The following is a 55,877-nucleotide window of genomic DNA, read 5'->3' on the forward strand; positions in this document are numbered from 1 at the left end:
AAATGGCAAGAATCCCCGCGCCGGCGAGATAGGGGCCAAATGGAATGGGTGTTTCACGCCCGTGTCGGGCAAACACCATCAGACAGATTCCGACGCAGGCTCCGACGACCGAGGAAAGCAGTATGACCGCAGGCAAGGCCTTCCATCCCAGAAAGGCACCTATGGCGGCGAGTAGTTTGAAGTCGCCATAGCCCATTCCTTCTTTGCCTGTCACCAGCTTGAACAGCCAGTACACAGACCAGAGGGCGAGGTAGCCCGTCATTGCGCCGATTACGGCTGCATCCAGCGTGACGAATGTCTGGTTTAGGTTGAATAGAAGCCCTCCCCACAAAAGTGGAAGAGTGATGTCATCGGGCAATAGGAAAGTGTCGAGGTCGATGAAAGTCAGGGCGATCAAAGCCCATACCAACAGCAGCCCACCAGCGGTTTGCCAGCCATAACCAAATTTCCATGCGACCGTAGCTGAGAGTGCTGCAGTAAGCGCTTCAATCAATGGGTAGCGCAGACTGATCGCTGCGCGGCAATGGCGACATCTGCCACGCAACAGGATGTAACTGATGAGTGGAATGTTTTCGAGGGCGCCGATAAGGTGCCCACAATGCGGGCAGCGAGAACGTGGCGTGGCCAAGCCCAGTTGCTCGCTTTTCGGAGCGGTTTCGCCGCGCATTTCTGCCGCATCAGCTAGCCAACCTGCTTCCAGAATTTTGGGCAAGCGATGAATGACAACATTGAGGAAGCTGCCAACACACAAGCCGATCAAGGTGCAGCAGAGGACCAATATGGCCGGAATAGTCAAGTATTCATTAAGAGGCATAAGTGTATGGGGAAGGGCGGCACTAGACCGCCCTGTTGATTATGAAGGTCAGACCACTTGGCCGAGCTTGAAGATTGGCAGGTACATGGCAACCACCATCCCCCCGATGACGGTACCGAGGAATACGATGATGATTGGTTCCAGCAATTGCGATAGGCCGGCGACCATGTCATCCACTTCACGCTCGAAGAAGTCAGCGACCTTGGCACACATGCTGTCAAGCTGGCCGGATTCTTCGCCAATTGAAACCATCTGAACAACCATGGCCGGGAAGACTTGCGCCCCCTGCATGGCAACAGTGAGGCTGGTGCCGGTGGAAACCTCGTTCTGGATGTTTTTTGTTGCGACCTTGTAAATATGATTACCCGCAGCGCCGGCGACAGAGTCCAGCGCTTCAACCAGCGGAACGCCAGCAGCAAACATTGTGGAAAGCGTACGCGTCCAGCGTGCGATGGTGGCCTTGCGCAGGATGTCACCAATGACTGGAATCTGAAGGCTCATCCTGTCCACCCAAGCTTGCATTGCAAGGGATCGCTTGTATGTAGAAGCTATGCCGATTACTGCTGCGATCAATGCCAATAAAATCAGAAAGCCGTTGGCTACAAAGAAATCTGAAAGAGCCATGACAAACAACGTAGGAGCAGGTAAGTCTGCTCCGAAGCTTGTAAACACTTTTTTGAACTCTGGAATCACGAAGATCATCATGACAGCAGTTACTGCACCGGCAACGACCATTACCGAAATCGGGTAAAAAAGTGCTGCCTTGATTTTGCTCTTGATGGCCAGCATTTTTTCCTGGTAGATCGCTATGCGGTCTAGAAGGTTTTCCAATGCACCTGACTGCTCGCCCGCCGCCACCAGATTGCAATACAGCGCATCGAAGTGCTGAGGATGTTTGCGCAGAGAATTGGCCAGACTCGTGCCCGTCTCGACTTCACTGCGGATGTCATTGAGTAGGCGACCCAGCGCGGCATTGCTGGTGCCCTTGATCGCGATGTCGAAGGACTGAAGAAGAGGCACGCCGGCGCGCATCATTGTTGCGAGCTGGCGAGTGAAGATTGCGATGTCCTTATCCTTGACCTTGGCGCCACGGCCAAAGGAGCGTTTCTTGACCTTGGTAACCGAGATGCCTTGACGTCGAAGGGTTGCTTGGACCACGTTTGCAGTTTGGGCGCGAAGCTCTCCGCGCACAATTTTTCCTGCTTTGTCCTTGCCTTCCCAAGTGAACAGGTTCTCTTGCTGGGAAGCGCTTGCTGGGCGGCGTACGGTGCGGGTTGCAGTGGCCATGGTGTTTTCCGTGGATTACTCGTTGGTTGTGGCGAGCACTTCAGTGAGTGAGGTGAGGCCTTGCTTGACCTTGCGCAAGCCTGATTGGCGCAGATCGCTTACGCCCTCAACCTGTGCCTGGGCGGCTACATCCATAGAATTGCCGCCGGTCATGATGATGTGCTGGATTTCTTCAGTGATGGGCATAACCTGATAGATGCCGACGCGACCCTTGTAGCCAGAGCCTTTGCAGCGATCACAGCCAACAGGACCGTAAGGCTGCCAGCTGCCATCCAGATCGGCTTCGCCAAAGCCAGCCTGGACAAGCGCTTCGATGGGAATGTCGATCGGTTTCTTGCAGGAGCAGAGGCGGCGCGCGAGGCGCTGGGCTGTGATTAGAATGACTGAAGAAGCGATATTGAAGGGGGCAACCCCCATGTTACGAAGTCGTTCCAGCGTGGTGGGGGCATCGTTGGTGTGCAGGGTGGATAGCACCATGTGCCCGGTTTGCGCTGCCTTGATCGAAATTTCTGCAGTCTCAAGGTCTCGAATTTCACCGACCATGATGATGTCCGGATCCTGGCGCAGAAATGCTTTCAGGGATACCGCAAAGGTCAAGCCAGCCTTGTCGTTCATCGAAACCTGATTGATGCCCGGCAGGTTGATTTCAGCAGGATCTTCAGCGGTCGAAATATTGACGCCCGCTTTATTTAGAATGTTGAGGCAGGTGTAAAGCGACACTGTTTTGCCCGAACCCGTCGGGCCTGTTACTAAAACCATACCGTAGGGCCGTTCGATAGCGTCCATCAGGGCCGCTTTTTGATCGGGTTCATAGCCCAATGCATCGATCCCCAGCATGGCGCTGGATGGATCAAGAATACGCATCACGATCTTCTCGCCATGCATGGTAGGTAGCGTAGAAACGCGAAAGTCGATGGCCTTACTCTTCGACAGTACCAGCTTCATGCGACCATCTTGTGGTACGCGTTTTTCCGAGATATCGAGGCGCGAAATGACCTTAATCCGCGCAGCGATTTTTTCTTTCAGAGCCAATGGTGGCTGGGAAATCTCACGCAGGATGCCGTCCGTGCGGAAACGGATCCGGTAGTACTTCTCGTAGGGCTCAAAGTGGATGTCGGACGCTCCTTCATTGATAGCGTCCACAAGCATTTTCTGGATGAAACGTACGACGGGGGCGTCATCAACCTCTGCCGCACCGGCCTCGGCAGCTTGAGCATCCTCCTGATTGGAATCATTCAGCGCATCGAGATCGAAATCATCGGTGGTTGAAAGGTTCGTAAGGGCTGATGAGACTGACTCGGTCAGTTTGCCTAGCAGGACTGCGAGCTTGTCGACTTCGACAACTACTGGGTCGACGGCTAGCCCTGTCTGAAAACGGATCTCGTCCAGCGCGCGCAAATTGCTGGGGTCGGCTAGTGCCACCGATATGCGGTTGCCGCGCTTGGCCAAGCCTATGACCTGATGCTTGGACATCAGCTTGGTGTCGATTGCATCCTTGGCTACATAGCTTTCGTCGTAAGCCGAAAGATCCATCCACGGACAACCAAAGCTGTTTGCACAAAAGGCTGCGATGTCACTGGCCTTCATCAGGCCGCGCTGCACAACCTCGGCAACAAAGCCGCCCGGATTGCTGCTTGGTGCCGAACACGCTGACGCATCCGCCTCTTTGAGGCGTTCCTGCTGGACAAGCGCACGCGCCAAGCCATTTAAAGCGGATTGTGGGGTGGATGCCATCGTTATTTGATGTGCCTGTCTATCAACGAGTTAGCGGGCTTACTTGATGTTGCACGGTAATTCCTGCGATTGTAAACCCATCCGGCTAGAGGCGTTGCGCCGGTGGTCGGCCTCGAATGGCTCGCACAACCGACTGTCTGGAGGCTCTTAAGCACTCAGGTGCTGCGTTCAAGCAGTATTTCAAGAACGAAACGAGTGCCGGCATAGGCTAGCAGCAGGCATGCAAAGCCTGCTAACAACCAGCGGATGGCCAGCTTGCCACGCCACCCCTTTAGAAAGCGCCCCAGGATCAGAATAGCAAACAGTACCCATGACGCGATGCCAAACACCGCCTTGTGTGAAAAAACGAAGGGCTTGCCAAAGATTTGCTCAGAGAAAAGCAGTCCTGAGCCCACTGTTAGTGTCAGGAATACGAAGGCAGCGTGAATGATGCGGAAAAGAATCCGTTCAAGGCTTAGTAGCGGTGGTAATTCTTCGCTTTCCAAGGTGGCTGCGTGATGGATGTTGCGTTCGGTCGCCGCCAGTACGACGGCATGAAAGACGGCTAGTGTGAATAGACTGTAGGCGAGCATTGCAACGACTATGTGGGTGCGGAAAGCCCAGTTTTCAGCATCGATCGACTGCGGGTGGCCTCCACCCAGCGCGGGCAGAAAAGCGCAGATGGCCGCAATGGGGGCCGCATAGCCCAGCAGTTGGTTGAGCGGAGTGATCAGGCTCTCCAGTGAATAGATCAGCATCGCCAGCCAGAGGCTGAGTGAGAGTGCTATGAAAAGACCGAACTGGAACCCGCCTGTTCCAAACATGGCTTCTGACAGCACGAAGGCGTGGCTCAAGAGCGCCATGGCTTGTAGGCCGCGATTTGCAACCCACATGCTCGGCAACTGAAGCATGTTTGAGCGGCAGAGGGCCGTAATCCCCAGATAAAACGAGGCTGGAAGCAGATGCAGTAGAATGTTTGCCATTCAGCCAGTTTAACGCCCATCGGCTTGCCTGCGGAACCTCCTGGCGGCCCTTTTCTGACGGTTTTCATCAATGCTAGATAACCTTACAAATCGCCTCGCTCAGGTAGTGAAGACTCTGCGCGGTCAGGCTCGCCTGACTGAAGACAATATTGCCGACATGTTGCGTGAAGTTCGCATGGCTTTGCTTGAGGCTGATGTGGCCTTGCCTGTCGTCAAAGATTTGATGGCCCGGATCAAAGAGAAGGCGCTTGGTCAGGAGGTTGTGGGTTCCCTTACGCCAGGGCAGGCGCTGGTCGGTGTGGTGCAGCAAGAGCTCGCTTTGATCATGGGAGGGAGCCAGGCAAGTCTTAATTTCGCAACTCAGCCGCCTGCAATCATCTTGATGGCGGGCCTGCAGGGGGCAGGCAAGACCACGACGGTTGGCAAGCTAGCTAAGTATCTGAAAGAGAAGCAGCGCAAGAAGGTTCTGACGGTCTCCTGTGACGTTTATCGCCCCGCGGCTATTGCTCAGTTGCAGACGGTTAGCGCGCAGGCGGGGGCCGAGTTCTTTCCGTCGTCAGTTGATCAGAAGCCAGTCGATATCGCGCTTGCCGCGATCGATTACGCCAAGCGGCATTATCTGGATGTTCTGCTGGTCGATACCGCTGGGCGTATCACCATAGACGAGCAGATGATGGACGAGATTCGTCAATTGCACGCAGCAATTAAGCCGATCGAAACGCTCTTCGTTGTCGATGCCATGCTGGGGCAGGATGCTGTCAATACCGCGCGTGCCTTCAACGAGGCTTTGCCTCTGACTGGCGTCGTGCTGACTAAGCTTGATGGTGACGCCCGTGGTGGGGCTGCGCTATCGGTGCGGCACGTTACCGGGGCGCCGATCAAATTTACCGGCGTGGGAGAGAAGCTCAACGGGTTGGATGAGTTTCACCCGGATCGGATGGCTAGTCGCATCCTTGGGATGGGAGACATTCTTTCTCTGGTCGAAGAAGCACGTGCTGCCGTTGATGAAAAGGCTGCGCTTGATCTTGCGGAAAAACTGCGCAAGGGCAAAGGCTTCGATCTGAATGACTTCAAGGAGCAGATGGGGCAGATGCGCAAAATGGGAGGCTTATCCGGGTTGATGGACAAAATGCCGGCCCAGTTTGCTCAGGCCGCTGCCCAGATGCAGCCCGGTGCGCCGGAAAAGGCTATGGCTCGCGTCGAGGGTATCATCAACTCGATGACGCCGGCTGAGCGATCTAATCCTGATCTCATCAAGGCCGCACGCAAGCGTCGGATCGCTGCCGGAGCGGGGGTTCAAGTGCAGGAGGTCAATCGCTTGCTCAATCAGTTCGAGCAGATGCAGAAAATGATGAAGCAGTTTTCCAAGGGCGGGATGGGGAAGTTGATGCGCGGACTTGGGGGGCTTAAAGGTATGAAGGGCATGATGCGGGGTGGATGAGTCTGTTGATGGGCTTTGTTGCACAAAGCGCCTGCCCGACAGCGTGTGGCCGATAGACTTGCGGGATGAGCAAGTCTTTGACGCCGAAGTACTGCATGACCAACTGGTCTTCCTAGAACGATTCCTTGTGCCAACGTGGCGCGTTGCTGTTATGGATCGACAAGGACATTGAGTGGGTACCACTGGCGCAGCTTGGTCGAAGCCAAGATGCGCAGCTTCAAGTTGCTCGGCGAGCGTGTGGTGGCCCGCGACTTTGATCGGCAGGTCGCGGAGCTACAAATTCGCGCTGCGCTGCTCAATCGTTTCACCCAGCTCGGAACGCCTCAAACCGTGCGCGTGGCATGAGTCCGTCTGGGGGCAGGGGAATTACGGCCTTGCTTCGATTTGTGCAACAAAGCCGTTCGGAGCGCAATCTATCCTGTTGGTCTTGGGTTGAGCATTGAACAAAACGTACTGAGCGATGGACGCTGACCGACTTCTTTGCTTTTTTTGGTTACCGGTGCCATTTCCGTGGTTTAAGGGTTTTGCTTAATCCCTGAGTGGGGGTTTTCACTAGCCGACCGTCCGAATGTCAGAAAAATGCTTAAGGGATTTCCCTGTCATGGTATTTTTTGGGCTGGCAGCTTGTTAAGCAAGGAGTCGCACGATGTCGCGAAAACGCTCAGAGTCACTGATGCAGCAGGGTTTTACATTGATCGAATTGATGGTCACCGTTGCCGTGTTGGCTGTCCTGCTTGCTATCGCTGTACCTAGCTTTACCGCCCAAATACAGTCTGGCCGGGCGCAGATGGCGGCCGATGGTCTTAAGAGGGCTGTCGCGAATGCTCGAGCGATCGCATCCCAGACCGGTAAGCGAACGACACTAACCCTCAAGGGGGGCGTAACTGGGTGTGACCCTGCCGCTTGGGCTATCACGCAAAAAGCCGCAACCGCTAGCAATCCTGATGCAGTTACGGTGGTTGGGTGTCTTACCCAAGTCGACTTTTCCAAGCGCTATGAAGGTACTTCTTTGGCTGGATCTGACTCTCAGTCAGTGGTTTTCTTGCCGACAGGTATTGCGACTAACACAAGCGCGCTGACTTACACATTTACGGCAGGAAGCTCCAGCAAGTCCCTGACGATCAACGCTGGTGGTGCTGTTAATGTGCTCTGATTCTGGAAAGTCCTTACAGCTTGGCGCCACCTTGATTGAGGTGTTGATAGCCGTTCTTGTATTGTCAATTGGCCTTCTTGGTGCTTTGAAGCTTCAGACCGAAGGGGTGCGTCTGAATGCTGATTCGAAATACACAGTTCTTGCTGCTGCGTTTGCGCATGATGCATTGGATGCACTGACTTTGGATCGCTTCAACGATCGTGCCAGTTGGACTGCGATCGATACCATTACCACACCTTTGAGCTGCAATACGGGTACATCAAGTGCGGCGAGTTCAACAGCAACTGGAGCTACAGGGCGGGCGAGCGAATGGGCTCAAAAGGTCGCTTGTGATCTACCTGATGGCAAGGCCAAAGTCAGTTGTACGAGTTCGGGAGAACCCAAAACTTGCAACGTAGAGTTGCGCTGGACTCCTTCTGGCCGCGATACGGTCTCCGCTACGTATTCCGTATATGCCGGAGCAGCTTCCTCTGCGGCAGCCAGCTCTGCTGCTTCTAGTTCATGATGCCGGTACCAGCGATGATAGCTATTCAGCCAAAGCACAACACTCTAAATAGGCGACAGCGTGGTTTGACGCTGGTCGAGTTAATGATTGCTTTAGTTCTTGGGCTGATCGTAGTAGGCGGCTCGTTGGCTGTTTTTCTAAGTCAGCGCGTCAGTAGTACTCTTTCTGCACAAATGGCTGATGTGCAATCCGAGGGGCGCATTGCACTGGATGCAATGGCTCGCGATCTGCGTGCTGCTGGGGATTTTGGTTGCTGGCCAGTAACCAACCCAATTGATGAACGACTGAATAACAAGACTGCGCTGGATGCCGATCAAGGCGGCATTTTGGGGTTTGACAAGCTGGCGGATGTGCCCGCCGATGCCTCTGGCCATTACGGATTGGCCAAGGTTAAGGATTCAATGCCCAACGACCTGACCGATCTTGCAAAGAACTCCAGCGTTGTTGCATTTGTGGGTATTTCTGGCTCCCTTTCGGTGCTCAGTACTGCAATGGGCTCGCAAGCTGCAGATCTTGTTATCAAAAAACCACTTGAGCTATTCAAATCCAATGATCTGGCGGTTGTTACGGATTGCATTAATTGGGCGAAATTTGAAGTAACTTCGGTCACGGTGCCAGATGCCAGTGGTACGACGCAGACGCTCAAGCATGAGGCGGGAGAGACATCCAGTTTCGGCAAGGGAAATCTTGACGGAAATATTGGCGAGTTATTTGGTGTTGGGGCTTCCGTTGGTCGCTTGGACTCTGTTTGGTGGTTCATGGGGAAGGTCAACGGGCAGTCAGGGCTTTTTCGCCTGAGTGCGCGTGACAACGTTCCCGTGCTGGTTTCGAGTCGGGTGGCTGCGATCAGTGTGAACTATGACCTCAGCAATAGTGCAAATGGTAGCGTTACCGACGCAGGTAAGACGGCCGCTCAGGTTGAGGCAAGTGCCAATAAATGGACCAGCGTGCGCTCAGCCACAATCAGCATGCTGATGCGTTCCGAGAAGGTCGGGAATGCAGGTCAGCAGACAGCGACATCATTCAATGGACAGAGCGTTTCAAGCGATAGTCATGTCTATCTGCCTTTGCAGATGACGATCGCCCTGCGCAATCAATAAGGAGAGTGAGCATGCGTCATTCCAGCTCATTTGATCGACAAAGAGGGGCTGCGTTGCTGGTCTCGTTGATCATGCTGATACTGGTTTCTTTGTTGGCAGCTGCCGGCTTCATGCTCTCTACAGGCGAGGCGCGCGGGGCTGCGGGCTGGAGTGACCGACAGCGGTCGATGTTTACGGCCGAAGGGGCTTTGAAAGAAGCTGAGGTTGCCGTAGCAAGCCTGGTGGCAAGTTCACAGGATATCGAGACGGCGCTCAGCGGGCGTTCAGGCTATTTTCTGCGCAAGAACGGCAATGTGCCAGATTTCGATCCCTGGCCGGTTTCCAGTTCGATTTCCGCCACTCAGCCAAATTCTGGTGCGGATAATGCTTATTACATCGTCGTGTATGAAGGCAAGGCTGTCGGTAGTAATGACGGCATGCTCAGTGGCGGACGCGTGAATCAGACGGCGGCCAAGCCGCGCTTCACGCTTTACGCCAAAGCGGGTGGTATCAAAGAGGGTACTTATGTGGTGCTCTCAACTTCCAAAGAATTCTGAAACTGGGGTTAATCATGGAACACAAAGCGATCAAGCGTATCGGAGCTGCTTCCTTGGTGGCACTGCATCTGTTCAGTTTCCCTGCCTGGGCGCAGGTTTGCTCGAATGCAGAGGGTTTAGGAGCTGTTTTTTCTGTTTTAAAGGATGGAAAAATTGAGTTTGCCGGCGGCTCTGGAGATCGCTGCGCCATTACTTTTTATGGTGCCAGTTCAGTCAATACAAAAACGCTTAATACGGCCGGCTCAGGATCGAATGGAATTCCGTGCAAAGCCTATATGGCTTCGAGTGAGGTTGACACAAATTCGGCGTCCAAATCGATCACAAAATCAGATAGTGAGAAAGCAGGTCCGGATCTGGCTACCTTTCTTTTCAGTACGTCATCGAAGCGCCTAGAAATCGATAAAGATAATGGTGGGGTGAAAATCAACGACGTCATTGTTAGTTTTGATGCTAGCGGTTTGGGGTCTATAGGAGGGGTTGCGGCGGGTGTAAGGAAAGTTGGGAATCAATTCTTGTTCTCAGGGACTGAGTTCGATTCGCTTTATGTGCGTGCCTTGAATAATGGTGACGGAGTGGTTTTTGAGCAGCCACTTAGAATCAATAACATCTACTTTGGTAACAATTGCAACGGGGATTCTGGTATTACGTTTGCTCAAGATGGAGCGAGTGTTGCTGAGCAAAGTTATATCAGACAGCTTGATTGGAAAGATGGCTGTCGTTTGAATGTGACAGGCCCTGGTCGAACGACTCTGAATGTTTTGGGGAAGAGCGCTGCCGGCACTGTCGTTGGATTGGATTTGCAACAAGCTAATCCGTGTATCAATTGGATTGGAACTTGTAGTCAGGCCACGAAAACATGGGCGCAGATGGATGCTCAGCATCCCGAGCGATTGCAAATCAATCTTTATAACGGGAACCTTGAGGTCAAAGATCGCTTTAGTATTTCGGCCGGTATTTACGTGCCGAACGGCGATTTAAAGATGACTGGGGCTACGGGTTCCTCAATTGTAGGGGAGGTGCTCGCTAAAAACGTGATTGGTTCTCAGAACAATGATTCGCAGTTTTTCTCGAAATCTACCTCTCAGGCGGCTCCTCGTGTGGGCGCCTATTCTTTGACCCCTCCGGTTACAGAGCTGATCACGAACAAAGATTCTCTGGTCTATCGCGCCCTGCAGAAAGATCAGCCGGGTACCTCCGGTCATCTGCAGGCTTTCAAGCTCAAGGACGACAGTTCGCAGAACACTACGCCGGAGTGGGATGCGACGGATGTGTCGGCGAGCAAGATGAGCGCAGATAATCGTCTGGCCAAGCTGCGCACGGAAACCACGAACTGGGCGAGTGCGAGCACGGATTTTGAAGCCTTGAGCAATACAGCTTCGGGCGCCACACTGGCTCAGGCCTGCGCGGTAAATCCCACTCAGACGGCGTGCCGGATTACGGGTGACAAGCGTCTGGCGACTTCCATGGTGGGGGTGCCTTGGCGCGTAGCACCACTGTTGCTCGGCGATTCGGTGTTGTTCGCTACTGACGACGGAATCCTGTATTCGGTCGACAAGACCAATGGCAACCTGAATTGGGGCTGGATCCCGCGTGATGTACTGGCCGAGAGCCAGGCTGCGTTGAGTTCCACGCCCATGAAGCTGATGGAAGCACATCCCTGGGGGCAGATTGCGTCAGTGCAACTCTTGGAGGATGACGTGTCATCTACAGCAGGCGCAAAGGTCACGCGTACTTACGTGACTGGAACGGCTTTGGGTGGCAAGCTGCATTTCTCGATCCGAGTTAGTAACGACGGTAAGTCGCTCGACAAGGTCGTGTGGCTGGATTCACGCACGAGCGAGTATTCACCGGGCTCTGCAGGCAACACCAATGATGGCGAGGCAGGTTGGAGCAGTGGCGTGTATGGTCGTCCGTATGGTGGTGCTGCACCAGTAGGGGCGGTGATGGGCGGCAACAAGGTTGCCTATGTGGTGGGCGGCAAGCTGGTGACACGTGAGGTGAATACCGATGTTGCTGCTGTGGAACGCAATTTCACTACCGGTGGTGAGATGGCGTCTGCCTCCTCCTCGGCGGCAAGCTCCGCTTCTTCCAGTGCAACCAGTTCGGCAGCCTCGTCCGTGACGAATTCTGCCGCCAGTGTTACACCCAGCAGCAACCTGTTGTATGTGGATGACAACGCGATCTACTTCGGTGCGGAAGACGGTAAGGTTTATAAGACCAAGAGTACAGGGGTGATCGAAACAGGTGAGTACAGCGTCGACAAGCTGCGGACTTATCGCACTGGCGGCTCGGCTAGTGCGGTGTGGTACGTGAATGGCAGCAAGATCGCCTCGGCCAGTGGTAATGGTCTGATCCTGCTGGCGCAGACCAAAACTCACGTGACGGCCTTGAAGTACTTCTCGGACAAATGGACTTTTGCCTGGCAGACCGGCATCAATGCTTCGACGAAGCTGGGTGAATCCGACCCAGCGACTAATCCGAGCATCAGCGTTCTGGCGAGTGACAATGCTTATCTCTCTGCTCCGGCCGACATCATCAATGGTGTGGTGGTGTTGTATTACACGAAGAAGCCAAGTGAGTGTGACATCAAGGGCTATACCTTCGGTCCGCTGAAGCTGCTTGATGGAACGGATGCGCGCGGGAATTCTCAATTCCGGATGACGGACATGACCAGCCTCGATAACTATGTGGGTCTTGGTGATGCTACTGGCGGAGCGTTTACGCGCTTTAAGGGCAAGCGTGCGATTCTGGCGGGTACCGGGGGGGATCCGGGAAATTCGGGCGATACGGCGGCAATTACTCCAGCTGAAAACGCATTCCGTGAGCGCCTGAATTGGCGTGAACTGACTAATTTCTTCTGATGAGAGCAGGCGTCATGAGGAAAAAAAATGGTTTTACTTTGATCGAATTGATGATCACTGTTGCGGTGATTGGTATTCTTGCCGCGATAGCCTATCCGAGCTTCATTGACTATGTGCGAAAAACAAAATTTGCCCATGCCAAGGATGGTGTGATGCAGATTGGTGCTCAACTGGAACGTCTAGTCGCGCAGGCGAGTTCCTATCCTTCAGCACAGCCAGCGCTTGGTAACGAGTATGCGGATGTGACCTTCAGCTACGGTCGCTCTGACACTAACCGCGATTACTCTCTTGGCGGTGCCATGACGTCCTGGAAGGTGTGGGTGGGTATCAACTCTAAGGGAACGCGTTGCGGCTGTTCGGGTGGATCATGCGAGGCACCGTCTTCATCGTCGTTTGGTGCAACAACGACCTCCTGCCCGTCCGGAACCAGTGCGTTTTGAGGGAGTTCGAGGGCGTCAGCCTGCTTCGCTGATGTAATGGGTTGATATCAAGAAAAGAGCCGTCGGGTCAAAGCCGGACGGCTCTTTTCTTGATTTTGCGCCAGCCTATTTCCCCGTGACGGGTTTCCAGTCTGGAGCCGGTTCGAAGAGTCGCAAGGCGGCAGCCTTGGCCGCGGTTTCGCTACCGAGGTCGCGTTCATAGACCATGCCGTCCTGATTGATCATGAAGCTCTTTATGCCACTGATGCCATAGCGCTCCGGCCATGCCAGTACGGCAAAACCGCCGATCTGGTATTTGCCGGTCTGGTATTGGCGGGCTCCGCCTTGGGCTGATTTTCCCTGGCCTGGCAGCATGCGGTAGCGATAGCCAAAGTAGGCGCCCGGCTCTCCGCTATGGCCGGTAGCGCTCAGTTCTGAGGCGCGCGCAACCAGTGGCCCGAGGGGGCTGGCGGGCTTGCCGGGGGCATCGGGCCAGTAGAGGCCGTCCTGTTTGCCGGGGCTGCTTTCGATGCGTCCGGCGTATTCGCCGGCACGACCCGGCTCGCGTGCGGCCATCAAGAAATATTCGTCCTGCGCCAGAGCGATCTGTTTGAGCACTTCAATGGTGGTGAGTTCATTCAGGCCAATGCGGCGGCTGATGAGTTCGTCTTTGCCAGCCTTGGTGTCGAACTGCCAGCCCGTTGCGGTTTTTCGCAGCGGAACAGGGAAGGGGTAGTGGGCCTTGCCGACGATCAGGATCTGCAGGCCGCTCCGGCTACGCTCTAGTTTGTGGTACGTGTCGTAGGCTTTATTGAAGCGCTCCCAGGTGTTTATGTCTTCATCAATGTTGTCACTCAGGACGAATTCATGGCTTCCTGGGCCAAGTACTTCCAGAATCTGGCCCGCATCCTTGGCTTTCAGGGCGGAGGAGAGTGCTGCCGCTGCGGCCTCCGGTGAGGGGTAGCTACGGGATGACTGGGCCGTGGTGGCGAGCGGTAGGGCCAGGCTGAGTGCGAGGATCAGTTTTGCGGGACTGAATGGTGCTGTATGCCACAGCGATGCGAAGCATTTCATGAGGTCACCTATTAGGCTGGCTGCACATGAGGAGGGTCAGCGGCGTCCGCCACCACGGCGCCCAGCCCCGCTTCCTCCGCTGAGGGAGCGGCTGTTGCTGCCGCGGGCGCTGAAGTCTCGTGCCTGGCTGCCGTGCTCGACTCCGGAGAAGGCGCCGCTGCGCTCTGCAGTGCCTGCGCTCGGGCTGCGCTCTCCGCGATCGCCGCGATCCATGCCCTGACTGCGATCCTGTACGCCAGCGCCATGGCCGGTTCCACCGGCGCTGCGGTCATTGGTCGAAGGGGCGCGGCCAAAATCCTGACCGAGTTCCTGACGTCCTGATTCTGCGCGTCCGCGGAATTCTTCACGGGCGCGGGTGTCGCGCGTCTGGGCGCTCTTGTCGCCGTATTTCTGGCGCGATCCTTCGCTGGCATAGGGCACGCCGCGGCGGTTCTCCACGTTGTGTTGCCAGTTGCCGTTGTTGATCTTGTTGTAATGATTGACCTGGTTGTAGCGATTAATGTTGATATTGACCGAGCCGCCGCCGTGTCCCCAGTTACAGCCGCCCCATAGCCAGCTTCCGACGATGACGCCGGCAGTGAAGGTGAAGAATGCGGCGCCGGGGACGTAACCGGGCGGGTACCAGTAGTAGGGGGGAGGTGCGGAATACCACCAGGGGCCATAAACCGTTGTCGGGTTGTAGGTCGGCACATAGACCACTTGTGGGTCAGCCGGCTCCACTTTGATGACAGTCTGGCTGCCTTCGGTTGCCGTTGTGACGATCTGTTCTTTGGTGGTTTCCAGCGAGCCAGCCTGCTTGGCCTTTGTGCGCAAGCTTTGTACCGTGTCCATTACTTGCGCTTGCTGACCAAGGAAGGCGTCGCCCAGCTTCTGGGTCCAGTCGAGCTTGTCATTCATCATTTCAAGTACGTTAGGGAAGGCGCTCAGCGATTTCACGCTAGGGTCCCATCGCTGCTGCTCCATGGCAGTCTCCAACTTTTTGCCTTCGACTTTAGGGTTGGCTTGTTTCCAGCGTGCCGCTTCAACCACGTCAAGCGGGTAGGTGGACGCCATTAGAATCTGGGCGAGCAGAGCGTCCGGATGCAGGGCGATGGGGGCCAGCAGTTCATCCAGTTCCTGCTGAGAGTAGGTCTTGCCGGAGGATGCCTGGTTGCTGCTCGCTGCGCTTGGTGTGTCTTGCCCAAGCGCTGAGGTAACAGGCAGGCTGCCTGTGAGCACCAGGCTGGCTGAGACCAGCATGGAAACGAAGCGATGCAGGCGAGAGGGCATTGGGCATTCCTCTATGCAGATAGTTCTGGAACTGTATCAGTTCTGTTTGCCCTGAAATTGCGCCCAGAGGGGTGTGTGGCACCCAGCCATCTGCTTGCGGTGTAGCAGGCTTGTTTACCGCAGGAGGGGCGTTTGCGTTCTGCGGGGTTGTCGGGTTGGCCAAGGCTCAGGGCATGAATTGCCCGCCATTCACGTCGAGGATCTGCCCGGTGATGTAGCCCGAACAGGCATGAGAGGCGAAGAACAGGAAGGCCGGGGCAATGTCTTCCGGCTGACCGAAGCGCCCCATCGGGATGCCGGCGCTGATGCGCTGGCGCACCTCTTCGCTCTTGTCGGCGTGGAAAGCCGTATCGAATACGCCCGGCGAAATGATGTTGAAGCGGATGCCGTCTGCTGTGTGGTAATCGACCCAGTTCTTGTGGATGTTGTGCAGCCAGGCCTTGGCCGCGCCGTAGAGCGAGGCGCCGGGGCCGCCGCCGGTGTGGCCTGCGATCGAGCCGACGCTGATGACTGCCGTCGTCTCGCCTCGCGCTGCTGCTGAGGCTTTCAGGTGAGGCAGGGCGGCCTGGGTGCAAACGAGTGCCGAGCGCATGTTGAGATCCCCGACGGCCTTGTAGAAATCGTCATCGATGTCCGGGAGAGACTTGCGTCCCACCAGACCACCGGCATTGTTGATCAGCACATCGATGCCGCCGAAGCGGCTGATGAAGTCGTTCACGAGCTTCTTGCAGGCGCTGCTGTCGGAAAGGTCTGCGCAGAAGAACTCAGCTTCACCGCCTTGGCCGCGCATTTCTTCGAGCAGTGAATCCAGCCCTGCAGGTGTGTGGCGGGCGTTGATGCCTACTTTTGCGCCACAGCGGGCGAAGGCCCGGGCAGCACCGAGGCCGATACCCATGCTGGAGCCGGTGATGAGGACGCGCTTGCCTGCAAGATCCTGGAACATGTCGTGTACCTGCTACGAAAAGAGAGGTCGCAAGGATAGCCTGTGAGCGCGCGATAAAAAAGCCGCCGGGCTTGTGCCGGGCGGCTTATGTGCAATGCGCTGGCCGCTCAGGCGGGCAAGGCGATTTGGTTGTTGGTGCTGAACTGGTAGTCCTTGAACACATGCTCGGCAGTGAGTTGGCGATAGCTGCCGTCCTCATTCTTTGTCGTGGTGTCCTTGAGGCGATAGGTGTAGTGGCCGCAGGTCCAGCAGTCGAAGTTGCGCATGTGGGTGCATAGGCAGGTCTTCTCTTTGACTGACAGCTTCTTCATGCCCGGATTGGCCTCGACGGTCTTGTTGTAGGCCTCGATATAGGCGCAGCCTCCCTTGGCGTCGAGCAGGTAGCCGTAGGCTTCGCAGTTCGGACGAATGCCTGCGCCGATGGCGGGGCTGCTCTTTAGCATGCGCATCGGGTAGCCCGTCGGCGATTGCTCATTGACCTCGATGTCTTCTTCGCTGGCCTTGAAGTATTCCTGCTGAACCTTGGCCGGCAAGCCGCATTCCTGAGTCACGGTGAAGCGGGTGGCAACCTGCACCCCGGCCGCGCCCATTTCCATGTAGCGCACGGCATCCGAGCCGGTGAAGATGCCACCGGCCGGGATGACCGGGATGTCCAGTTTTTCGTTCTTCAGCCAGGCCATGACTTCCTCCACGATGCTGGAAAGTTCGTACTTGGCCCAGTCCATCCCGAAGCCGAGGTGACCGCCGGCTAGCGGGCCTTCGACGACCACGTAGTCCGGCAGTCGGTTGGTACGCATGTTTTTGCGGATGAAGAGCTGCAGCGCGCGGGCCGAGGACACGATGATGCCAAGCTTGGCGTCGCGGAAGCGCGGATGATCTTCGATCAGCGAGAAGCTGTTCAGATGCAGGCCCGCGGCGAGCGTGATGCCATCGATACCGGCATCCAGCGCCGAACGCAGACGCACAGCCAGCGTTTCCTTTGGCGCGTTCATGGTCAGTTTTTCCATGCAGTTGATGAAGACCATGCCGGCGCCACGCACCGCTTCCATGGTCTTGCCCACATGTAGCTTGGTGGCTTCAGCCAGCTCACCAAGGCGGAACTGGACGACAGACTTGTCCATGTTCGCGACGTTGAATTTGTAGCGCTGAAGCTTTTCCTTAACGAAGGTGGTGTTGAATTTGCTGTCGGACACGACTTTGATCATGGCGTCCGAGATATGGCCAATGCCGCCCAGACGAGCCGCCTCTAGCGCCAAGGCGGAGGTCGAAATATCCACGCCCATACCACCGATCATGATCGGCACCAGTTCGCGATTGCCGAAAGTGAGGCGAAAGTCGTCAAGTTTCTTCATTGCTGTTTCCTGGTGGAACCGCAGTACTGCGGGCGCGCTTGCAGGAGCGCTTTTCTCTGTAGGGTCTTGCTGTCGACAGGAAAAGCCCGCCGGGGTTCAAAACCGCGCGATTGTACCGGGTCTACGCTCCGGCTGTCCTGAATCTTGTGCGCTCGGGCTGCTTGTGCGGCGCGGGGAAATGCAGGGATCCGGTTCCGCGCAGCTATAATCCGCGCCTCACGCCCCATTCTTATGAAATCGGATTTGCCATGTCTTCCCAGCTTAATACTCTGCTTGCCCTGTCTCCGCTCGATGGCCGCTATGCCGCCAAGCTCGATCCGCTACGTCCGCATTTTTCGGAGTACGGCCTGATCCGCAACCGGGTTCGCGTCGAGATCGAATGGCTCAAGGCTTTGGCTGCGGACGCCCGCGTGCCGGAAGTGCCGGCCTTCTCTGCCGCCACGCTGGCTGAGTTGGATGCCGTGGCCGCCGGCTTCTCGGAAGCCGATGGCGACGCGATCAAGACGATTGAGGCGCGCACCAATCACGACGTGAAGGCCATGGAGTACTGGCTGCGCGAGCGCTTTGCGAACAACGCCGAGGTCAGCAAGGCTGCTGAGTTCATCCACTTCGCCTGTACCTCGGAAGACATCAACAACACCTCGCACGCGCTGATGCTGCAAGAAGCGCGCGATGCGGCCTTCCTGCCGCAATTCGACAAGGTGGTCGCGCGCTTCGTTGAGCTGGCCCATCTGCTTGCTGATCTGCCGATGCTTTCGCGCACCCACGGTCAGCCGGCCAGCCCGACCACGCTGGGCAAGGAAATGGCCAACATCGCCTATCGCCTGCGTCGCGCTCGCAAGGCCATCGCAGCGGTGGAGATGACCGCCAAGTTCAACGGCGCGGTCGGTAACTACAACGCCCACCTGTCCGCCTATCCGGAAATCGATTGGGCCGCGCACAACCAGGCCTTCATCGAATCGCTGGGTCTGGTGTTCAACCCCTACACGATCCAGATCGAGCCGCATGACTCGATGGCTGAGCTGTTCGATGCCATCGCCCGTGCCAACACCATGCTGATCGATGCTTGTCGCGATATCTGGATGTACATCTCACTGGGCTTCTTCAAGCAGAAGCTGAAGGACGGCGAAGTCGGTTCCTCGACCATGCCGCACAAGGTCAACCCGATCGATTTCGAGAACGCCGAGGGCAATTTCGGTGTATCGAACGCCGTGCTGAAGCATTTTTCCGAAAAGCTGCCAATCTCGCGCATGCAGCGCGACCTGACCGACTCCACCGTACTGCGCAACATGGGCGTGGCGATTGGTCACAGCCTGCTCGGTCTGGATTCCTGTCTGCGTGGCCTGAACAAGCTGGAAGCCAACCCGGCTGCGCTCTCTGCCGACATCGACAACGCCTGGGAAGTGCTGGCCGAGCCGATCCAGACCGTGATGCGTCGCTATGGCTTCGATAACCCGTACGACCAGCTCAAGAAGATGACCCGCGGCGCCGGCATCAGCAAGGAAGCCCTGCAGGAATTCGTCGCCACGCTGGACATCCCGGCTGCTGATAAGGCCCGCCTGCTGGCTATGACGCCGGCCAGCTACATCGGTGATGCAGCGAAACTGGCAAAGAGTATCTAAGCGGGTGCGATGAGCGATCCTCGTCCCATCGGTGTATTTGATTCCGGCCTGGGCGGTTTGTCCGTCCTGCGCGAAATCCGTGCGCTGCTGCCGAACGAGGATCTGCTCTATTGCGCTGATTCCGGCTACGCACCGTATGGTGAAAAGCCGCAACACCTGATTGGCGCACGCTCCCTGGAGTTGTGCGGCTTTCTTTTGGAGCAGGGCGCCAAGGCGCTGGTGATTGCCTGCAACACCGCTACCGCCGCGGCCGCGCAGGCGATCCGCGAGCGCTGGCCGGATGTGCCGGTGATCGGCATGGAGCCGGCCGTGAAGCCTGCTACCGCTGCGACCAAAAATGGCGTGGTCGGCGTGCTTGCGACCACCGGAACGCTGGAGAGTGCGCGTTTTGCGGCGCTGCTTGATCAGTTCGGGAAGGACGTGCGTGTATTGACGCGTTCTGGTACGGGCCTGGTCGAAGCGGTGGAGCGTGGTGAACAGAGCTCTCCCGCTTTGCTCCGGCTGCTGGCATCGCATCTGGAACCTTTACTGGCAGGGGGGGCAGACGTGATCGTGCTGGGTTGTACTCATTATGTGTTCCTGCGTGAGCAAGTTGAAGCCCAGGTGGGGGGGGATGTACGGGTGATCGACACCGGCGCGGCGGTGGCCCGTCAGCTACAGCGCAAACTCGCTGCAGAGAGTTTGCTGGTTGATAGGCAAATTGCAGGGCACGCGCGTTTCTGGTGCAGTGGTGTGGCCGGGCAAGTTTCGCCAGTGCTTGAACAGCTCTGGCCGGGCGCCGGCGAGGCTCAGTCTCTGCCCGAGTCGGCGTGTCTTTCAGAAAAGAGTGAGGAAGCGTGATGAATGTGGCCTATCTGTGCATCCTGATTGCGGCCTTGCTGCCTATCCTGCTGGCCGGCGCAGCCAAGGCGGGCGGCCGGAAGCTTGGCGTGTCCTACGATAATGCTGCGCCACGTGCTTCGCTTTCGCAGCTGTCTGGGTGGCCGCAGCGCGCCAACTGGGCGCAGCAGAACAGTTGGGAAGCTTTTCCTGTGTTTGCTGCCGCAGTTCTGATGGCCTTGCAGGCGGGGCTGGATGTACGCATGGTGGGTCTATGGGCCAGCGCTTTTGTGTTTGCCCGCTGTGCCTATTCGGTGTGCTATCTGCTGGATCTGGCTGCGGCGCGCTCACTGTGCTGGATGGCCGGCCTATTCATCTGCATGCGTTTGATGATGGCCGCGATCTGAAGGCAGCCGCCTTCAGCTTCGCTTCTCGCTGCCGTTAATCCCGGGATGAGCCCGGAAAACCTCCAGACGCTGGCCGAAGTCGATGAAGAAGTGGCGAGGCTGGTCTCGTCCGGCATCCGCATTCCACCCCAGCCGAAAATCGTGCAAGAAGTGCTTGCAATGCTGCAGGCCAACCAGCTTGATTTGCGCGAAATGGCCGAGACGATCTCAGCCGATGCCGGCCTGACCGCCATGCTCTACAAGATCACTCGCTCGGCGGCATTTGCGCGGCGGCGGGCACCTCAATCGGTCGAGCAGATTCTGGCGCTGGTGGGGATCCGCCAGGCAGCCCAGTTAGTGCAGTGTTACGGCCTGACTACCGCATTGCCGGGCAATGTTAACGTCATGAATCAGTTCTGGGTGCGCTCTGGTGAGATCGCCCAGCTTGCCTCCGTAATTGCCCATGAACGGGTCGCGGTGTGCAATATTTTCCCGGAGCAGGCCTATATGGCCGGCATCTTTCATGATTGTGGCGTGCCGGTCTTGATGCAGCGCTTTCCTGGCTATTGCAATGCTACGGGTGTGGACGGCCGGGCGCAGAAATGGGCCGATGTGCGCGAAGAGGACCGCCACTTCCAAGTTGATCACTGCTCGATCGGTTATCTCCTGGCTCGCCACTGGCGCCTGCCTGATTTTGTTGCCCAGGCTATTCGCAATCATCACGATTTGCAGCGTTTGAATGCCAGTGCCTCACGCTCAATGGCCGCCGTGTTGCAATTGGCTATTCAGCTTTATCTGGCAGAGCAAGGATTGAGCAATCCCGAGTGGGTGGAATGCCACAGTCTGGTGCTTGAAGATCTAGGCCTGCATTCCGATGATCTGCAGTTGTTTTGTGATGAAGTTCTGGACCTCTATCACGGTCTGGAGTGAATTATTTCCTGCGCAATGCCAAGCAGGCGGCGCATTGTTGCAGGGCTTTCATTAGAATCAGGCACGCTACAAAATCTAACAGACTGACTGAACGCATGCCTTTTGCCATAGATACCTGCGCCGCCATGCATATTGGCGACCGAACCGACCAGCAGGACCGCGTGGCAATCCTGCCGCACCCAACGCGTTCGGATTGCCTGCTGGCTGTGCTGGCGGATGGCATGGGGGGGCATACAGGGGGCGCGATCGCTGCTCAGCAGGTGATCCTCAAGGCCAAGCAGAACTTCTCCAGCTATCAGCCAGGCAGTGAAAGCACTGCCGAATTCCTGCGCAGCGTGATTGAAGAAGCGCATGTGGTGATCAAGCTCACGCGTTTCACCAGTGAGGCGGATCCGCACAGTACGGCGGTGGTGATGGTGTTGCGCCCTGGTCATGCAGACTGGGCGCACTGTGGTGATTCGCGTCTGTATCACTTCCGGCGTGGCAAGCTGGTGGTGCATACGCCTGATCACTCGCTGGTGGGTGAGTTGATTCGGACCAATCGCATCACGGAAGAGATGGCGCTGCATCATCCGCAGCGCAACCTGCTGCTTTCTTGCCTGGGCGCGGAGAAAGAGCCGCGCATTGACTATGGCGGCGCACCTGTTCTGGAACCTGGCGACTGCTTTGTGCTGTGTTCCGATGGCTTGTGGGGGCTGATCGGTGATGACGAACTGGGCAAGACGCTCAACGAGCTGGACGCCCGTTCGGCAGCACGTGTGCTGATCAATGCCGCACGCAGTCGCGGTGAGGGCGTGGGGGACAACATCTCGCTGGCCATCGTGAAGATCGTGCCGATCTGATTGTTTCGGGCTGGCGAGAACTTTGTACCTCAATCACCTGTAGCGGACATTCGCTCCGAAGTCAGCTCGACAGGGGCATCCTGCCGATCAGGGCAAATACCCGATGCGGGATGCGCAGCGGCTCTGCCGGAGAGCGTGTCGTCAGCATGGCTGCGTGCACGGTATCGAAGCGATGCACTGCCTCGGGTGACAGGCTGGCTGCCACGCCCGCGCTGGCCCGGATGCGCCCGCGCCAGCCTGCATGCGAGTAGAGGACGTCCTCGTCGTAGGTAAAGGATTGCAGGGCGTGAAAGCCGGCGCCCGTGAGGTCGGCTAATTCCTTGTAATGAACGCCGTGGCCGCTGTGGCCGCGCCAGTCCGGGTTGTGTTCAAGGATCAGCTTTTCAGTGGCCTCAACCACCGTGCCGGGCCAGGGCAGCCAGTCGAAATGCGTGCACAGCATTAGGCCGCCGGGACGCAGTAGGTGCGCGCACATCGCGGCAGCACGCGGGCGGTCGAACCAGTGCCAGCATTGCCCGGCGCTGATGAGGTCGAAGCTGGCGGCGGGCAGGGTGCTGTCTTCGATGCGCGCAAGTACGTAATCCGTACTGACACCAGCCTCCGCATCCAGCTCGCGTGCCTGGGCGATGAGTTCGGCCGATGGATCGAGACCTGTCACCAAGCAGCCACGCCGGGCAAAACCGCGCCCGAGGCTGCCGGTGCCGGTTCCGATATCCAGCACGCGCTGCCCGTTGATGCCGACGCCGTAGACGGTGAGGCGGGTGAAGAGCGAATCGGGAAAGCCTGCCCGGTGGCGGCGATAGTCCTGGGCGGTCAGCCCGAAATTCACGCTGTTCATGTCTTGCTCCTGCGAGATGAGGGAGCAGGCATTTCAAGGCGCGCGGGAAAGCTGCGTCAATCTTGACTGGCTCAATCAAGCTGTTCGGCATGCGGGCTGCATGCCATGATGCGGCATGACCCAGCTCATCGATTCCACGACTGCCGCTGCCTTGCTTGGCGTGTCGCGCCAGACGCTCTACAGCTACGTCAGCCGGGGGCTGTTGCGGGCTCAGGTAGCCTCCGACGGGCGCGGCAAGCGTTATCGCCGCGACGAAGTCGAGCGCCTGCTGCGCCATGCCGTGCAGACCCGCAAGCCGCGCGCGGCGGCCGGTGCAACGCTGGATTTTGGGTTGCCGGTGCTGGCCTCCGCGCTCACCCTGATTGCCGAGGGGCAGCTTTGGTATCGCGGCCAGAATGCCATCCAGCTTGCAGCGACGGCTTCGCTAGAAGAGGTGGCCGCGCTGCTGTGGCAATGCGAGGCCAGCGTCTTCGTTGGGCCGATGGCAGTGCCCGCCGCCGCAAATCCCGTGGTCCCGGCATCGCTGGCGCCATTGGAACGTGCGCTGGCGGTTTTCCCGGCTCTCGCCCTGCAAGTGTCAAGCTTGCCTGTGAATGCCGATTCTGCGGCGCAATACGCGCGTTGCGTGTTCCTGCTGTGGGCGATGGCCGCAGCCTTGCTTGGCTGCGCCTTGTCGGCCGGGCCGATCCACCAGCAGTGCGCGCAGGTTTGGGGGCTGGACGCCGACGGCGCACAGCTTGTCCGCCAGGCTCTGGTGCTCTGCGCCGACCACGAACTGAATGCGTCGAGCTTTACGGCACGCTGTGTGGCTTCGACCGGTGCGCAAATGCATGCTGCCTTGCTTGGTGGGCTGGCTGCCTTGTCCGGTCCTCGCCACGGCATGGCCAGCGAGCGCGTGGAGGGCTGGCTGGATACATTGAGTTCAGCGACGACTATTGCCGAGTTGCGGCAAGCGCTGGCAGAGCAAAAATCCGTACCGGGTTTTGGTCATCGTCTGTATCCGTTCGGCGATCCGCGTGCGCGTTGCATCCTCGCGGCACTGCCTGTAGAACCAATGCTGATGCGGCTCTGCGAGCAGGTCGAAAAGCAGTTCGGCGAGTACCCCAATCTCGATTTTGCGCTGGTCGTCTTGCGGCGCAGCCTGGGTTTGCCGCGCCATAGCGCCAGCATCCTGTTCGCGCTGGGGCGCACGGTGGGCTGGCTGGCGCACGCGCTGGAACAGCGGGCGCAGCACAAGCTGATTCGGCCGCGCGCGCATTATGTTGGCGAGCCGATTCCCGTCGCTTCTGAGGGGCGTCCCGCAGGGCGTATCGTGCGGATGGGGCGCGACGCCGATTGAGCGTGCTACGGCGTCGGCCCCGACAATAAAACGGCCACGCAGTGCGTGGCCGTTTTGTCTAACAGCTATGAGTGGCTCAGCTTGCGTAAGCGTCCATCGGCACGCAGGCGCAGAACAGGTTGCGGTCGCCATACACATCGTCGATGCGATTCACGCTCGGCCAGAACTTGTTCTCCCGCACATACGGCAGCGGGAAGACTGCTTCGTCGCGCGAGTAGGGGTGCGTCCACTCATTGCTGATTACATCCAGCTGGGTGTGCGGTGCGTTCTTCAGCGGATTGTCGTCTGCCGGCAGCTCGCCCGCCTCGATGCGGCGTATTTCATTGCGGATGGCGCGCATCGCGGCGATGAAGCGCTCCAGCTCGCCGAGGTCTTCCGATTCGGTCGGCTCCACCATGATCGTGCCGGCCACCGGGAAGCTCATGGTCGGGGCGTGGAAGCCGTAGTCCATCAGGCGCTTGGCGATGTCCACTTCCGTGATGCCGGTCGCCGCCTTGATCGGGCGGATATCCAGAATGCATTCGTGGGCGACGCGGCCCTGGCTGCCCATGTAGAGCACCGGGTAGTCGTTCTTGAGCTGATTGGCCACGTAGTTGGCATTCAGGATCGCGACTTCGGTGGCCTGCTTGAGGCCGCTGCCGCCCATCATGCGGATGTACATCCACGAGATCGGCAGGATGCTGGCCGAGCCGAAGGGCGCGGCCGACACGGCGCCCTGACCGGCGTGCGCGCGGCCCTCATTGCCGGTAGCAGCAACGGCGTGGTCCGCCATGAAGGGTGCGAGATGCGCGGCCAGACCGATCGGGCCCATGCCGGGTCCGCCGCCGCCGTGCGGGATGCAGAAGGTCTTGTGCAGGTTGAGGTGGCAGACATCCGCGCCGATGTAGCCGGGCGAGGTGAGGCCGACCTGGGCGTTCATGTTGGCGCCGTCCATGTAGACCTGACCGCCGGCCGCATGCACCAATGCGCAGATTTCGCGCACCGCTTCTTCGAACACGCCGTGAGTCGAGGGATAGGTGATCATCAGGGCGGCGAGCTTGTCGCCATGTGCAGCGAGCTTGGCCTTCAGGTCGGCCACATCGACGTTGCCGTTGTCATCACAGGCGACCACGACGACTTCCAGTCCGCACATCTGCGCGGTGGCCGGGTTGGTGCCGTGGGCGGATTTCGGAATCAGGCAGATGTTGCGCTGCGCGTCACCGCGTGCGGCGTGGTAGCGGCGGATCGCCACCAGACCGGCGTATTCGCCCTGCGCGCCGGAGTTGGGCTGCATGCAGATCGCCGGGAAACCGGTGACGGCGCGCAGATAGTCAGCCAGACCCTCGATCATTTCGAGATAGCCCGTGGCCTGATCCTGCGGCACGAAGGGGTGCATGGCACCGAACTCGGGCCAGGTCACCGGAATCATTTCGCTGGTGGCGTTGAGCTTCATGGTGCAGGAGCCCAGCGAGATCATCGAGTGGTCGAGCGCCAGATCCTTGTTCTGCAGCTTTTTCAGATAGCGCAGCATCTCGCTTTCGGTGTGATGCGTGTTGAACACCGGATGGGTGAGGATCGCGTCGCTGCGCAAGAGTTCGGCAGGCAGACGGGCGCCGGCCACGGCCTGATCCAGTGCCTCGATATCGGCCTGTACACCGAAGGTGCCGAACAGCGCAGCCAGATCGGCGCGGGTGTGGGTTTCATCGAAGCTCACGCCGAGTACCGTGGCGGAAACGCGGCGCAGGTTGTAACCCGCGTCCAGCGCGGCTTGCAGGATGGTGGCGGTCGATTCGCCGGTGTCGATGTCGAAGCTGTCGAAGAAGTTGTCGGCGCGCAGCGTGAAGCCCGTTTCCGACAGGCCCGCGGCGAAAATCTTGGCCAGGCGGTGGATGCGCCGGGCGATGGTGCGCAGGCCTTCGGGGCCGTGATACACCGCGTACATGCCGGCCATGTTGGCGAGCAGCACCTGCGAGGTACAGATGTTGGAGTTGGCCTTCTCGCGGCGGATGTGCTGTTCGCGGGTCTGCAGCGCCATGCGCAGTGCGGTCTTGCCGCGGGCGTCTTTCGACACGCCGATGATGCGCCCGGCCATGCTGCGGGCATTCGATTCATGGGTGGCGAAGAAGGCGGCGTGCGGGCCACCAAAGCCCATCGGCACGCCGAAGCGCTGGCCGGAGCCGAAGGCGATGTCGGCGCCCATCTCGCCCGGGCTTTTCAACAGCACCAGCGCCATCAGGTCGGTGGCCACGGCCACGGCCGCACCGCGCGCCTTGGCGGCGGCAATCAGCGCGCTGTAGTCGGCGATCTCGCCGCTCACGTTCGGGTACTGCAGCAAGGCGCCGAAGGCATCCTGATCGGCCGCCTGTGCAGCCGGCGCGATCACGAGTTCATAACCGAAATATCCGGCGCGGGTATTCACCACATCGATGGTCTGCGGGAAGCAGGCCGCGTCGACGAAGAAGACATTCGATTTCGATTTCGACATGCGCCGCGCCATGGTCATGGCTTCGGCGGCGGCAGTGGCTTCGTCGAGAAGCGAAGCGTTGGCCAGCTCCATGCCGGTGAGATCGCACACCATCTGTTGCCAGTTCAGCAGCGCTTCCAGACGCCCCTGGGCAATCTCGGCCTGGTAAGGCGTGTAGGCGGTGTACCAGCCCGGGTTCTCCATCACGTTGCGCAGGATCACGGTCGGGGTATGGGTGCCGTAATAGCCCATGCCGATCAGTGACTTTTTCAACACGTTTTTACCCGCAATGGTTTTCAGATCAGCCAGGGCCTCCTGCTCCGGCGCCGGGCCAGCGATCGGCAGGGGCTCCGCGAGGCGGATCCCGGCGGGTACGGTCTGAGCGATCACCTCATCCAGCGAGGCAGCACCAAGGGCGGCCAGCATCTCGGCCTGCTCGGCGGGGTTGGGGCCTAGGTGGCGGCTGATGAAGGCATCGCGGGCTTCGAGGGCGGAGAGGGAGGATGTGGGGTGGGACATGAGCTTCTTTCCGGTGGGGCGGGGAGGTCAGTTCTTTTTGTTACTGGCGCTGCGCTTGAAGCGCAGCAGCACGAAGCCGATCCAGACGGCTATCAGCAGCGCGGTAAGCCACTTCCCGCGCGTGAGCACGAGCATGGCGAGGCACATGCCTGCCGCCACGATGGCGTACATGAGTACTTCCTTGATCGGATCGCGGGGCGGCTTTTGCATGTATGCAAGTCAGACCGTTCAGGGTGAGGGGACTCGCCAGGAACGGCCTGCTGGTTGGGGGGAAAGATCAGGCGGCGTCGACGATTTTGGCGTAGCCGGCGGCATCGAGCAGAGCATCGATGTCGTCCAGATTGGCCGGTTTGATCTTGAACAGCCAGGCGCCGTAGGGATCGGTGTTGATCGACTCGGGGGCGTCGACAGCGGCGGTGTTGGCCTCGATGATTTCCCCGGCGACCGGCGCGTAGATGTCGGAGGCGGCCTTGACGGACTCGACCACGGCGACTTCCTCGCCGGCCTTCACCACGCGGCCGGCTTCCGGCAGTTCGAGAAACACGATGTCGCCGAGCGCGCCCTGAGCGTGATCGGTGATGCCGATGGTCAGGGTATTGTCCGGTTCCTTGCGGATCCATTCATGGGATTCGGCGTAGCGCAGGTTGGCGGGGATGCTCATGTCTTGCTCCTTGATGAAATTGAAATGAGGGGTGTTCGAAATAGGCTTCAGACCAGTACCTTACCGCGGCGCACGAAGGGCAGCTTCACTACGCGGGCGGCAAGGCGCTTGCCGCGGATGTCGACTTCGACCTTGTCGCCCACCTCCACACCTGCCGGTACGCGGGCGAAGGCGATTGACGCATTCATGCTTGGGGCAAAGCTGCCGCTGGTAGTCTCGCCCTCGCCGTGCGCCGTGAAGACTGGCATGTGGCCACGCAATACACCGCGATCTTCAAGCAACAGGCCGACGAGTTGGCGGGCCGGCGCTTTGGCTTCGAGTGCGGCGCGACCGATGAAGGCGCGCTCGCCTGAAAAGTCGACTGTCCAGGCCAGGCCCGACTCGAGTGGGCCGACGGACTCGTCCATGTCCTGACCATACAGATTCATGCCGGCTTCAAGCCGCAGTGTGTCGCGTGCGCCCAGACCAATCGGGGCCACGCCCTGGGCGGCGAGGGCATTCCAGATTTCGATGGCGCGTCCGGCCGGGAAGATCAGTTCGTAACCCGCTTCGCCTGTGTAGCCAGTGAAGCAGATCATCAGCTCATCCATGCGGGCGGCCTGGAAGTACTTGAGCGAGGACGCTGTGGCTTCGGTGTCGGGCAGGGCGGCCCACACCTTGGCCTGGGCGTTCGGGCCTTGTACCGCGATGATGGCCAGATCACGGCGCGGGCTGATTGTGACGTTGCCACCGCCGGGCAGTTTGCTGGCGACTTTGCGCATCCAGGCGACGTCCTTGTCGGCGGTGCCGGCATTCACGACGATGCGGTAATCGTCCTGAGCAAAGAAATAGACGATCAGATCGTCGATGACGCCTCCATCCTCCTGCAGCATGCAGGAGTAGAGCGCGCGCCCCTCTTCGGTGAGCTTGGCCACATTGTTGGCGAGCAGGATCGAGAGGAAGGCTTGCGCACCCGCGCCGCAGACATCGATCGGTAGCATGTGGGAGACGTCGAACATGCCGGCATCTGCGCGCACGGTCTTGTGTTCTTCGAGTTGGGAGCCGTAGTGGATCGGCATGTCCCAGCCGGCGAAATCGACGATCTTGGCGCTGGCGGCTGCATGCACGGGGTAGAGCGGGGTCTGTTTGGCCATGTTTTTCTCGGTACCGAACTGCGGGCAAATGAAAAGGGCTGAGTGCACGACGTGCTTCAGCCCCCATCTGTCCTTGGTACCTGAGAGATTGCGCCTGAGAGCTTCATCAGGCGGCTGAACGAACCGGCTACTGCGCTCGCCCACTCGCCGTACTTGCGTACTGCCTGCGCGGACCGCCCTGTTGCCGACTTGCTTGCTCACCTTCTGAAGCACCCGATCGATACGACGCGTGCCCCTTCGGTGGATGCCTGTGAGGCATCGCTCTCCAGATTTTTGATCTTCGTTCGGTCCTTTTGCCTGAGCGTTCCCGGGGGGTTGCGCCTTCGGCGGTCCAAGCGGACTCTCTCCCGAACGAGTCGCGACTGTACCTGTTCGCCCGGGGCAACTCAAGCTGTGCGCAGCAGTATGGAGCGCCTATCCCAAGGGGCTCTTCATCAGCAGCAGGATGCCGGCATTGGTCAGAAAGTGGGCAGCGCTACTCAAGGCCAGATTGCGTTGTGGGCCGGCCATCCAGCCATAAAAAAGGCCCGCCAGCGCGCTGAGTGTCGCAAAGGGCAGCCCCCAGGGCAGATGGACCAGCCCGAACACCAGGCTGCTACAAGCCAGCGCCAGTGCAAAGGTGTAGCGCTGGGGCGCAAGCAAGGTTTGCAGGCTGCCTTGCAGCCAGCCGCGGAAGAAAGCTTCTTCGGCATAGACGGTGAGGAACAGATTGCCCAGTAGCCACAGGCTGGCGCCAGGCAGCCAGCGAGGATCTGGTCGCGCCAGACCAAGCAGCCAGGCTAGAGCCGGGAAAGCGAGACAGCCGGCGAGTAGTGCCCAGTGCCGAAGCTGGATGCGTACTGGCGGGACAGGCTGAAGTGCCCACAACAGGATCAGGGCGGCCAGTCCCTTGTCGTAATGCCAGCGCAGCAAGCCATTGCCACTTCGGCCAAAGTCCTCCTGCCAGATCAAAGACGAAAAGCCTGGCAGCAGATGCAGGCTGGTGGCAAGCGCCCACATCGCGATCAGGCTAGGTAACCAGGGTTGAAGGCGGGAAGGGAGCTGAGAGCGCGCCAAGATCAGCAGCAGGACGGGGAGCAGGGCAGGCAGGGCCTGAGCTGAAAGAATGTCTCCGATCAGGGCGCAGAGTAGCGAGAAGGCCCCGGCAAACTGACTGGCCCGCCCGCTGCTTGGGTGCAACGCCAGCAGCAAGGCTGCGAAGAGCAGGCCAAAGGCAGCCAGCGAGGGAAAGGGAGGCGTCAGCATGCGGGGCAGGGTGCCGGCCGCGTGCCAACAGGTCAAGTTCCGGCTGCTACACTCGGCGTATGAATACCATCATCAATGCCGATCTGCACTGCCACTCCACCGTTTCCGACGGTTTGCTTGCACCCCGTGAGGTGGTGCGCCGTGCTCATGCCAATGGTGTCACCCTGCTGGCGCTCACCGATCACGATGAACTGGGTGGGCTCGCCGAGGCGCGTGATGAAGCTGCAGCGCTGGGTCTGGGGTTCGTGAACGGGGTGGAGATTTCGGTGTCCTGGCTGGATCAGTCGGTGCATATCGTCGGCTTGGGTGTGGATGTGGCCTCTGCTGAGCTCGTCGAGGGCCTGGCTCAGGCGCGCAGCGGGCGAGATTTGCGAGCTCGCCAGATGAGCGATGGGCTGGCGAAAATCGGTATCCGTGGCGTCTATGACGGAGCCCTGAAGTATGTGGGCAACCCGGCGCTGATCTCGCGTGCCCACTTTGCACGCTATCTGGTCGAGATCGGCATTGCCCGCGATGTGGCGAAGGTATTCGATCACTATCTGGTGCGTGGCAAGCCTGGCTTTGTTGAGCATGAGTGGGCGAGTCTCGAGGCTGCACTGGGCTGGATTCATGCGGCCGGCGGCATTGCGGTGATCGCTCATCCTGGGCGTACACGGGTCAGCAAGGCGGGTATGGAGCAGCTCTACAGTCGTTTCAAGGACCTGGGAGGCGAGGCCATCGAGGTTGTGTCCGGCGTACAGTGTGGCCCGGAAGCGCTGGCGGCCGCCCGCGTGGCGCGGCGTTTCGGCTTTCTCGCCTCGCGGGCCTCGGATTTTCATGGCCCCGGTGAGAGTGCAATCGACATCGGCCGTGCTGAACCGCTGCCACCGGATCTGACGCCGGTATGGGAGCGTTTGGTGTAAGGTGCCGCCTTCCTTTACGCCGCGCCGATCGCTCAGCCATGGCCCAGTTTTTTGAAATTCACCCCGAACATCCCCAGCCGCGCCTGATCCGTCAGGCGGCTGAAATCCTGCGCAAGGGCGGTTTGATTGCGGTGCCGACCGATTGCGCTTATTCGCTGGTGGGGCACGTTGGCGATGCGGCGGTGCTGGATCGTATCCGGCGCATCAGGGGAGTGGATGAGCGCCACCACTTCACCTTGATGTGCCGTGATCTGTCTGAAATCGCGACTTTTGCACGTGTTGATAACGCCCAGTACCGACTGCTCAAGGCCACCACGCCGGGAGCCTACACCTTCATTCTCGAAGGCACCAAGGAGCTGCCACGGCGGGTACTGCATCCCAAGCGCAAGACCATCGGTCTGCGTGTGCCTGATCACCTTGTGCTCAGCGCCTTGCTCGCTGAACTTGGCGAGCCGCTGCTTTCCTCCACGCTGCTACTGCCTGATGAGGAGTTGCCGCCGACGGATGCCGACGAGATCCGTTCGCGCCTGGAGCGTCAGCTGGATCTGGTGATCGAGTCGGGCCCCTGCGGACTGGAAACCACCACCGTGGTCGACCTGAGTGGCGAGGAGCCCGAGTTGCTTCGTGCAGGCAAAGGGGCGCTGGCGCCGTTGGGTCTATAAAATAGGCTTGCCATGAACGACTTCATTTATAACGTCGCTGTCTGGGCGATCCCTGTGGTACTCGCCATTACCCTGCACGAAGCTGCGCACGGCTATGTTGCCCGGATGTTCGGTGATCCGACTGCGCACATGATGGGGCGGATCACGCTGAACCCCCTCAAGCATATTGATCCAGTAGGAACCTTGCTTGTGCCGGGTGGCATCGTACTGATGAACGCCATCACGGGTGCGAGCTTTCCGCCATTTGGCTGGGCCAAGCCGGTGCCGGTTGATTTCGGGCGTTTGCGCAAACCCAAGGCGGATATGCTGTGGGTGGCAGCGGCGGGGCCGGCTTCCAATTTCGTACAGGCCATCGTCTGGGCCTTGCTGGTGGGTTTTCTGGTCCGCATGCAGGGCTCGCCGGACTCTTTCTGGTTTGATCTGGCTCAGCGTGGCATGTTGGTCAATGTGGGGCTCATGCTGATCAATCTGGTGCCCGTGCCACCGCTCGATGGTGGGCGCATTGTGGTGAGCTTGCTGCCGCTGCGCCAGGCATTGGCTTGGTCACGATTGGAGCCCTATGGTTTTTTCATCCTGATCGGCCTGCTGTATTTCGGCATCCTCGATTACGTGCTGCGCTACGTTGCGCAGCCGATTCTGTCCTTCCTGATGTTCTTTACCGGGCTGTAAGCGTGGTAACTGTTAAAGCCATGGGCTTGCATGGGCTTGTGAAGGCGTTGCTGCCGGAGTGCTTGAGTCGAGCAGAAGGCGTGTTTGCGATGGATGGGCGCGGGCGGGAGTCCTGCTGTATGGCTGGCCGGCTGAGCCTCGGTGGCGCGTGATGAGCGAACTGGCGCAACAGGAGCCGGTGCAAGGGGAGCTGGTGCTCGCCCGCATTCATGGCGAGCCGCTACGCGAGATGCCGAAGGATCTCTACATCCCACCGGATGCGCTGGAAGTCTTTCTGGAAACTTTCGAAGGCCCGTTGGATCTTTTGCTCTACCTGATTCGCCGTGCCAACGTAAATGTGCTCGATATCCCGATGGCGCCGCTGACCGAGCAATATCTGGCCTACGTGGATGCCATGCGTTCCACGAATCTCGAGCTGGCGGCAGACTATCTGCTGATGGCCGCAACCCTGCTCGATATCAAGTCGCGCATGCTCTTGCCCAAACCTCCGCGCGAAAAAGCCGACGATAGCGAGGAGGATCCGCGTGCAGAGCTGGTGCGACGCCTGATGGAGTACGAGCGGATCAAGCTTGGTGCCCAGTTGATCAACAGGCAGCCACGCGCCGAGCGTGACTTCGAATGGGTTGCGGTGCATGTGGCAGAGAAGACGGTCGAACGCCTACCTGACGTCAGCCTGGCGGATCTGCAGACGGCTTGGCTGGCTCTGCTTCAGCGCGCACGCCTGAGTCGTCACCACCAGATTTCTCGCGACGAACTCTCGGTGCGCGAATACATGACATCTATTTTGCGTCGTCTTCGGGAGGCTGGGGACGTGCCTTTCGAAGCGCTTTTTGAATGCACACATGGCGTGGCGAGTGTGGTTGTAGGCTTTCTGGCAGTGCTTGAGCTGGTGAAGGAACGCTTGGTGCACGTCACTCAGAATGCGCCGATGGAGGCGATTTATGTCCGACTCAATGAATCCGGCGCTGCTGACGCCGCCTGAGCAGGAGATGGCCGACGCAGAGGTTGTTGCGACGGCCTCAGTCGCCGAGCTGCTGGCGACGGGGATTGACGTCCGTTTTGCCAAGCAGGTGCTCGAGGCGGCCTTGTTGTCTGCGCAGGATCCCTTGCCGCTTGCCGTGCTGCGGCGGGTGTTTGAGCCGGATCTGGGAACACCGGTTTTGCAGCGCCTGCTGGCCGATCTGCAGGCCGATTGGCATGGAAAATCGGTGGAGTTGGTACGTCTGGCCAGCGGTTGGCGGTTCCAGACCCGGGCCGAATTTCAGCCCTGGCTGGAGAGGATGAAAGAGACCCGTGCGCCGCGCTATTCGCGCGCGGTGCTGGAAACCTTGGCGATCATCGTGTATCGTCAGCCCGTCACGCGCGGCGACATTGAAGATATTCGCGGCGTGGCCGTTTCCAGCCAGATCATAAAATCGCTGGAAACCCGTGGCTGGATCGATACGATCGGCCATCGCGACACACCGGGCCGCCCGGCCCTGTATGCGACCACCAAACATTTTTTGGATGATCTCGGCTTGCGCAGCCTGACGGAGCTGCCTCCTCTGGCCGAGCTTGAAGGAGTACTCGATCTTGTCGATACCGCAGAAGCCGCGTCGTCCGCGCTCGCCCAATCAGAAGAAGAACAGCCCGCTGCGCCGTCCGGCCCAGCCAATGCAAGCAGCGCCGGAGATTGACTTCGATTCGCCTGACTTCATCGAGGGCGAGCACGATGGTCAGCTCGCTTTCATGGGGCGCCTCGAGCAAACCCGTGATCTCGACCTGGGCGTGCCCGGTGGCGGTCGCTGGGGGCGTGGCGGCTCAGGGGGGGCTAGTAAAGTTGTCATGCTGCCCGGCGAGCGCATCCAGAAAGTGCTGGCCGAAGCGGGCTACGGTTCCCGTCGCGAAATTGAAGAATGGGTCGTGGCTGGCCGAGTCAGCGTGAATGGCGAGCCTTCGTTTCTGGGGCAGAAAATAGGCCCAACTGATCGCGTGAAGGTTAATGGCAAGCTGGTCAGTCTGCGCTTTGCGGCTGAGCAGAAAAAGCGTGGCCCGCGTGTGTTGGTCTACCACAAGCCGGAAGGCGAGATTGTTTCCAAAGATGATCCGGAAGGCCGCCCGAGCGTATTTGATCGCTTGCCGACGATCAACAAGGGACGCTGGATTGCCATTGGCCGCCTGGACTTCAATACCTCTGGTCTGCTGCTCTTTACCGATAGCGGCGAGTTGGCCAATCGCATGATGCACCCTCGCTACGAGATCGAACGCGAATACGCTGTGCGCCTCCTGGGAGAGCTGACTGAAGAGCAGATCAAGCAACTTACCGACGGCATCGTGCTTGAAGATGGTCCTGCCAAGTTCGCTACCCTGCGTGATGAAGGGGGCGAAGGTTCGAATCACTGGTATCGCGTAACGCTGTCTGAAGGCCGTAACCGCGAAGTGCGCCGCATGTTTGAAGCCATCGGCCTCACTGTGAGCCGTCTGATGCGTGTGCGTTATGGCAAGGTGGAGCTGCCGAGTCGTCTCAAGCGTGGCATGTACGAAGAGATGCAGCCAGAACAGGTTGCTGTACTCACCGGGCAGCCGGTTGAGAAGCGTCAGCAGCGTCCGGACGAAAAACGTCGTGCAGAGAAATCCAAAGGCCCGCGCAGCACCCGTCCGCATGTGAAGGAAGCCGCTCCGCGCCCTGAGTTGGCGGAAGGTGGAGAGCGCTCCGGATCTGCCAGACGCCGTCCGCGCCGTAACAAGCCACGTCCGGAGGGGCAAGGGCAGGTTCGCCCCGAAGGGGCTGCGGCACCTCAACAGGCGGCCGTCGTGGTAGATGGGGCTGCACCCGCGGCCCGCAAGCCGCGTCGTTCGCGCGGGCCACGGCGTGCGCGTCCGGCGGCTCCGCCCGAGGCTTGATCTGTAAGGGCTTATTACGAGACCGGCATTTACGGATGCCGGTCCGCGTGCTAAACTCCACGCGTTTTGTTGATTCGGGTCGGGCTTCTCGTTCGGCCGGGTAATCGTGATGGGCATTGCGCCCATTTTTTATTTGTGGCGCCGGAATGGATCTTTTTAGCCTTGTAGAACAGACGCTCGCTGGCATGGGTTACGAGCTTGTCGATATCGAGCTGTCGCCCGGTGGGCGTTTGCTGCGCATTTTTATCGACATCGAACGCGGCATCATGGTGGATGACTGTGCAACGGTCAGTCATCAGTTGCAGCACGTGTTCGAAGTAGAGAACGTCAATTACGACCGGCTGGAAGTTTCTTCGCCGGGGCTGGATCGCCCGATCAAGAAGAGTGCTGATTTCGAACGATTTGCAGGGCAGCAGGCGCAGATCCGGATTCGTATTCCGATTGGTAATCAACGCAATTTTGCAGGTGTGCTGGCGGGTATGCGCGATGGCGCCGTGCTGCTGCAGACCGAAAAAGGGGAGCTCGCTCTTCCGCTGGACCAAGTGGAAAAAGCGCGCCTGGTTCCGAAATTTTGATGAATTCGCTTTCAGGGGATTGAAACAATGAGCCGCGAGGTTTTGCTGCTTGTCGATGCACTGGCGCGTGAAAAGAACGTTGCCAAGGATATCGTCTTTACTGCGCTGGAAATGGCGCTGGCTTCTGCCACCAAGAAGCGGATTCATGATGAAGCCGACGTGCGCGTGTCGATCGACCGCGAATCCGGTGATTACGAATCTTTTCGTCGCTGGGTGGTGTTGCCTGACGCGGAAGTGGAGAACGATGAAGCCCAGATGGGCATCATCGATGCCCGTGAGCAATTTCCGGATATCGAAGTCGGGGAGTTCGTTGAAGAGCCGCTGGAGCCGATCGATTTTGGCCGTATCGGTGCTCAGGCCGCAAAGCAGGTCATTCTGCAGAAAATCCGTGATGCTGAGCGTGAGCAGATCCTGAATGACTTTCTGGATCGTGGCGAACATCTGTGTACCGGTAGTATCAAGCGCATGGAGCGCGGCAATGCGATCGTTGAAGTGGGTCGTCTTGAAGCCGTGCTGCCGCGTGACCAGCAGATCCCGAAAGAGAACCTGCGTGTCGGTGACCGAGTGCGTGCCTATCTGCTGCGTATCGATCGTGGCGCCCGTGGTCCGCAATTGATTCTGTCGCGCAGTGCGCCTGATTTCATTACCAAGCTCTTCGAACTCGAAGTGCCGGAAATGGAAGATGGTCTCCTTGAAATCAAGGCGGCGGCCCGCGATGCAGGCTTGCGAGCCAAGATTGCCGTGAAGTCCAACGATCAGCGCATCGACCCGATTGGTACCTGTGTGGGCTTGCGTGGCTCCCGCGTGACGGCTGTTCGGAACGAACTGGGTGGCGAAAACGTGGATATTGTGCTGTGGTCGCCTGAACCGGCCCAGTTCGTGATCAATGCATTGGCGCCTGCCGAAGTCAGCTCCATCGTGGTGGATGAAGAAACTCACACCATGGAAGTGGTGGTGGATGAAAGCAACCTGGCGATGGCGATTGGCCGTGGTGGTCAGAACGTGAAGCTGGCTTCCGAACTGACTGGCTGGAACATCAATCTGATGACCCAGCAGGCGGCAGCAGAGAAGTCCGAAGCTGAACAAGGTCAGTTGCGCAGCCTGTTCTGCGAAAAGCTGGATGTGGATGAAGAGGTTGCTGACATTCTGATCGAGGAGGGTTTCTCTTCTCTGGAAGAAGTGGCTTATGTGCCGCTCGCAGAAATGCTGGAAATCGAAGCCTTTGACGAAGAAACGGTCAATGAGCTGCGTCAGCGCGCACGGAATGTGCTGCTGACCGAGGCAATCGTGAGCGAAGAACAGCTGGAGGGTGTGGCAGAGGATCTGCTGGCGCTCGAAGGCATGGAAAAGTCTCTGGCTGCGAAGCTGGCCCAGGGTGGTGTGAAGAGCCGCGACGATCTCGCAGATCTGGCGGTGGATGAACTGGTGGAGCTGGGCGGTATCGATGAAGCCAGTGCCAAGGATCTGATTACCAAGGCGCGTGCGCACTGGTTCGAGTAAGCGGGGGAGAAGCACACGATGGCGCAAATGAGTGTGGCGGAGTTTGCCACCGAACTGAAAATGCCGGCTCCGGCCCTTCTCGAGCAATTCGAGAAGGCGGGGGTCGCAAAGTCTGGCCCGACCGATACGGTCAGCGAGCAGGACAAGGCACGACTTCTGGATTATCTGCGCCGTTCACATGGCGAGACGGCTCCAAAGTCCAAGATTACCCTGACCCGTAAGCAGACCACTGAAATCAAGGCGGCCGACTCGTCGGGCAAATCCCGCACCATTCAGGTTGAGGTGCGTAAGAAGCGCACATTCGTCAAGCGTGACGACATTGACCTCGCTGGTGAGGCTGCGGCTGAATCGCTGGAGACTGAAGTTGAAGAGCTGACGTCTGTGGCTGATGCCATTGAAGCTCCGGTTGCCGAGCTGATTCCGGAGGTCGTTGTTCCCGCCCCGGAGCCCGTTCCCGAGCCTGAACCCGCCCCGGAACCTGAGCCAGCTCCGGAACCTGAGCCTGAACCCGAAGCTGCTCCGGAGCCCGAGCCGGTTCCTGAGCCTGAGCAGACTCCTGAGCCTGAGTCTCCGCTCGAGCCTGTCGCGCAAGTCTCCGTTGCGAACCCTGCTGCGCCTGCTGTGGAGACCTCGCGTCAGCGTGAAGATCGTCGCCAGCGCGAACTGCTGGAGCGACAGGCGGCTGACAAGCGTGCTCGTGAAGCCGAAACGATTGCCCGCAAGGCTGCTGCTGAAGCGCGTGTCAAAGCCGAAGCGGACGCTGCTGCCGCAGCAGTTGCTGCGGCAGCAGCTGCAAAAGCCAAAGAAACTGCCCGCAAGGAAACGGGGCACACCCTGCATAAGCCGAACAAGCCCGCAGGTGCTGATGCCAGTAAAAAACCGGCACAACCGGCCAAGGCTGCGCCCTCGCGTGATGATGATTCGCGTAACAAGCGCGGTGGTCTGAAGACCCGTGGCGATACAGCGGGTGGCGCTGCCGGTTGGCGTGGCGGACCGAAGGGCGGTAGCCGTCATGGTGGCGGTCGTCATCAGGATCAGTCGACCAGCTTCCAGGCGCCGACCGAGCCGGTGGTGCGTGAGGTGCACGTGCCTGAAACCATCTCGGTGGCTGATCTGGCTCACAAGATGTCGGTGAAGGCCACGGAAGTCATCAAGAAAATGATGATGCTGGGTCAGATGGTGACCATTAACCAAGTGCTGGACCAGGAAACCGCGATGATCATCGTGGAAGAAATGGGCCATCAGGCACTGGCTGCCAAGCTCGATGATCCAGAAGCCTTCCTGATCGAAGGTGACGAAGCCAAGGATGTGAAGCTCGAGCATCGTGCTCCAGTTGTGACCATCATGGGCCACGTCGACCACGGCAAGACCTCGCTGCTTGACTACATCCGTCGTACCAAGGTGGCCGCAGGCGAAGCCGGCGGTATTACCCAGCACATCGGCGCTTACCACGTGGAAACGCCGCGCGGCATGATTTGCTTCCTGGATACTCCGGGTCACGAGGCTTTTACTGCAATGCGTGCCCGCGGTGCCAAGGCAACCGATATCGTGATTCTGGTGGTGGCGGCGGATGACGGCGTGATGCCGCAAACCAAGGAAGCCATTCACCACGCCAAAGCGGCCGGTGTGCCGATCGTGGTGGCGGTGAACAAGATCGACAAGCCGGAAGCCAATCCTGAGCGCGTCAAGCAGGAACTGGTCACCGAAGGCGTGGTGCCGGAAGAGTACGGCGGCGATTCGCCGTTCTGCCCGGTATCGGCCAAAACTGGTGTCGGTATCGATGAGCTGCTGGAAAACATCCTGTTGCAAGCCGAAGTGCTGGAGCTGACCGCTCCGATCGAAGCGCCTGCCAAGGGCCTGATCATCGAAGCGCGTCTGGATAAGGGGCGTGGCCCGGTGGCCACCATGCTGGTGCAAAGCGGCACGCTGCGTCGTGGTGACGTGGTGCTGGCCGGTGCTGCATTCGGTAAGGTGCGTGCCATGCTGGATGAGAACGGTAAGCCGATCAATTCGGCCGGGCCGTCTATTCCTGTCGAGATTCTCGGTCTGTCCGAAGTTCCGTCGGCCGGTGACGAAGTCATGGGCATGTCTGACGAGCGCAAGGCGCGTGAAATCGCCTTGTTCCGTCAGGGCAAGTATCGTGACGTAAAGCTGGCCAAGCAGCAGGCCGCTAAGCTCGAAACCCTGATGGATCAAATGAAGGAAGGTGAAGTCAAGTCGCTGCACCTGATCGTGAAGGCTGACGTGCAGGGTTCGCAGGAAGCGCTGGTGCAGTCGCTGCAGAAGCTCTCCACCGACGAAGTGCGCGTTAACGTCATTCACGCAGCTGTGGGCGGCATTTCCGAGTCCGACGTCAATCTGGCGCAAGCTTCGCAAGCGGTCATCATCGGCTTCAACACCCGTGCGGATGCCAACTCGCGCAAGCTGGCCGAGACTTTCGGCGTCGATCTGCGCTACTACAACATCATTTACGATGCAGTGGATGAGGTGAAGGCAGCGTTGTCCGGCATGCTGGCGCCTGAAAAGCGCGAACAAGTCATCGGCACGGTCGAGATCCGTCAGGTTATTGTTATTTCCAAGGTTGGTACGATTGCGGGTTGTTACGTACTGGATGGTGTGGTCAAGCGCAATTCGCGTGTCCGCCTGCTGCGCAACAACGTGGTGCACTTCGATGGCGAACTCGAGTCGCTCAAGCGCTTCAAGGACGACGTCAAGGAAGTTAAGTCGAACTACGAGTGCGGTCTCTCCTTGAAGAACTTCAATGACATCAAGGAAGGCGACCAGCTGGAAGTGTATGAAATCCAGGAAATCGCTCGTACCCTCTAAGCGGATGAAAGACTGGTTGTAACGCAAGCGGGCCCTGCGGGGCCCGTTTGTGTTGGAGAAAATGATGGCTAAAGAATTTTCCCGTGGGGCCCGTGTGGCCGAGCAGATCAAGCGCGAGCTGGCTGAGCTGATCCGTCTGGAAGTGAAGGATCCGCGTGTGGGCTTCATTTCGCTGACGGATGTTGAACTCACGCCTGACTACGCTCATGCCAAGGTGTTTTTCACCTCCATGAAAGGTGAGGAGGGGCTCGATGAGATCCTTATCGGTTTGCGTCGTGCTAGTGGTTTTCTGCGTCGTGAGTTGGGGCGTCGGGTTCGGATCCACACTACGCCGGAGTTGCATTTCGTGTATGACCGCTCGGTTGAGCACGGCAGTTACATGTCAGTGCTGATCGACCAGGTGGTAACGGCAGATCGTGCACAGCGCGGTGATGAAGCGCCGGGTGAAGAAGAGTCGAAGGCATGAATCAGCCTCCGCGCAAGCGCTGGCAGATCGTTGATGGAGTGCTGCTGCTCGACAAACCGGGCGGGTTGAGTTCCAACGATGCCCTGCAAAAGGCGCGCCGCCTGTTTTCGGCCGCCAAGGCGGGTCATACCGGCACCCTGGATCCTATGGCGACAGGCTTGTTGCCGCTGTGCTTTGGCGAGGCGACCAAGTTTTCCAATCGTCTGCTGGAAGCCGACAAAACTTATGTGGCGACGCTGCATTTGGGCGTGACCACGACGACTGGGGATGCTGAAGGCGAAGTGCTGGTTGAGCGCCCCGTCGTCGCGGACGAAGCGGCGGTGCACGCGGCCTGCACCCACTTTATTGGCGAAATCGAGCAGGTGCCTCCGATGTATTCGGCACTGAAGCACCAGGGTAAGGCGCTTTACGAATACGCACGGCAAGGAATCGAGATCGCGCGCGAAGCGCGTCGTGTGACGATTCATTCGCTTGAGGTGAAGCGCATTGCTTTGCCAGAGGTGGATATCGTGGTTCGTTGCAGTAAGGGAACCTATGTCCGCACTCTGGGTGAGGATATCGGTACCTTGCTCGGTTGCGGTGCGCATCTGACTGCTCTGCGACGCACTGGAATCGGGCCGCTGGAGATCGATGCGGCGTTGACGCTGGAGCAGATTACTGCTGTGGAGGAGAGCGCCCGGCGTCCGTTGCTGGCTCCCCCTGACGCATTGCTGGCGCATTTGCCGGAAGTGCAGCTGGACTCGCTTGGGCGGAGCAGTTTTCTGCATGGACAAGCAGTGAGAATCGCGGCTGGGGAGGGGGAAGTGCGGGTATACGGCCCGGATTTCCTCGGCCTTGGTATGGCGGAGAGTAATCAGCAGGTAAAGCCGGTGCGGCTGATTGCTTTTGCCGCGCAATGAAACACCTTGGCAGACTTGTGCTGGGAGCGCTTGCTCCCGTATAATCACGGGCTTGCTAAAGGACAACCTTAAGAGACTCAAGAATGATTTCTATCGAACAAAAGGCTCAGATCGTTGCTGACTACCAGCGTGCCCCGGGTGATACCGGCTCGCCCGAAGTTCAGGTCGCTCTGCTGACCGCACGTATCAATGGCCTGACCGACCACTTCAAGGCCAACGTCAAGGATCACCATTCCCGCCGTGGCCTGCTCAAGATGGTTAGCCAGCGTCGCAAGCTGCTGGACTACTACAAGAGCAAGAACTTCCAGGGCTATCGCGCTCTGATCGAGCGTCTCGGCCTGCGCAAGTAATGCCATTGCAGGGTCGCTTGTCACGCGGACTCAGTCCGCGTTGAAATCAGCAAAGCCGGCAGGCCGAAGGGGCTTGGCCGGCTTTGTTTCATGTGGCCCGTTATCCTGTTTCATCAGTAGTGTCTGTCATGCCCGCTGCATCTGGCAGCCGGGCGAACCGCTTCATGTGAAGCGCATCCAGAAAGGATAAATCCGTGCCTATCGCAACCAAGAAAAGCTTCCAGTACGGGCAGCATACCGTGACCCTTGAAACCGGCGAGATTGCTCGTCAGGCTCATGGCGCTGTCATCTGTACCATCGACGATACCGTGGTGCTGGCGACCGTTGTTGCTGCCAAGGATCCGAAGCCGGGCCAGGACTTCTTCCCCCTTACCGTCGATTACATGGAGAAGTTTTACGCTGCGGGTCGTATCCCCGGCGGTTTCTTCAAGCGTGAAGGTCGTCCGACCGAGAAAGAAACGCTGACTTCGCGTCTGATCGATCGTCCGATCCGTCCGCTTTTCCCTGACGCCTACTACAACGAAGTGCAGGTTGTGGCGACCGTGCTGTCCCAGAATCCGGAAATCGATGGCGATATTCCGGCAATGATCGCGACTTCTGCTGCCTTGGCTATCTCCGGTGTGCCGTTCAATGGCCCGATCGGTGCTGCGCGCGTGGGTTACATCGACGGTCAGTACATTCTCAACCCGACCACGACCCAGCTCGCCAGCAGCCAGATGAATCTGGTGGTGGCGGGTACCGAAGCTGGTGTGCTGATGGTGGAGTCCGAAGCGGATCAGCTGTCCGAAGAAATCATGCTCGGTGCCGTGGTTTTCGGTCACCAGCAAATGCAGGCTGCCATCCAAGCTATCCACGAACTGGTGGAAGTAGCCGGTAAGCCGGAAGTCGAGTTCATTGCTCCGGCGAAGAACGAAGCCTTGATCGCCAAGGTTAAGGAGGTTGCCCAGGCTGATCTGGAGGCCGCTTTCGGTACCACCAGCAAGTCTGTGCGCAGCGGTCTGCTGAAGGATGTGACCAAGAAGGCGATCGCCGCTCTGGTGACTGGTGAAGAAGGTGCGCCGAAGGACAAGGACGTCAAGGACATTCTGTTCGAACTCGAGTCTGCCATTGTTCGTGGCCGCATCCTGGCTGGCGAACCGCGTATCGACGGTCGCGATACCCGCACCGTGCGCCCGATCAGCATCCGTGCGGGTGTTTTGCCGCGTACTCACGGTTCGGCTTTGTTCACCCGTGGTGAAACCCAAGCGCTGGTCGTGACCACACTGGGTACTGGCCGCGATGAACAGATCATCGACGCCATCGCTGGCGAGTACAAGGAGCGTTACATGCTCCATTACAACTTCCCGCCGTACTCCACCGGTGAAACCGGCCGTGTGGGTTCGCCCAAGCGCCGCGAAATCGGCCATGGCCGTCTGGCCAAGCGCGCCCTGGCTGCCGTGCTGCCGGATGCCAAGGAGTTTGGTTATACGATCCGTGTCGTGTCCGAAATCATGGAGTCCAACGGTTCCTCCTCGATGGCTTCCGTTTGTGGCGGTTCGCTGTCGATGATGGATGCTGGTGTGCCGCTGAAGGCGCCGGTGGCGGGCATTGCCATGGGCTTGATCAAGGACGGTGGCCGTTTTGCCGTGCTGACCGACATCCTGGGTGATGAAGATCACCTCGGTGACATGGATTTCAAGGTGGCAGGCACGACTACTGGCGTGACCGCGCTACAGATGGATCTGAAGATCGACTCGATCTCGCCGGCCATCATGAACAAGGCCCTGGAACAAGCCAAGGAAGGTCGTTTGCACATCCTCGGGCTGATGGATGAGGCCCTGAATGGCAGCAAGGAGCTGTCCGCTTTTGCGCCGCGCATGATGAGCTTCAAGATCAATCCCGAGAAAATCCGTGATGTGATCGGTAAGGGCGGCGCTGTGATTCGCGGTCTGACCGAAGAAACCGGTTGTGTCATCGATATTCAAGATGACGGTACCGTGACCATCTCTTCTGCGGACCAATCCAAGTCCGACGAATGCAAGCGCCGTATCGACCAGATTACTGCTGAAGTTGAAGTTGGCAAAATCTACGAAGGTCCGGTGCTGCGCATTCTGGACTTCGGCGCGATCGTGAACATCATGCCGGGCCGTGATGGTCTGCTGCATGTGTCGCAAATCGCCAAAGAGCGCGTCAATAACGTCTCTGACTACCTCAAGGAAGGTCAGGTCGTGCGCGTGAAGGTTCTTGAGACCGACGAGAAGGGTAAGGTCAAGCTGTCGATGAAGGCTCTGCTGACCGAAGAGGTTCCGGCTGCTGAATAAGCAGGCGCTACCCAAACAAAAAGGACGCCTCGGCGTCCTTTTTGTTTTCTGGGGTTTTCGGACTGCTATTGCAGATCCGGAACGTGTGGCGTCGCTTTAGCGCAGGCCGGCGATGTAGTCCGATACCGCCTTGATTTCCGCGTCGGTCAGGCGCGAAGCAAAGCCGCGCATCATGCTGTTGGGATCGTTGGCGCGTTCTGCAAGACGGAAGCTCTTGAGTTGAGTTTCAGTGTAATCGGCGAACTGTCCTGCCAGGCGTGGGTACTGGTTCGGAATGCCTTGGCCTGCCGGGCCATGACAGCCTGCACAGGCCGGCACACCGGTCGCTGCATTGCCTGAGCGCCAGAGCTTCTGGCCGAGCTCGACGGTCTTGAGGCTCTTGGCTGCTTCGGGCTTCAGTTTTTGCTGTGAGTAGTAACGCGCGAGCCCTTGCATGTCGGTATCCGACAATGCTGCAACCATGGGCGCCATGGATGCGTTTACGCGTTCAGCAGGCTTGTCGCCGACTTGCTTGAAGTTGCGTAGTTGTTTAAGCAGGTACTGCTCGTGCTGCCCGGCAATCTTCGGGAAAGTGGCTGCTGCACTGTTGCCGTCTGCACCATGGCAGGCCACACAGACGGTCTCTGCCGTCTGCTTGGCACGTGCCAAGTCTGGTTTGTTTGCGGGGGCGGACTGGGCAAAGGCCGTCTGGATAGTCAGGGCAATCGTCAGGATTGAAATGCGCGCGATCATTGTCACCTCTGAGGTGTGGCGTTCTTGAATCCTGATATTCTATACCGCCCTGCGCCCGACGCGGAATTCCGCGTGTGCGCCAGCAAATCCTTCTGGTTGTTTTCCATGTCCCTTTTTCGTGCTGCCCGTTTTGAAATCTCCATCGCCCGCCCTCAGGATCTGCCCCCTTCGATGGGTGCGGAGATAGCCTTTGCAGGGCGTTCGAACGCCGGTAAATCCAGCGCGATCAATACACTCGTTGGTCATACGCGCCTGGCCTTCGTCAGCAAGACGCCGGGGCGTACCCAGCTGATCAATATTTTCCGCATGAACAATGGTGCGGCATTGGTGGATTTGCCTGGTTATGGCTACGCCAAGGTACCGGAGGCGATCCGCAAGCAGTGGGTGAAGCTGCTGGAGGAGTATCTGACACGTCGTGACAGCCTGATCGGCCTGATCCTGATCATGGATTCGCGTCACCCGCTTACCCCGCTCGATCAGCAGATGCTGGGTTGGTTCGCGCCGACCGGGCGGCCGATCCACGTTTTGCTGACCAAATCCGACAAGCTGACGCGTGGTCCGGCCATGCAGACGCTTGCCAAGGTGCGCAAGGATCTGGCCGCTTGGGGTCCGAACATCAGCGTGCAGCTTTTCTCAAGCCTCAAGAAAAGCGGTGTCGAGGAAGTTGAAAAAGTCGTAGGGGGATGGCTGGGCACACATTCACCGGAAGAGCTGGGTCTGCCGGAAGATGCTGCCCGTGCTGAATAAAAATAAACCCCGGCGCGAGGGGGCACGCCGGGGCTGGAATGACCTGAATGACCCGGGGGAGTTCATTCAGGTTCCCGCTCAGGGAGGTGAAGCGGGAGGTAGCTCGCGCTACCTATAGCTATGAACGGCGCGAGGTCGAAAAGTTTTAGGCCTTGATTGTAAAAAATCGTAAATTCATCGCGGCGATAGCCGTGTTGTTAGCTCTGTGAGTCAGCCATGACAGCCTTTGCCCGCTTTCCCGCCAATCGCCCACGTCGCATGCGGCGTGATGAGTTTTCCCGTCGCCTGATGCGCGAGTCGCGTTTGAGCAGCGATGATCTGATCTATCCGGTATTTGTTCTCGAGGGGCAGGGGCGTGTTGAGCCGGTGGTTTCAATGCCCGGGGTCAGCCGCGTATCGCTCGACAGATTGCTGGATATCGCAGCAGAGGCTGTGGATTTGGGGGTTCCGGCACTGGCGCTATTCCCGGTGATCGAAGCCGGCAAGAGTGATGCTGCGGAAGATGCCTGGAATCCCGACGGGCTGGTGCCGCGCGTGGTGCGAGCGTTGAAGGAAACGTTTCCAGCGCTTGGGGTGATCACGGATGTGGCGCTGGATCCCTATACGAGTCATGGTCAGGACGGGTTGATTGATGCGAACGGCTATGTACTGAATGACGAGACCCTGGCTGCGCTAGAGAAGCAGGCGCTGTGTCACGCAGCCGCCGGTGCTGATGTGGTGGCCCCGTCAGACATGATGGACGGGCGAGTGGCGCGCATTCGCAGTGCGCTGGAGGGGGCGGGGCATATCCATACCCGTATCCTTGCCTATTCAGCCAAATATGCATCGAGTTTTTACGGTCCCTTCCGTGATGCGGTGGGCTCTGCGGGCAATCTGGGCAAGGGCAACAAATACAGCTACCAGATGGATCCAGCCAATTCGGATGAGGCGATCCGTGAAGTGGCACAGGATATTGCCGAGGGCGCGGACATGTTCATGGTCAAACCCGGCATGCCTTATCTGGACATCGTGCGGCGCGTGAAGAGCGAGTTGGCGGTGCCAACCTTTGTATATCAGGTCAGCGGCGAGTACGCGATGCTCAAGGCTGCCGCAGCGAACGGCTGGCTGGACGAGCAGGCGGTGTTCATGGAGTCTCTCCTGGCCTTCAAGCGTGCCGGTGCGGATGGCATCCTGACCTACTATGCGCTGGAGGCCGCGCGCTTGCTCAAGCGTGAGGCCTGAGTTGCAGATCCGCCCGATGCGGCCGGCAGACTTGCCGGCCGCTTTTGCTTTGCAGTGCCGAGTTTATCCGGACGTCTATCACGAGCCGCAGGAAGCCTTGGCGAGCCGCTTGGAGGCGGGGCCTGCTTTCTGCTGGGTAGCCGAGCAAGGTGGGCAACTGGCGGGCTATGTCTTTGCTCATCCCTGGAGTGGTGCGCCGCCACCGCTGCACGAGCCCTTGCCTGCTTGTGTGGCGGAGCATCTGTTCCTGCATGACCTGGCTGTTTGCCCTAATCACCGGGGAATGGCGGCAGGACGCCAGCTGTATGCCTGCGTGGCGGGTGAGGCCCTGCGCGCCGGTCTGGACAGAATCCGTCTGGTGGCTGTCGGTAGCGCCAGTGCGTTCTGGCAGCGCCAAGGGTTTGCTGAACGGGTGCTGGCCGGGCTGCATCCAGCCTACGGCCAGGCGCAGGTGATGCAGCAGGACTTGATAGGCTGATGCACTGTTCCGTCTGCTGGCTGGGACTTAGCCTCGTGCAACAGCCTCATTGAAGGCCAGGGTCTCGTTCAGGCCGGCCGGCGTGGGTTCGTCACCCACGATCTCCTCTCCGCTGGCGAGCAGGCGGGCATAAGCGCCACCTGCCGTCATCAGGCTTTCGTGGGTGCCGATCTCGACGATGCGGCCGCGCTCCATCACCACGATGCGATTGGCGTCACGGATGGTGGTCAGGCGGTGGGCGACAACCAGCACGGTGCGATCACGGCGTAGCTCGACCAGTGCTTCACGCACAACGCGCTCGGATTCGTTGTCCAGCGCCGAGGTGGCTTCGTCCAGCAGCAGGATCGGGGCGTTCTTGAGGAAGGCGCGGGCGATGGCCAGGCGCTGGCGCTGGCCGCCGGAGAGCTGGTTGCCGTTGCTGCCGATGCGTGAGTCGAAGCCTTGCGGAAGCTTGTTGATGAATTCCAGTGCGTGGGCCTGGCGGGCTGCTTCCTGGATTTCGTCGAAACTGGCCAGTTGCCGGCCGTAGCCGATGTTGTGGGCGACGCTGTCATCAAAGAGCGCCGCATGCTGGCCGACCAGGGCGAGTTGCTGGCGCAGGTCGTTGAGAGGCAGATCCTGCAGGGGCAGGCCGTCAATCAGGATGCGCCCCTGAGTGGCCTCAAAGAAGCGTGCTACGAGCGCCATCAGAGTGGTCTTGCCGGAGCCAGAGGCGCCGACGAAGGCGACGGTTTCGCCGGGCTGGATGCTCAGCGTGAAGTCGCTTACTGCGGGTGTTTCCTGACCCGGGTAGGCAAAGCTCACGTTTTCAAACCGGATTTCGCCACGCGCACGCTCAAGCTTTTGCAGGCCGCGATCTTCTTCGGCTTGCAGATCCAGCAATTCGAAAATGCTCTGGGCGCCGGCCAGGCCGCGCTGGATCGTGGAGTTGATGTTGGTCAGGCGCCTGATGGGTTCGAAGATCATGGCCATGGTGGCGATGAAGGCCACGAACTGGCCCGGCGTGAGCTGACCACTCTCGACCAGGCTGGAGGCGGCGAAGATCACGATGGCTACGGCAGCGAAGGCCAGCACCTGCACCATCGGCACATTGGCCGAGGAGATGCGTACGACGCGCATGGTTTCCTTGCGCAACTGGGTGGCGATGCGGGCGAAGCGGCTGGCTTCGTGCTGCTGGGTGCCGAAGATCTTGATTTCGCGCAGGCCGGCCAGTTGCTCCTCTACGGCACAGGTCATCTCACCCATGCTGGCCTGCTGCAGACGATTGGAGGCCCGCATGCCGGTGCTGGCCTTGCGGATGATCCAGGCGACTACCGGGGCGATGGCAAAGATGATCAGGGTCAGATGCCAGGCCTTGTAGAACAGGAAGGCGAGCAGGGCAACGATGGTCAGGCTGTCCTGGATCACCACGATCCAGGCGGTCGACAGCGCAGCGCCGACCTGCGGGATGTCGTAAGTGATGCGCGAGAGCATGCGTCCGGTGGTCTGCGCCTGGTGGGTCGTGACCGGAAGTTCCATCTGATGGTTGAAGACGAGGCGGCGCAGATCTTCGATGGCTTTGTTGGCCACCCACTGGCTGGAGACGCTGGAGATGTATTCGGCGAGGCTCTTGCCGCAGGCAATCAGCAGGATAGTGAGCGGCACCCGCCACATGGCATCCGGATTGCGGGCGATCAGGCTTTCATCGAGCAGGGGTTCGAACTGCCCCGAGAGCAGCGGGGTGGCCCCGGCAACGGCAGCCATGGCCAGCACGGAGAGGGCCGAAACGCGCCAGTAAGGCTTGATGTAGGCCAGCAGGCGGCGATAGAGGCGGAAGGAATCAGTCATCGGAATGCCGGAGAGGCGGCCTGCGGAGTGAGGCCCGGCGTGATTGTAGCAGTGGCCGGGCTGCTGCCCGGCTACGGCCCCGTTCGCTATTGCGTTGTCAGCCAACGTTTGTGGGCTGTAGGGGCATCAACGCAGCGATGCCCCCATAGCCAAACCGGCCAATATGAGCTGGCCGGGGCAATGTCAACAGACTCTGGCTCAGAAGCCGACGGTGACACCTAGGCTCAGCACCGGGTACCACTTGTACTTGCTGATCTTGTCGTCGAACTTGGTCTTCTCGGCCGCTACGTCGCTTTGCAGTTGGCTGCACTGGGCTGCATTGAGGGCGCTGCCGCAGCTGACATTGAGAGTCGAGGTGGGGCTGCCCATGTAATACGCACCGAGGTCGGCATAGAAACCGATGCCGGCACCGGACACGCTACCGTAGCCCACGCCCAGATAGGGTGCGAGGCTGTTGCCGGATTTGACTTGACCGGTGGCACTACCGATCTGGCTGGCCTGGTATTGGGTGCCATTGAAGTTGTAGGTGCCGTTGGTGGGGCGGCCAGTGAGATCCACCTTGCTGTTCGAGTAATAAAAACCGCCGGTCACGCGAAAGCCCAGGCCCACGCTCACATCGGCGAGCAGACGCGGTGTGGAGAGTTTGGCGTCAGCGTCGTAGTCGATATCGGTTTCGGTGAAAGACTTCGAATAGCTGTACTGCGAGTAGCCGGCACGTACGCTCACCAGCGGCATAACCTGATAAGCCACGTCGAAGCCGTAGCCGGTACTGCCTACCTGCAGGCCGGCACCGAGATCGGCAGAAGCGGCCGTACTGCAGGCTGCAAGTGCTGCGCAGAGGAGGATTTTCTTGTGCATGGGAGTCCTTTCCCGGGGCTGGGTTGGATGGTTCGGCCTGAATGGCTGGCAGGATTGTGGGGGCTCGGGTTGTGGCCGGCAATGATCGTTAATCTGTATTCGGCGAGCGCAGCCTTGCCTATTCGCGATGGAGCACGCGGTCGACCAGGAAGTCGGCCCAGCCTCGTGTATGAAAGGCCGCCTTGAGTTGATCGCGGTCGTAAGCCGTATCCAGCCAGGTGAAGAATTCGATCGGCTCGCGGGCGTTGGCGATCAGATATTCTTCAAAGAAGAAATCGAGGATGCCGGTCTTCGAGCCCTTCAAATGGCCATATTTCCACGATAGCTCGCGCATCGCGTCGGCAATCGGCTCGCCCTGGCGGAACATGCGGTAGAGCGCTGCAGCGAAGCCGGCGCGGTCTGCGCCGCTCTTGCAATGGATCAGCACCGGGTATTCGATTTCGCCAAACAGGGTATGCGCATCCTTGATGACGTGAGCGTAAGGCGCGCTGCGCGAGAGGATGCCCTTGAAGTCGATCAGGCGGATGCCCAGACGGTGGCATTCCTCGGCCTCGAGTGCATAGCGCCGCGAGTCGTCCGCTCCACGCAGATTGATGATGGTGCGGATGCCCAGCTTGCGCTGATATTTACGGATCTGACCCGGACTGGGCTGGCTGCTGCGGTAGAGGCCGCCGGGCAGGGCATGCAGGTTGTTGTAGATCACGCGGAAGATGCCGTGATCCACGAAGAGCATGTCCAGATAGGCCAGCAGACGGCCAGAGAAACTTGTTACATCACGTGCCACGGAAAAGGTCCGATCAGCCCGGTGGGGCAAAGGCGGGGATTATGCTTCAAAAGCGCCCCGGGGCGCCGCAGCAGGTCGCGGCGGGAGGAGCCCAGCCTGATGCCGGATCGCCGCCAGCACCGCTTCGGCAGCCGGCGAGAGCTGGGCATGGGCGCGGGTGGTGATGCCGATCTGGCGCACCGTCTGCCCCAGCTCGACCGGCAGTTCAACGAGCTTGCCGGCCTCCAGCTCGAAACAGAGCTGATGCGGCGAGATGGCGGTAAGCATGTTGCTGGAGAAGAGCAGGCTACGCAGGATGGCCAGATCGCCGGTCTCGACCGAAGCCAGCGGCGGCGCCAGCCCCAGCTCACTGAAGGAGGCATCGACGAGGCGCCGGCCCGGCGCATCGGGGCGCGGCAATACCCATTGCTCATTCAGCAGATCGGCGAGCGGGATGCGCTCGCGTACGGCAAGCGGATGGCCGGCACGTGCGAGGATGCCCAGGCGGTCTTCAAACAGCGGCTCGAGCAGCAGGCCTTGCGTATCGCGATCGGCGCGCAGGGCGCCGAAGATGAAGTCGATGTCACCGCTGCGCAAGCCCGCGAGCAGCACTTCGTACGGACTCTCAACCGTACTCACGCGCAGACGCGGATGGCGCCCCACCGCCGCCGCGATACCGGCCGGCACGATCAGAGTGCGCCCGAGCGGTAGCGCCCCTACCGTGACATGACCGGCCAGGCTGCCGGCGATGGCGGCCAGATCAGACTGCATGTGCCGCAACTCGGCCGCGATCAGTTTGGCATGCACCAGCAGGCGCGCGGCCGCATCGGTAGGCAGCAAGCCCTGCTGCATGCGCTGAAAGAGCGGTGCGCCCAGCGCGGTTTCAAAGCGTTTCAGCGCCATGCTGGCTCCGGCCTGAGAGATGCCCAGGCGCGCGGCCACCGCCGTCACATTCCTTTGCTCGGCCATGCTGATCAGCAATTGCAGCTTGTGGCCGGAGAACAGCAGGCTGGCCAGACTGTTGCGCTGGCTGCGGCTGCAGCCCAGCTCATCCAGCACCTGGCTGACTTCGCTCTCGATGCGTTCGGCACGCTGCTGCACCGCCTCGCCATAGGCATTGAGCAGCATGCCGCGCGGGCGGCGCTCGAAGAGTGGCGTGCCCAGCGCCTCTTCCAGCTCCCCGACCGAACGCGTGACCGCCGAAGCCGCCTTGAAGACCAGCTCTGCCGCCCGCGCCACGCTGCCGCTTCGGGCCACGGCGAGAAAGTTGCGCAGGTGCTGAAGCGGCTCCAGTACGCCCGAATTCTGATAAGGGTTTTCACTTAGATGCATCGCACAATCCTTATCTAATGGACCATAACGAAAATTTACTTATGAAGTCATAACATTTTCAGAACGCAGTATAAGCAGCCGGCAACGAGCCGACAACGCAGTCTGCCTACACTGGATTCACCCGATCAGCCCACCGGAAGGCCTCGCAAGAAAGCCGGGTGTGGCGAGCAACACAGACCTCTCTGGCGCGCACGCAAGGCGCCGGGCAGGTGGATCCAACGGAGACAAGATGCAGTCGAACATTGAACAAATGCGCCCGGTCGAGCGCTGGCTCGGTCGCCTCTGCGACATCAGCGCCAGCATCGGCGGCACGGTGCTGGTGAGCATGGCCGGCATGACGGTGGCCAGCGTGATCGGCCGGACCTTTTTCGCCAACCCCATCCTCGGCGATGTGGAACTGGTGCAGCTGGGCTCGGCGGTGGTGGTGGCCTCCTTCCTGCCCTACACCCAGTACCGCCGCGCCAACATCATCGTGGACTTCTTCACCACTGGCCTGTCCGCCCGCAAGCAGGAATGGCTCGATGGCCTCGGCAGCCTGCTCTACACCCTGATGCTGGCGCTGATCTGCTGGCGCGTGGCGGTGGGCTGCATCGACATCCGCGCGACCGGCGAAGCCTCGATGCTGATGAACTTTCCGCTGTGGATCGCCTATCTGCTGATGCTGCCGGGCCTCGCACTCTCGGTGTTGATCGGTCTTTATCAGACGCTGTGCCAGCTGCGCGGCGAAGCGGGAGTGGCAGCATGAGTACGTTTTCGATTGGCCTCTCGATGTTCGGCGGCATGCTGGTGCTGATGGCCCTGCGAGCGCCGATTGCGGTGTCGATGTTCGTGCCCGGCGCGCTGGGCTATCTCGCGCTCTCAGGCTGGCTGCCGCTGCTCTCACATCTGAAGGGCGCGGTGTATGGCCGGGTGTCGGTGTATGACCTGTCGGTGATTCCGCTCTTCATGCTGATGGGCGCGCTGGCCGTACAGGGCGGCCTGGCGCGCGCACTCTTCGACTTCGCCAATGCACTGCTCGGGCGCTTCCGCGGCGGCATGGCGATGGCCGGGGTGCTCGCCTGCGCCGCCTTCGGCTCGATCTCCGGCTCCACCGTGGCCACCACCGCGACGATTGCCCAGGTGGCCTACCCGCAGATGCGCCGCATCGACTACTCCGGCCGTCTGGCCACCGCCGCACTGGCCACCGGCGGCACCATGGGTGTGCTGCTGCCGCCTTCGGTGACCCTGATGGTGTATGCCATCCTCACCGAGCAGAACATCACCAAGATGTTCCTCGCCGCCTATGTGCCGGCGCTGCTGGCCGCCATTGGCTACATGCTGGCGATCATGGTCACCGTGCGGATTCACCCCGAGCAGGCACCGGCCGCCAAGCCGGCCTCGCTGCGTGAAGTCGTGAGCTGCGGCAAGCAGGTCTGGCATATCGCGCTGATCTTTGGCCTGGTCTTCGGCGGCATCTACGGCGGCTTCTTCACCGCCACCGAAGGCGCGGCCATCGGCGCGCTGCTGACCTTCCTGATTACCCTCGTCACGCGCCAGATGAGCCGCGCCAAGCTGATCAGCGCGGTGCGCACCACGGCCCAGACCAGCGGCATGATCTTCCTGATCTTCCTGGGCGCCGACATGATCAATGCTGCGCTGGCGCTCTCCCAGCTGCCAGCCCAGCTGGCCGACATGGTGGGCCACCTTCAGCTGAGCCCGCTGCTGGTGATGGCCGGGCTGATGCTCTTCTACGTGATCCTCGGCTGCGTGATGGACGAGATGTCGATGATCCTCCTCACGGTGCCGACGCTCTTCCCGGTGATCATGGGCCTGGACTTCTTCGGCCTCGGCATGGCGGACAAATCGCTCTGGTTCGGCATCCTGATCCTCACCGTGTGCGAGATCGGCATGATCTTCCCGCCGGTCGGCCTGAACGTTTACATCATGAACGGCCTAGCCAAGGACGTGCCGATGAGCGAGACCTACAAGGGCGTGATCCCCTTCCTGATCACCGATGCCATTCGCCTTGGTCTGCTCATCACCTTCCCCGGCATCTCGCTGTGGCTGGTGCATCTGCTGACCTGATCCCGCCGCCCGCCCCACCCCAAGTCCACTGCTTCACCCGACCCGACAAGGAGACAAGACCATGAAGACCCAACAGAAGATGATCGGCAAAGTCTGCAGCCTCGCATTGCTGGCGCTGGCCGCCACCCCGGCGCTGGCCGCCGACCCCGTCGTCACGCTCAAGCTGCACTTTCACCTGCCGATCAGCTCCTTGGCCAACACCCTGTTCATCACGCCCTGGTGCGAGAAAATCGCCAAGGAATCGAACGAGCGCATGAAGTGCCAGATCTATCCCTCAATGCAGCTCGGCGGCACTCCGGCCCAGCTCTACGAGCAAGTGCGCGATGGCGTGGCCGATGTCGTGTGGGCCCTGCCGGGCTACACCGCCGGCCGCTTCCCAATGGTGGAAGCCTTCGAGCTGCCCTTCATGATGCAGAGCCCGGAAGCCACCAGCCGCGCGCTGTGGGACTACGTCGATCAGTACGCAAAGGCCGAGTTCAAGGATGTGAAGCCGCTGGCCTTCCATGTGCACGGCGATGGCGTTTTCCACACCACCAGCAAGCAGGTGCGCACCGCAGCCGATCTGAAAGGCATGAAGCTGCGCGCGCCAACCCGCCTCACCAACAAGTTCATCGCCATGCTCGGCGCCACGCCGGTGAGCATGCCGGTGCCGCAGGTGGGCGACGCGCTGGCCAAGGGCGTGATCGATGGCGCGGTTGTGCCCTATGAAGTGGTGCCCTCGGTGAAGATTCAGGAGCTTGTGAAGTACCACAGCGAAACCGACCCGGCCGAGCCCGCCTTCTACACCTCGACTTTCATCTTCGCGATGAACAAGGCCAAGTACGACTCGCTGCCGGCCGACCTGAAGAAGGTGATCGACCACAACAGCGGCGTGGAGCTTTCCGGCCAGATCGGCAAAGCCTTCCTGCAGGCCGATGCCGAGGGCAAGAAGCTCACCACCCACAACACCACCTACGTGATCCCGAAGGCCGAGCTGGACAACTGGAAGAAAGTGGCCGAGCCGCTGAAGGCCTCCTGGGTCAGCGAGATGAACGGCAAGGGCTACAACGGCCAGCAACTGCTCGATGGGGCCAAGGCCCTGATCGCCAAGCATTCGGCCGCCATCAAATAAGCCCATGCCGATGAATGCACAAGAAATGGAGGTGGCATCGTGAGTGCTGAATTGCCCGGCAAACCCGGCGCGCAGGAAGACTCCCCGCTGGAGAGCTTCTCGCACTGCCATGAAGGCATCCTCACGCATCTTGGTGCGCTGGGCGAACTGCCGGCGCTGGCAGCCGCCGCGACCCGCGCCCGGGAGCTCGCCGGGCAAACCCAGCGCTTCTTCGCCGAAGCCATGCTGGCCCACCACGAGGAGGAGGAGCGCGAGCTCTTCACCGCCGTGCTGGCCAGCGCGGTGGCCGGCGAAGAAGCCGCCAGGGTGCAGGCCATGGTGCAGCGCCTGACCGAAGAGCACCGCGCCATCGAAGTGCTCTGGTATCGCCTGGCGCCGCAGCTCAAGCGCCTCGCCAATGGCCATGTCGAGCCGCTTGATGGCGCGCTGGCGGGTGAGCTGGTGAGCCGCTACCGCGCCCATGCGGACTTCGAGGAGCGCGAGTT

At 59.6% G+C, this 55,877-nt stretch carries 51 protein-coding genes, 2 pseudogenes and 1 riboswitch (2 of these 54 running past the window's edge); of the genes and pseudogenes, 34 read left to right on the top strand and 19 right to left on the bottom strand.

The window, feature by feature from the left end; genetic code table 11:
• From Q3Y64_RS01810 to Q3Y64_RS01825, 4 genes are all read right to left on the bottom strand, one after another.
• Positions 1–814 carry the 5' portion of an A24 family peptidase gene (locus Q3Y64_RS01810; RefSeq protein ID WP_303559751.1) on the bottom strand. The gene continues 41 nt to the left of window position 1, outside the view, so the window shows 814 of its 855 coding nt (coding positions 1–814); its start codon is at positions 812–814; its stop codon lies off the left edge, out of view.
• 48 nt (positions 815–862) lie between these two features.
• Positions 863–2,101: a type II secretion system F family protein gene (locus tag Q3Y64_RS01815; protein WP_101942571.1), complete on the bottom strand. Its 1,239-nt coding sequence runs from the start codon at positions 2,099–2,101 to the stop codon at positions 863–865.
• Between the two features lie 15 nt (positions 2,102–2,116).
• Entirely contained in the window at positions 2,117–3,835 is a 1,719-nt protein-coding gene (pilB, locus tag Q3Y64_RS01820) for a type IV-A pilus assembly ATPase PilB (protein ID WP_101942572.1), read from the bottom strand.
• 155 nt (positions 3,836–3,990) lie between these two features.
• The gene (locus Q3Y64_RS01825) at positions 3,991–4,797 is read right to left on the bottom strand and encodes an inner membrane protein YpjD (RefSeq protein ID WP_303559755.1); all 807 of its coding nucleotides are present in this window, start codon (positions 4,795–4,797) and stop codon (positions 3,991–3,993) included.
• Positions 4,798–4,867: 70 nt separating this feature from the next.
• Between Q3Y64_RS01825 and ffh the strand changes: the two genes are divergently transcribed.
• From ffh to Q3Y64_RS01865, 8 genes and pseudogenes are all read left to right on the top strand, one after another.
• Entirely contained in the window at positions 4,868–6,238 is a 1,371-nt protein-coding gene (ffh, locus tag Q3Y64_RS01830) for a signal recognition particle protein (protein WP_303559757.1), read from the top strand.
• Between the two features lie 171 nt (positions 6,239–6,409).
• Positions 6,410–6,583 (top strand): annotated as a pseudogene (locus Q3Y64_RS01835) (IS5/IS1182 family transposase); the annotation flags it as partial.
• A gap of 301 nt (positions 6,584–6,884) precedes the next feature.
• Complete coding sequence (locus Q3Y64_RS01840) at positions 6,885–7,391, top strand: GspH/FimT family pseudopilin (protein ID WP_101942787.1); 507 nt, start codon at positions 6,885–6,887, stop codon at positions 7,389–7,391.
• Positions 7,381–7,896, top strand: a complete 516-nt coding sequence (gene pilV / locus Q3Y64_RS01845; protein ID WP_303559761.1) for a type IV pilus modification protein PilV — start codon at positions 7,381–7,383, stop codon at positions 7,894–7,896. Before Q3Y64_RS01840 ends, pilV begins: the two co-directional genes overlap by 11 nt.
• Positions 7,897–7,910: 14 nt before the next feature.
• On the top strand, positions 7,911–8,996 hold the full coding sequence (locus Q3Y64_RS01850) for a PilW family protein (protein WP_303560368.1): 1,086 nt from the start codon (positions 7,911–7,913) through the stop codon (positions 8,994–8,996).
• An 11-nt stretch (positions 8,997–9,007) separates the two neighbouring features.
• The gene (locus tag Q3Y64_RS01855) at positions 9,008–9,532 is read left to right on the top strand and encodes a PilX N-terminal domain-containing pilus assembly protein (protein WP_143707414.1); all 525 of its coding nucleotides are present in this window, start codon (positions 9,008–9,010) and stop codon (positions 9,530–9,532) included.
• 14 nt (positions 9,533–9,546) lie between these two features.
• Positions 9,547–12,393 carry a hypothetical protein gene (locus Q3Y64_RS01860; protein WP_303559763.1) on the top strand — a complete coding sequence of 949 codons (2,847 nt, stop codon included), beginning with the start codon at positions 9,547–9,549 and terminating at the stop codon, positions 12,391–12,393.
• 14 nt (positions 12,394–12,407) lie between these two features.
• Positions 12,408–12,833, top strand: a complete 426-nt coding sequence (locus tag Q3Y64_RS01865) for a type IV pilin protein (protein ID WP_173893990.1) — start codon at positions 12,408–12,410, stop codon at positions 12,831–12,833.
• A 105-nt stretch (positions 12,834–12,938) separates the two neighbouring features.
• Here the strand turns inward: Q3Y64_RS01865 and Q3Y64_RS01870 are convergent, their stop codons facing one another.
• The 4 genes from Q3Y64_RS01870 to Q3Y64_RS01885 all read right to left on the bottom strand — a co-directional run bounded on the left by Q3Y64_RS01870 (position 12,939) and on the right by Q3Y64_RS01885 (position 17,450).
• On the bottom strand, positions 12,939–13,886 hold the full coding sequence (locus tag Q3Y64_RS01870; protein WP_303559767.1) for a DUF2950 family protein: 948 nt from the start codon (positions 13,884–13,886) through the stop codon (positions 12,939–12,941).
• Positions 13,887–13,922: 36 nt separating this feature from the next.
• Entirely contained in the window at positions 13,923–15,155 is a 1,233-nt protein-coding gene (locus tag Q3Y64_RS01875; RefSeq protein WP_303559769.1) for a DUF3300 domain-containing protein, read from the bottom strand.
• Between the two features lie 166 nt (positions 15,156–15,321).
• On the bottom strand, positions 15,322–16,098 hold the full coding sequence (locus Q3Y64_RS01880; protein ID WP_303559771.1) for an SDR family NAD(P)-dependent oxidoreductase: 777 nt from the start codon (positions 16,096–16,098) through the stop codon (positions 15,322–15,324).
• Positions 16,099–16,205: 107 nt separating this feature from the next.
• Entirely contained in the window at positions 16,206–17,450 is a 1,245-nt protein-coding gene (locus Q3Y64_RS01885) for a nitronate monooxygenase (protein WP_101942583.1), read from the bottom strand.
• 248 nt (positions 17,451–17,698) lie between these two features.
• Between Q3Y64_RS01885 and purB the strand changes: the two genes are divergently transcribed.
• The 5 genes from purB (at position 17,699) to Q3Y64_RS01910 (ending at position 22,049) form a co-directional block, all read left to right on the top strand.
• On the top strand, positions 17,699–19,072 hold the full coding sequence (gene purB, locus Q3Y64_RS01890; protein ID WP_303559773.1) for an adenylosuccinate lyase: 1,374 nt from the start codon (positions 17,699–17,701) through the stop codon (positions 19,070–19,072).
• A gap of 9 nt (positions 19,073–19,081) precedes the next feature.
• Positions 19,082–19,912: a glutamate racemase gene (gene murI, locus Q3Y64_RS01895; RefSeq protein WP_303559775.1), complete on the top strand. Its 831-nt coding sequence runs from the start codon at positions 19,082–19,084 to the stop codon at positions 19,910–19,912.
• Positions 19,912–20,298, top strand: coding sequence for an MAPEG family protein (locus Q3Y64_RS01900; RefSeq protein WP_101942586.1), 387 nt, complete (start codon positions 19,912–19,914; stop codon positions 20,296–20,298). The genes murI and Q3Y64_RS01900 overlap by 1 nt, the downstream gene beginning before the upstream one ends.
• Before the next feature lie 45 nt (positions 20,299–20,343).
• Positions 20,344–21,207, top strand: coding sequence for an HDOD domain-containing protein (locus tag Q3Y64_RS01905; RefSeq protein ID WP_101942587.1), 864 nt, complete (start codon positions 20,344–20,346; stop codon positions 21,205–21,207).
• Between the two features lie 95 nt (positions 21,208–21,302).
• Entirely contained in the window at positions 21,303–22,049 is a 747-nt protein-coding gene (locus Q3Y64_RS01910) for a PP2C family serine/threonine-protein phosphatase (protein WP_101942588.1), read from the top strand.
• Between the two features lie 61 nt (positions 22,050–22,110).
• Here the strand turns inward: Q3Y64_RS01910 and Q3Y64_RS01915 are convergent, their stop codons facing one another.
• Complete coding sequence (locus Q3Y64_RS01915; RefSeq protein ID WP_303559780.1) at positions 22,111–22,887, bottom strand: class I SAM-dependent methyltransferase; 777 nt, start codon at positions 22,885–22,887, stop codon at positions 22,111–22,113.
• Between the two features lie 115 nt (positions 22,888–23,002).
• Here Q3Y64_RS01915 and Q3Y64_RS01920 point away from each other — a divergent pair, with 115 nt between their 5' ends.
• Entirely contained in the window at positions 23,003–24,226 is a 1,224-nt protein-coding gene (locus tag Q3Y64_RS01920; RefSeq protein WP_303559782.1) for a citrate synthase family protein, read from the top strand.
• Positions 24,227–24,302: 76 nt separating this feature from the next.
• On the opposite strand, the gene gcvP is transcribed toward Q3Y64_RS01920, so the two are convergent.
• From gcvP to Q3Y64_RS01945, 5 genes are all read right to left on the bottom strand, one after another.
• A complete protein-coding gene (gene gcvP / locus Q3Y64_RS01925) occupies positions 24,303–27,188 on the bottom strand; it encodes an aminomethyl-transferring glycine dehydrogenase (protein ID WP_303559784.1) in 2,886 nt (961 codons plus the stop codon).
• Between the two features lie 27 nt (positions 27,189–27,215).
• The gene (locus Q3Y64_RS01930) at positions 27,216–27,398 is read right to left on the bottom strand and encodes a hypothetical protein (protein ID WP_101942592.1); all 183 of its coding nucleotides are present in this window, start codon (positions 27,396–27,398) and stop codon (positions 27,216–27,218) included.
• A gap of 67 nt (positions 27,399–27,465) precedes the next feature.
• Entirely contained in the window at positions 27,466–27,849 is a 384-nt protein-coding gene (gene gcvH, locus Q3Y64_RS01935) for a glycine cleavage system protein GcvH (RefSeq protein WP_101942593.1), read from the bottom strand.
• A gap of 47 nt (positions 27,850–27,896) precedes the next feature.
• Positions 27,897–28,982 carry a glycine cleavage system aminomethyltransferase GcvT gene (gene gcvT, locus Q3Y64_RS01940; RefSeq protein ID WP_101942788.1) on the bottom strand — a complete coding sequence of 362 codons (1,086 nt, stop codon included), beginning with the start codon at positions 28,980–28,982 and terminating at the stop codon, positions 27,897–27,899.
• Positions 28,983–29,257: 275 nt separating this feature from the next.
• Positions 29,258–29,342, bottom strand: a riboswitch (glycine riboswitch).
• Between the two features lie 54 nt (positions 29,343–29,396).
• On the bottom strand, positions 29,397–30,263 hold the full coding sequence (locus Q3Y64_RS01945) for a CPBP family intramembrane glutamic endopeptidase (RefSeq protein WP_303559788.1): 867 nt from the start codon (positions 30,261–30,263) through the stop codon (positions 29,397–29,399).
• Between the two features lie 23 nt (positions 30,264–30,286).
• Between Q3Y64_RS01945 and Q3Y64_RS01950 the strand changes: the two genes are divergently transcribed.
• The 13 genes and pseudogenes from Q3Y64_RS01950 (at position 30,287) to pnp (ending at position 44,259) form a co-directional block, all read left to right on the top strand.
• Positions 30,287–31,129, top strand: coding sequence for a 3',5'-nucleoside bisphosphate phosphatase (locus tag Q3Y64_RS01950; RefSeq protein WP_101942595.1), 843 nt, complete (start codon positions 30,287–30,289; stop codon positions 31,127–31,129).
• Between the two features lie 38 nt (positions 31,130–31,167).
• Positions 31,168–31,791, top strand: coding sequence for an L-threonylcarbamoyladenylate synthase (locus Q3Y64_RS01955; RefSeq protein WP_101942596.1), 624 nt, complete (start codon positions 31,168–31,170; stop codon positions 31,789–31,791).
• A gap of 12 nt (positions 31,792–31,803) precedes the next feature.
• A complete protein-coding gene (locus Q3Y64_RS01960) occupies positions 31,804–32,460 on the top strand; it encodes a site-2 protease family protein (protein ID WP_143707417.1) in 657 nt (218 codons plus the stop codon).
• A 151-nt stretch (positions 32,461–32,611) separates the two neighbouring features.
• The gene (locus Q3Y64_RS01965; RefSeq protein WP_303559792.1) at positions 32,612–33,442 is read left to right on the top strand and encodes a ScpA family protein; all 831 of its coding nucleotides are present in this window, start codon (positions 32,612–32,614) and stop codon (positions 33,440–33,442) included.
• The gene (gene scpB, locus Q3Y64_RS01970) at positions 33,402–34,136 is read left to right on the top strand and encodes an SMC-Scp complex subunit ScpB (RefSeq protein WP_303559794.1); all 735 of its coding nucleotides are present in this window, start codon (positions 33,402–33,404) and stop codon (positions 34,134–34,136) included. Before Q3Y64_RS01965 ends, scpB begins: the two co-directional genes overlap by 41 nt.
• Positions 34,033–35,013, top strand: a pseudogene (gene rluB / locus Q3Y64_RS01975) (23S rRNA pseudouridine(2605) synthase RluB); the annotation flags it as partial. The gene scpB and the pseudogene rluB, both read left to right, overlap by 104 nt.
• Before the next feature lie 476 nt (positions 35,014–35,489).
• Positions 35,490–35,918, top strand: coding sequence for a ribosome maturation factor RimP (gene rimP, locus Q3Y64_RS01980; RefSeq protein ID WP_101942601.1), 429 nt, complete (start codon positions 35,490–35,492; stop codon positions 35,916–35,918).
• Positions 35,919–35,945: 27 nt separating this feature from the next.
• Positions 35,946–37,418, top strand: a complete 1,473-nt coding sequence (gene nusA / locus Q3Y64_RS01985) for a transcription termination factor NusA (RefSeq protein WP_303559797.1) — start codon at positions 35,946–35,948, stop codon at positions 37,416–37,418.
• An 18-nt stretch (positions 37,419–37,436) separates the two neighbouring features.
• Positions 37,437–40,244 (top strand): translation initiation factor IF-2, encoded by a 2,808-nt coding sequence (gene infB / locus Q3Y64_RS01990; RefSeq protein WP_101942603.1) that lies wholly within the window; start codon positions 37,437–37,439, stop codon positions 40,242–40,244.
• Between the two features lie 64 nt (positions 40,245–40,308).
• Positions 40,309–40,710, top strand: a complete 402-nt coding sequence (gene rbfA / locus Q3Y64_RS01995; protein WP_101942604.1) for a 30S ribosome-binding factor RbfA — start codon at positions 40,309–40,311, stop codon at positions 40,708–40,710.
• Positions 40,707–41,609 carry a tRNA pseudouridine(55) synthase TruB gene (truB, locus tag Q3Y64_RS02000; protein WP_101942605.1) on the top strand — a complete coding sequence of 301 codons (903 nt, stop codon included), beginning with the start codon at positions 40,707–40,709 and terminating at the stop codon, positions 41,607–41,609. The genes rbfA and truB overlap by 4 nt, the downstream gene beginning before the upstream one ends.
• Before the next feature lie 83 nt (positions 41,610–41,692).
• Entirely contained in the window at positions 41,693–41,959 is a 267-nt protein-coding gene (gene rpsO / locus Q3Y64_RS02005) for a 30S ribosomal protein S15 (protein ID WP_101942606.1), read from the top strand.
• A 194-nt stretch (positions 41,960–42,153) separates the two neighbouring features.
• Positions 42,154–44,259, top strand: coding sequence for a polyribonucleotide nucleotidyltransferase (gene pnp, locus Q3Y64_RS02010; RefSeq protein WP_303559802.1), 2,106 nt, complete (start codon positions 42,154–42,156; stop codon positions 44,257–44,259).
• A gap of 96 nt (positions 44,260–44,355) precedes the next feature.
• Here the strand turns inward: pnp and Q3Y64_RS02015 are convergent, their stop codons facing one another.
• On the bottom strand, positions 44,356–44,991 hold the full coding sequence (locus Q3Y64_RS02015; protein ID WP_303559804.1) for a cytochrome c: 636 nt from the start codon (positions 44,989–44,991) through the stop codon (positions 44,356–44,358).
• A 105-nt stretch (positions 44,992–45,096) separates the two neighbouring features.
• Between Q3Y64_RS02015 and yihA the strand changes: the two genes are divergently transcribed.
• From yihA to Q3Y64_RS02030, 3 genes are all read left to right on the top strand, one after another.
• Positions 45,097–45,738 (top strand): ribosome biogenesis GTP-binding protein YihA/YsxC, encoded by a 642-nt coding sequence (yihA, locus tag Q3Y64_RS02020; protein ID WP_101942792.1) that lies wholly within the window; start codon positions 45,097–45,099, stop codon positions 45,736–45,738.
• A 216-nt stretch (positions 45,739–45,954) separates the two neighbouring features.
• Entirely contained in the window at positions 45,955–46,959 is a 1,005-nt protein-coding gene (hemB, locus tag Q3Y64_RS02025) for a porphobilinogen synthase (protein WP_303559806.1), read from the top strand.
• A 16-nt stretch (positions 46,960–46,975) separates the two neighbouring features.
• Positions 46,976–47,437 carry a GNAT family N-acetyltransferase gene (locus Q3Y64_RS02030; RefSeq protein ID WP_158239230.1) on the top strand — a complete coding sequence of 154 codons (462 nt, stop codon included), beginning with the start codon at positions 46,976–46,978 and terminating at the stop codon, positions 47,435–47,437.
• Between the two features lie 27 nt (positions 47,438–47,464).
• Here Q3Y64_RS02030 and msbA read toward each other — a convergent pair whose 3' ends face one another.
• The 4 genes from msbA to Q3Y64_RS02050 all read right to left on the bottom strand — a co-directional run bounded on the left by msbA (position 47,465) and on the right by Q3Y64_RS02050 (position 52,217).
• Positions 47,465–49,264: a lipid A export permease/ATP-binding protein MsbA gene (msbA, locus tag Q3Y64_RS02035; RefSeq protein WP_303559809.1), complete on the bottom strand. Its 1,800-nt coding sequence runs from the start codon at positions 49,262–49,264 to the stop codon at positions 47,465–47,467.
• Between the two features lie 198 nt (positions 49,265–49,462).
• Positions 49,463–50,122, bottom strand: a complete 660-nt coding sequence (locus Q3Y64_RS02040) for a hypothetical protein (protein ID WP_101942612.1) — start codon at positions 50,120–50,122, stop codon at positions 49,463–49,465.
• A 118-nt stretch (positions 50,123–50,240) separates the two neighbouring features.
• Positions 50,241–50,906, bottom strand: coding sequence for a tyrosine-protein phosphatase (locus Q3Y64_RS02045; RefSeq protein WP_303559811.1), 666 nt, complete (start codon positions 50,904–50,906; stop codon positions 50,241–50,243).
• A gap of 39 nt (positions 50,907–50,945) precedes the next feature.
• Entirely contained in the window at positions 50,946–52,217 is a 1,272-nt protein-coding gene (locus tag Q3Y64_RS02050; RefSeq protein ID WP_303559813.1) for a LysR family transcriptional regulator, read from the bottom strand.
• 229 nt (positions 52,218–52,446) lie between these two features.
• On the opposite strand from Q3Y64_RS02050, the gene Q3Y64_RS02055 reads away from it, so the two are divergent.
• The 4 genes from Q3Y64_RS02055 to Q3Y64_RS02070 all read left to right on the top strand — a co-directional run.
• Positions 52,447–52,962 carry a TRAP transporter small permease gene (locus Q3Y64_RS02055; protein ID WP_303559814.1) on the top strand — a complete coding sequence of 172 codons (516 nt, stop codon included), beginning with the start codon at positions 52,447–52,449 and terminating at the stop codon, positions 52,960–52,962.
• A complete protein-coding gene (locus tag Q3Y64_RS02060) occupies positions 52,959–54,281 on the top strand; it encodes a TRAP transporter large permease (protein ID WP_303559817.1) in 1,323 nt (440 codons plus the stop codon). Before Q3Y64_RS02055 ends, Q3Y64_RS02060 begins: the two co-directional genes overlap by 4 nt.
• A gap of 61 nt (positions 54,282–54,342) precedes the next feature.
• Complete coding sequence (locus Q3Y64_RS02065; RefSeq protein WP_101942616.1) at positions 54,343–55,392, top strand: TRAP transporter substrate-binding protein; 1,050 nt, start codon at positions 54,343–54,345, stop codon at positions 55,390–55,392.
• 39 nt (positions 55,393–55,431) lie between these two features.
• A protein-coding gene (locus Q3Y64_RS02070) for a hemerythrin domain-containing protein (RefSeq protein WP_303559819.1) crosses the window boundary here: on the top strand, positions 55,432–55,877 show its 5' portion. It continues 106 nt past the right edge of the window; 446 of the gene's 552 nt are visible here — the first part of the coding sequence; it begins with the start codon at positions 55,432–55,434; its stop codon lies off the right edge, out of view.

It is taken from the genome of Uliginosibacterium sp. 31-12 (assembly GCF_030548425.1).
Taxonomy (GTDB): Bacteria; Pseudomonadota; Gammaproteobacteria; order Burkholderiales; family Rhodocyclaceae; genus Uliginosibacterium; species Uliginosibacterium aquaticum.

Excerpts from the sequence above, each read along its gene's own strand:
- Q3Y64_RS01910 (WP_101942588.1), top strand. The coding sequence starts at position 21,303 with ATGCCTTTTGCCATAGATACCTGCGCCGCCATGCATATTGGCGACCGA.
- Q3Y64_RS01885 (WP_101942583.1), bottom strand. The coding sequence starts at position 17,450 with ATGAAGAAACTTGACGACTTTCGCCTCACTTTCGGCAATCGCGAACTG.
- Q3Y64_RS01900 (WP_101942586.1), top strand. The coding sequence starts at position 19,912 with ATGAATGTGGCCTATCTGTGCATCCTGATTGCGGCCTTGCTGCCTATC.
- Q3Y64_RS02065 (WP_101942616.1), top strand. The coding sequence starts at position 54,343 with ATGAAGACCCAACAGAAGATGATCGGCAAAGTCTGCAGCCTCGCATTG.
- rpsO (WP_101942606.1), top strand. The coding sequence starts at position 41,693 with ATGATTTCTATCGAACAAAAGGCTCAGATCGTTGCTGACTACCAGCGT.
- Q3Y64_RS01905 (WP_101942587.1), top strand. The coding sequence starts at position 20,344 with ATGAGCCCGGAAAACCTCCAGACGCTGGCCGAAGTCGATGAAGAAGTG.
- Q3Y64_RS01855 (WP_143707414.1), top strand. The coding sequence starts at position 9,008 with ATGCGTCATTCCAGCTCATTTGATCGACAAAGAGGGGCTGCGTTGCTG.
- Q3Y64_RS01860 (WP_303559763.1), top strand. The coding sequence starts at position 9,547 with ATGGAACACAAAGCGATCAAGCGTATCGGAGCTGCTTCCTTGGTGGCA.
- Q3Y64_RS01955 (WP_101942596.1), top strand. The coding sequence starts at position 31,168 with ATGGCCCAGTTTTTTGAAATTCACCCCGAACATCCCCAGCCGCGCCTG.
- Q3Y64_RS01840 (WP_101942787.1), top strand. The coding sequence starts at position 6,885 with ATGTCGCGAAAACGCTCAGAGTCACTGATGCAGCAGGGTTTTACATTG.
- Q3Y64_RS01960 (WP_143707417.1), top strand. The coding sequence starts at position 31,804 with ATGAACGACTTCATTTATAACGTCGCTGTCTGGGCGATCCCTGTGGTA.
- Q3Y64_RS02040 (WP_101942612.1), bottom strand. The coding sequence starts at position 50,122 with ATGCACAAGAAAATCCTCCTCTGCGCAGCACTTGCAGCCTGCAGTACG.
- scpB (WP_303559794.1), top strand. The coding sequence starts at position 33,402 with ATGTCCGACTCAATGAATCCGGCGCTGCTGACGCCGCCTGAGCAGGAG.
- Q3Y64_RS02050 (WP_303559813.1), bottom strand. The coding sequence starts at position 52,217 with ATGCATCTAAGTGAAAACCCTTATCAGAATTCGGGCGTACTGGAGCCG.
- pilB (WP_101942572.1), bottom strand. The coding sequence starts at position 3,835 with ATGGCATCCACCCCACAATCCGCTTTAAATGGCTTGGCGCGTGCGCTT.
- Q3Y64_RS01870 (WP_303559767.1), bottom strand. The coding sequence starts at position 13,886 with ATGAAATGCTTCGCATCGCTGTGGCATACAGCACCATTCAGTCCCGCA.
- Q3Y64_RS01875 (WP_303559769.1), bottom strand. The coding sequence starts at position 15,155 with ATGCCCTCTCGCCTGCATCGCTTCGTTTCCATGCTGGTCTCAGCCAGC.
- gcvH (WP_101942593.1), bottom strand. The coding sequence starts at position 27,849 with ATGAGCATCCCCGCCAACCTGCGCTACGCCGAATCCCATGAATGGATC.
- hemB (WP_303559806.1), top strand. The coding sequence starts at position 45,955 with ATGACAGCCTTTGCCCGCTTTCCCGCCAATCGCCCACGTCGCATGCGG.
- Q3Y64_RS02030 (WP_158239230.1), top strand. The coding sequence starts at position 46,976 with ATGCGGCCGGCAGACTTGCCGGCCGCTTTTGCTTTGCAGTGCCGAGTT.
- Q3Y64_RS01965 (WP_303559792.1), top strand. The coding sequence starts at position 32,612 with ATGAGCGAACTGGCGCAACAGGAGCCGGTGCAAGGGGAGCTGGTGCTC.
- Q3Y64_RS01950 (WP_101942595.1), top strand. The coding sequence starts at position 30,287 with ATGAATACCATCATCAATGCCGATCTGCACTGCCACTCCACCGTTTCC.
- nusA (WP_303559797.1), top strand. The coding sequence starts at position 35,946 with ATGAGCCGCGAGGTTTTGCTGCTTGTCGATGCACTGGCGCGTGAAAAG.
- truB (WP_101942605.1), top strand. The coding sequence starts at position 40,707 with ATGAATCAGCCTCCGCGCAAGCGCTGGCAGATCGTTGATGGAGTGCTG.
- Q3Y64_RS01815 (WP_101942571.1), bottom strand. The coding sequence starts at position 2,101 with ATGGCCACTGCAACCCGCACCGTACGCCGCCCAGCAAGCGCTTCCCAG.
- Q3Y64_RS01915 (WP_303559780.1), bottom strand. The coding sequence starts at position 22,887 with ATGAACAGCGTGAATTTCGGGCTGACCGCCCAGGACTATCGCCGCCAC.
- pilV (WP_303559761.1), top strand. The coding sequence starts at position 7,381 with ATGTGCTCTGATTCTGGAAAGTCCTTACAGCTTGGCGCCACCTTGATT.
- purB (WP_303559773.1), top strand. The coding sequence starts at position 17,699 with ATGTCTTCCCAGCTTAATACTCTGCTTGCCCTGTCTCCGCTCGATGGC.
- Q3Y64_RS02055 (WP_303559814.1), top strand. The coding sequence starts at position 52,447 with ATGCAGTCGAACATTGAACAAATGCGCCCGGTCGAGCGCTGGCTCGGT.
- infB (WP_101942603.1), top strand. The coding sequence starts at position 37,437 with ATGGCGCAAATGAGTGTGGCGGAGTTTGCCACCGAACTGAAAATGCCG.
- Q3Y64_RS01825 (WP_303559755.1), bottom strand. The coding sequence starts at position 4,797 with ATGGCAAACATTCTACTGCATCTGCTTCCAGCCTCGTTTTATCTGGGG.
- yihA (WP_101942792.1), top strand. The coding sequence starts at position 45,097 with ATGTCCCTTTTTCGTGCTGCCCGTTTTGAAATCTCCATCGCCCGCCCT.
- gcvP (WP_303559784.1), bottom strand. The coding sequence starts at position 27,188 with ATGTCCCACCCCACATCCTCCCTCTCCGCCCTCGAAGCCCGCGATGCC.
- Q3Y64_RS01880 (WP_303559771.1), bottom strand. The coding sequence starts at position 16,098 with ATGTTCCAGGATCTTGCAGGCAAGCGCGTCCTCATCACCGGCTCCAGC.
- Q3Y64_RS02060 (WP_303559817.1), top strand. The coding sequence starts at position 52,959 with ATGAGTACGTTTTCGATTGGCCTCTCGATGTTCGGCGGCATGCTGGTG.
- Q3Y64_RS01865 (WP_173893990.1), top strand. The coding sequence starts at position 12,408 with ATGAGGAAAAAAAATGGTTTTACTTTGATCGAATTGATGATCACTGTT.
- Q3Y64_RS02015 (WP_303559804.1), bottom strand. The coding sequence starts at position 44,991 with ATGATCGCGCGCATTTCAATCCTGACGATTGCCCTGACTATCCAGACG.
- Q3Y64_RS01930 (WP_101942592.1), bottom strand. The coding sequence starts at position 27,398 with ATGCAAAAGCCGCCCCGCGATCCGATCAAGGAAGTACTCATGTACGCC.
- rimP (WP_101942601.1), top strand. The coding sequence starts at position 35,490 with ATGGATCTTTTTAGCCTTGTAGAACAGACGCTCGCTGGCATGGGTTAC.
- Q3Y64_RS01850 (WP_303560368.1), top strand. The coding sequence starts at position 7,911 with ATGATAGCTATTCAGCCAAAGCACAACACTCTAAATAGGCGACAGCGT.
- Q3Y64_RS01920 (WP_303559782.1), top strand. The coding sequence starts at position 23,003 with ATGACCCAGCTCATCGATTCCACGACTGCCGCTGCCTTGCTTGGCGTG.
- gcvT (WP_101942788.1), bottom strand. The coding sequence starts at position 28,982 with ATGGCCAAACAGACCCCGCTCTACCCCGTGCATGCAGCCGCCAGCGCC.
- rbfA (WP_101942604.1), top strand. The coding sequence starts at position 40,309 with ATGGCTAAAGAATTTTCCCGTGGGGCCCGTGTGGCCGAGCAGATCAAG.
- murI (WP_303559775.1), top strand. The coding sequence starts at position 19,082 with ATGAGCGATCCTCGTCCCATCGGTGTATTTGATTCCGGCCTGGGCGGT.
- msbA (WP_303559809.1), bottom strand. The coding sequence starts at position 49,264 with ATGACTGATTCCTTCCGCCTCTATCGCCGCCTGCTGGCCTACATCAAG.
- ffh (WP_303559757.1), top strand. The coding sequence starts at position 4,868 with ATGCTAGATAACCTTACAAATCGCCTCGCTCAGGTAGTGAAGACTCTG.